Genomic DNA, 57671 nt, shown 5'->3' with positions numbered 1-57671 from the left:
CCGGATGGATTGTGGATGCAGGTTGATAATTTGCTTATTTTCGACCAGGTGAAGCGGAAAATTTGGGCCGTCGCCTATGCGGATTTGCGCGAGGTTGGCGTTGATTTGGCCGATGCTTATCAGCAAGCGTGCGATCGAGTTGGCAAGTTAGTTCAGAAGCTGCAATCGCCGCTTTCCCGGCAATCTACTCTTATAGAATGGACTCCTCCCAATAACGGGCAAGATTCCCGTTCCACAACCGGAAATACAGAATTGGCTTACACTAGCAATATTACCCGTGAAAAGTATTGTGCCAATGTCTTAAAAGCGAAGGATTATATCAAAGCCGGAGATATTTTTCAAGTAGTTATTTCGCAGCGACTAGAGGCTGAATACAGTGGCGATTCTTTTGCACTTTACCGCTCTTTGCGTCTCATAAATCCTTCTCCTTACATGGCTTATTTTCATTTCGGAGATTGGCAGATTATCGGTTCGAGTCCCGAAATTATGGTGAAGGCGGAAAATACTGCTGATGGCAAAAAGATTGCAACTTTGCGACCGATTGCCGGCACTCGCCGCCGGGGTAAAACTCCTCAAGAAGATGATGCTTTGGCTGCTGAATTGCTGCAAGATCCCAAGGAAATTGCGGAACACGTCATGTTAGTTGATTTGGGCAGGAACGATTTAGGAAGAGTTTGCCGAAACGGTACTGTAAAAGTTGACGAATTAATGGAAATTGAGCGTTATTCTCACGTCATGCACATTGTGAGCAATGTGGTGGGAGAATTGGCTGAGGATAAGACAGCTTGGGATTTGTTGAAAGCTGGTTTTCCTGCGGGTACGGTTAGCGGTGCTCCGAAGATTCGGGCGATGGAGATTGTGCACGAGTTGGAAGGTTGTCGCCGGGGGCCGTATTCTGGGGTTTATGGGTATTATGATTTTGAGGGGCAATTGAATAGTGCGATCGCCATTCGGACTATGGTTGTTCGCTCTCAAGGAGGCGATAAACATTCGGTTTCTGTGCAAGCAGGTGCTGGTTTGGTGGCAGATTCTAACCCGGATATGGAGTACGAAGAAACGCTGAATAAAGCCAGGGGAATGTTAGAGGCAATTCGCTGTTTGAAATAGTGAGGCGGAGCCTCTGGATCTGTGTTACCAGGCAGAGCCTGGTAACAAGAAAACAGCAGTAATTATTGCATTATTGTCCAATTTACCTAAGCCCCTAATATTCGAGCGACCAAAACTGCAACATCAGGAAATGCCAGCGGATTAATATTACCCTGAGTCAGAGTTTGTCTCGATTGATATCCTTCATTGGTAGGCTCTCGAAATACTATTAATTCCCTAGTTCGCAAATTGACAACCCAATACTCAGAAATGTCGGCTTCCGCATAAATCTTGCTCTTGATTCCCAAGTCTTTGCTCAGAGTATGATCCGAGTATTCTATCAGCCAAAAGATGTTTTCTGGATAGGGATGATGTTCTCGGTAATCTTGTCCCAAACGTTGAATTACAGCGATATCGGGTTGTGGCTCGGAGTTGCTTGGTGGCAAGATAATCGGTTTACCTTGGCGGATTTTAGCCCGATCACCCAGCAAATAAATTAGGTACTCTCCAGCCTCATCGCTAGAGTAAGCATGAGATTCTCCTTCGGGAGCCATTTCAATTATTTCTCCACCTATTAATTCAACGTTTCGCCCTTCCAGAATGCCGGCTGCAATGATGCGGTGGTAGTCTGCAACCGTCCATTTTACAGTCGTGACGCTCACGGCGATTACTCCTATGTTTTTATTGTTATTTTAACGGCTGTCTTGCGATCGATGTAAAATATCAGTTATTGACTTTTACTAAAGGCATAATTATGAATTTTTATATAGTTGACGTGTTTGCGGAGTCAAAATATGCTGGCAACCAGCTAGCTGTATTTTGCGGTGCTGAAGTTGCCGAACTATCTGAGGCCCAAATGCTGCTGATAGCGAGGGAAATCAATTATTCAGAAACTACGTTTATTCGATCGCCCGATCCGCGAGATGGCGGCTATGACGTGCGGATATTCACGCCCAAGAAGGAATTACCCTTTGCGGGTCATCCGACTTTGGGCACTGCGTTTGTGTTGCAGCAAGAGATTATTCGCGAAAAGGTCGATCGAGTAATTCTCAATCTAGCCGTCGGTCAAATTCCAGTTACTTTTAATTATCACAATGAATCGGCAGATATTTTGTGGATGCGACAAAACCCGCCTAGTTTTGGTCAAGTTTTATCAGCAGAAACTCTGGCAAATGTCCTAAATTTAGCACCAGATGAAATTGATTCCAACTTCCCAATTCAAGAAGTTTCTACGGGAGTGCCGTTTATAATTGTCCCATTAAAAACTCTCGCCTCGCTCAAAAAAGCTCAAGTCAACTTAGATAAATATTTTGAGCTAGTTGATACAATGGAAGCGAAAGAAATTTTGATATTTTGCCCAGAAACCTACAGCGATCTTAATGATTTAAACGTGCGAGTTTTTGCCCATTCATTAGGAATTCCAGAAGATCCGGCTACTGGCAGTGCTAACGGCTGTTTGGCTGGATATTTGGTAGAACATGATTATTATGAGGAAGCAAAGATTGATGTCAGAGTTGAGCAGGGTTATGAAATAGATCGACCTTCTTTGCTGTTGTTACAAGCCGCCACAAATGAAGGGGAAATAGAAGTTTTGGTTGGTGGTAAGGTGGTGATGGTTGCTAAGGGAGAATTTGTGTAGAATATTTAATGGCAAATTATTAGTCGCAGATGCAGACACCTAGATTTAGATGCTTATTTGGCGATCGAGATGTTACAATTTTGCTAATATGAGGTAGCTCATATTCATTGATTCCCGTGATTGTTAGGCTAAAAGAGTCATCCATACCAGAGACTTTCCAATGCTGCAAACATTTTCGCGGACTTTAAATGTATCCCCTGACGCTTCAGAAGCCCTGCTTTCACTGCCCTTAACCAGCTTGCTCGATTCACCGGAATTCAATCAATTATTAGGAAGTCTCGATACTGCTTTACTCAAAGAAACTTTGCCAACTGCTGGAACTGTTTTAGCTCAAAAGTTGCCGCCTTTTTACGACTGGTTGCAAACAGAACTAGGAATTAAAAACGTCCCTGAAAGTCCAGATCATACTACGAAATGGGTAGTCGGTTTTTTGAAGAATCAAGAAAGTTTAACTCGTTTAGTTGATCTGCACAAATCAATTCCTAGACAGGCATTAGAACGAGCGATCCCTCGTTTAGTTAGCGCCTTTGATGAGGTTCAACCCACCGCTGTAAAGCAAGAATGGGAAAAAGCGATCGCAGCACTTTGTTTGGTTCTAGCCGTCGCAGCGCGGGAAAACCAGCCCTCTGCGACTTGAAGCAATTCTGTCTTAGTTTAAACAAAGCGCTTTTTTCGGAAAATTTGCAATTGAGTACGATCGATCTGAACGACTACTGGCCGCCGTTTGTTCAGGACGATCGCATTGTGTCTGTTTAGCAAAAGCAACTGAGCCAATATTGCCACAATTGCGCGTCTTTTGAGAAACTTGCCTTCAAAACGCGCCATTCGGACGATCGCCTCTTCGATTTTATAACAACAGCTTTTCCCCTTCTGGGAAATCACAAAAATCGTTCCCGGTATGTAATCCCCTTCATTTGCCCAGAAAGCATACCTTTCGCCTAAAGTAAAATAGTGAAAAACATTCTTAGCCGTGGAAGTTTTAGCTAACTTTTCCGAAACGCCCAAAGAATTAAAAATTACAGTGGATCTAATATAATCCGGGTATTTTGCTGCTATTTGCTGAGCAACTTTGCCGCCCAAACTTTCTCCGATGACATCCGGCGGATTCCCGCTGTGAAATTGCTGCTTTATCCAATCAATAGCACCCGCAGTTTGCGCCGATTTTAACTGGCGTTCTAGTTTGGCCATAAATACATCGGGCGTATCTTCCAAAACGCGCTCGAAAGGATACCAAGAACCGTATCCGCGAATCACGAAAACAGGCGGATTATTGCCAGAAATGGGGATGCGACTTTCAGCATAAAAACCAGTGCGAGAGTCTTCAAACACTTTTTTTATGATATAATTTCCATCAATAACTTGCCCTTCTTCGTGCCGAATGTAAATTGAAGGATTATGGGGTTTAAAAGTATCGTGCAGTTGGGGTTTGGCAAATTTTTCATACAGGTAATCTAGCAAGTGCCTTCCCGTTTGGCGATCGACAAAATCGAATTCTGTTCCTTTCATTATCTGGTAGCCGCCGATTTTACCAACAATATTTAATGACTACAAACAATCTACATAAACTCGCCCCCGCACAACAGATAACCCACATCAAATTTTACTTATATCAAAGGCTAAAAATGTACATCGGGATTTATCGTTGGGCGAGGGCGGGTTTTAGATATTGTCAATTATTAGCAAATATTGTATGTGAAACCCGCCCCTAGCAAATCATTTTTACAAAACTCGCAACGTGCTAGCAACACTATCGACTCCTTCCATCGCGCGAATGTCATCGAGTGCTTGTTGAAAATTACCTTCCCTAACATCGTGAGTCACGACGACAATTTCTGCTAAATCGCCGTGAATTCCCGTCTGCACAACTGATTCCAAACTAACTTTGTGGTTGCCGAAACAAGTGCCGAGTTTGCCAATTACGCCCGGAGTATCGCGCGTCAGAAAACGGGCATAAAAGCGAGTAACAAGTTCCTGCATCGGAGCAATTTTGCAGTAGTGTTGGTGACTGCAACTCAGCAAAGGATGGGGAATTGGAACAGTTTCGGTTTTCAGGATGGCCGCCACATTCATGATGTCGGATACTACGGCGCTAGCTGTTGGGCCTGCACCCGCGCCGCGCCCGTACAGCATCAATTGCCCGATCGGCTCTCCTTCGACTAAAATTGCATTGTAAACCCCGTTAACACTGGCCAGCGGATGAGTTTTCGGCACAAAAGTAGGATGCACTCGAATTGACAGCAGTTCGCTTTCTGCCTCCGCTTGCTTGCCATTGTAGGGGGAGGTTTCTTGAGCAATAGCCAACAATTTAATCACAAATCCCAGCTTGTCGGCGTAGTCAATATCCGCCGCACTAACTTTTCTGATACCTTCGCAATGAACATCTGCTAATTTGATGCGTCCGCCAAAAGCTAGCGAGGCTAAAATAGCAATTTTATCGGCAGCATCTAATCCATCTACATCTGCTGTGGGGTCAGCTTCAGCATAACCTAATTGCTGAGCGTCGGCGAGCACTTCGGCAAAGTCTGCACCTTCTGTTTGCATCCGCGTCAGGATGTAATTAGTTGTGCCGTTGACGATGCCGGTGACAGTTTGAATGCGGTTTGCACCTAAAGATTGTTTGAGGCTTTGAATGACCGGAATGCCGCCGCCGACAGCAGCTTCTAGCATTACGTAAACGCCTTTATTGTTGGCGGCCTCGAAGATTTCATTACCGTAGCGGGCGATAACTGCTTTGTTGGCAGTGACGACGTGCTTGCCGCTGGCAATAGCTTGCAGAATGAGCGATCGCGCCGGTTCCAATCCGCCAATCAGTTCTACTACAATATCAATTTCCGGGTCAGTTGCGATCGCTTCTAGGTCAGTTGTCAGCACATTTTCTGGCAATTGTAAAGACCGAGTTCGAGAAATATCGCGCACTCCCACCCGATAGATTTCCAATTCCTGCAACAGCGGATGGCGGCCATCTGGGGAGAGCAAAATCTCTGCTGTTCCCGCACCAACTGTACCCAAACCTAGCAAACCAATTTTGAAAGCCACGACTTTGACCCGTTGAAACTCACTTCATCTAGAATCATTGTATGATAACCGCGGCTTCACTGAATACCCAGAGACCCGACTTCTTAAAAAAGTCCGGGATCTACATGACTAATTAATCCAGATTTTACATGGCAATTTAAAGTTCTGTATCCATCTCTATCCCCATTTCTCGCAGCCGCTGCGCCAATCTTTCGGCCCGCTGCCTTTCTGCATTAACTTGCTGTTCTAGTTGCTGATTTTGCTGTTCTAGTTGCTGTAGCTGTGCTTGTTCTTCTCGAATTAAATCTTCAACTAGGGGCGGACATAGCACTTGATTAACCGATAAAATAAATTCAGCGAACTGTACAGACTGAACTTGCTGTCCCGGCAAAAATTCCTGATGAGAATAACTGCCTTCATTTTCCGGGCGACTGCATACTCGTATTTTCGGTTGATTTGGGTCTACAATCCAATATTCAGGGATATCAATTAAGTCATATTCTGCCCGTTTGCGAATGTAGTCGTCCCGCCAATTTTGACTGGTAACTTCGATAACTAACAGCGGTTTTTCTTCAAAGTCCAAGACTGCGGAACCAGGTTGGGCACAGACTTGTTCCCAAAGACTCTGAGTGCAAATCACAACATCAGGAACGCGCGCAGAGTTTTCTTCGGTTCGGACTGCGGTAGTCACAATTGCAACTATGGGTAGGTTGTGTGCTGCAAAAAAGCGCCGGAACTGATAAACTAAAAATTCACAAATTTTGATATGTATTGCTGTAGGTGTTGGCATTTCGATCAGATTGCCCCGATATAATTCATAACAAACACCCGATTCTCCCTGATAGTTCAGATATTCTTCAAAGGTGAGTTTTTGGGTAGAAGTTATAACCATGTCAGTTATCTCCCTTTTTCGGTGAGCTTACTGTATATTTTACACTTTTTGTGGGTCGTTCAAGCTTTTCCAAACTAAAAACTTTTTAAAACAATTGTAGGGCGAGCAAAGCCCGCCCTACAAATCAGATTAAATCAGGTAACACATTAATAAGTTTCAACGTGCCAACGGTGCTCTTTCTTCAACTGTTTCTGATAGGCAGCCCACTCAACGCCATACTTGCCAGCCGCGGCCGACATTCCCTCATCAATTCCGCCTTCCATGCCCTTCAAACCGCAGATATAAGTGTGAGTATTCGGCTTTTGAACCAATTCCCACAATTGGTCTGCGTTCTCTTGAATCCGGTTTTGAATGTACATCTTGCCGCCGTCAACATTTTTTTGCTCGCGGCTGATGGCATAAGTCAAGCGGAAATTATCGGGGAACTCGCGCTGCAATTGCTCCAACTCTTCCTTATAGAGAATGTTGGGAGTGTAAGCAACTCCAAAGAACAACCAAGCTAAACCTCTGAATTTGTAACCGGGATTGTTTTCTTTAAACATCCGCCACAAATAAGCCCGGAAAGGAGCAATACCCGTACCGGTACCCATCATAATCACGGTGGCTTCCTCGTCGTCGGGCAACAACATTTCCTTGCCTACGGGGCCGGTGATTTTGACATCATCTCCAGGTTGTAAACCGGTGAGAAAAGTCGAACAAACACCAAAGACTTTTTCACCTGTTTCTGGGCTTTTGTACTCTAGGCGGCGGACGCATAGAGAAACTGTTTTGTCGTCTACATCGTCTCCGTGACGGGTGGAGGCGATCGAATACAGCCGAATTTTGTGAGGTTTGCCGTTTTTATCCGTCCCATCGGGAATAATCCCGATACTTTGACCTTCGAGATAGTGTAACTTGCCTCCAGAAATGTCAAATTTGACGTGACGGACTGTACCCTCGCCGCCTTCTCTGACCAATTCTTCTGTAGAAATGCACTTACCAATATAGGGATTGGCCGGCTTGTAGAGGTTAACAGGAACCTGAACTTTTTCCTTGGCTTGAGTCATGGGCTTAGTTTTTTCTCCAGATTTCTGACTCTGTAGCCCTGCTTCTGGTGCGACTTTGCCATTTGTTTCGGGAGCGCTGTTTGAGGGGCGAATGCTGACAATTTTGCCACCCATCCGAGCAATCCGGCGCATTTCCTGATTCATGCGCTCGTAGGGCACGGAGATAAATACGCTGCCACTACGGCGAATCGGGCTACTTGTTTGGTCAGTTGCTTGGCTCTGACGCATACCCTCCACTTCGTAAACAAAGATGCGGCTGCCTGATTCTGAGTTTGCCGCAACACCAGATATGCTTGGGCTGTACATTTGTTGCTTGTCCTTCACGATACAGAGTTATAAAGAAAGAGAATGTGACGTTAGACTCAATTTACTTTTTTCTTAAGGCCATCGGGACTAATTGGCCGCGCCAATTTTTGGGCCTCGCCACGCCGGCGGGAGTGTTGAAGTTGCGATCGCTCGCGTATCAAATCCCTACTAGCCGAACGCCGCGCTCACCGAGCCCTGTTGCGTTCGGCTGTTGACCTATAGCTATTGTTGTCTGCGTACTGCAAATATTTTACCCGATCGGGGGATCTGCCCCGATAAGTCCTTCTGATTTGGGGAGCGCCCCACCAGAGAAAGGAAAATTTGAGCAGTTTAATGAGGCTGAGCTTGTAGGGGGCGAACGCATTCTGGTAAGATTAACCACTAAAGTTAGTATTAATTACTTGCCTTGAAGATTGCTTGGGTCTGCCCGGGCAGGCAGTCAACTCACTGCTGTATGCTGGTGAGAACTCGATCCTCTCGGGGTAGCACAGCAGCACAAAGCCTGCTTGCCGCTACCTGCGGGCTGAAATTTTGTGGAATCTAGACTTGAGTTAGTTAGTAAACAGTGATTTTGTTAGAGGGAAACTATGACCAGTAAGCCGGATCGCGTGGTTTTAATTGGCGTTGCCGGAGATTCCGGATGCGGAAAATCTACTTTTTTACGCCGATTGACAGATTTGTTCGGGGAAGATTTCGTTACTGTAATCTGCCTTGATGACTATCATTGTCTCGATCGCAAGCAGCGCAAGGAAACAGGGATTACAGCCCTTGACCCCAGAGCGAACAATTTTGACCTGATGGCTGAGCAAATGAAGGCTCTCAAAGAAGGTCGGGCGATCGACAAGCCGATTTACAACCACGAAACCGGTCTGCTCGATCCTCCTGAGCGGGTAGAGCCGAATCACGTGATTGTGATTGAAGGGCTGCATCCCCTTTACGACGAGCGAGTTCGATCGCTCCTCGACTTCAGCGTCTACCTCGACATCAGCGACGAAGTAAAAATTGCTTGGAAAATCCAGCGCGACATGGCGGAACGGGGCCACCGTTACGAAGACGTGCTGTTTGCGATAAATGCTCGCAAACCTGATTTTACCGCCTACATCGACCCGCAAAAGCAATATGCTGATGTGGTAATTCAAGTGTTGCCGACCAACTTGATCAAAGATGACAAGGAGCGGAAAGTTCTGCGTGTGCAGATGATCCAGCGCGAAGGCATCGCCAATTTTGAGCCTGCGTATTTGTTTGACGAAGGTTCAACAATTAACTGGGTTCCTTGCGGCCGCAAGCTGACTTGTTCCTATCCCGGAATTAAGATGTACTACGGGCCTGATGCTTTCTACGGTCACGAAGTCTCGATTTTAGAAGTAGATGGTCAATTCGAGAATCTCGAAGAAGTTATTTACATCGAAAGCCATTTGAGCAAGACTTCTGCCAAGTATGAAGGCGAGTTAACTCACCTGTTACTTCAGCACCGCGAATATCCTGGTTCCAACAATGGAACTGGTTTGTTCCAAGTGTTAGTCGGATTGAAGATGCGGGCGACTTACGAGAAGTTGACTGCAAAAGAAGCGAAAGTGGCTGTTAGTGTTTAGAACGCAGACATGAAAGATTTGGGAGGCGCAATTGCGCCTCTTTTTTTGTGGAGAAATGAACCGCAGAGGGCGCAGAGGGCGCAGAGAAGAGTTAGGGGAGGGTGTTTGGAAGTAGAGAGGTTAAGAAGGTTTTTCCGGCTTCATTCAAGTCGCTATCTAGGGGGAAAGTTAGACTGCGAACTCGAATATCGTCATTTTTTATATCTAGTGGCTGTTGGAGGTTTTGCGGGTAGACGAGAATTGCATTTTGGCACTTTAAGGCATTAGCGTAAGCAACTATTTGATGAATGTCATTATTGGCTACTTTATCGGGAGCTTTGTATTTTGTATCGAGGACGTATTGGACTTTTTTTGTTTCACTATCGCCTAGGAGTAAGTCAATCCGATCGAAATAGTTTTGGTCATGTGTGACTCGGTGCTGTTGTTTGAGAAAAAAGCCTTTTGGTGTATTTGCTTTGAGCCATTCAGCGACAAATTGTTCATATAAAGTAGCCATGTCTATGAGAAAAGGGAGCATTTCGCGATCGCCTGTTTCGTGACTAGGCCCTGTGTTATCTAAAAAGAATCGACATAAGGCGTGTAAAAGTTGATAATCTTGATTCAAACGGTGATAATTTCTATCAATACAAGCTTCTGATTTAAAAAGTTTTAATGTAACAAATCCTTGGAGTGCGTGAAAGGCTTTTCGCACAGTGGATGAAACAGATTCACCGCACAAACCGCTGCGGCCAATGATGAAGAGTGTCCAAGCCAGAATTTGATTATCTTCGATGTCACCTGTTTGTTCGTTATAGTGGCATTTTAGTTTAACATCCCAAGGTTTTTGCAGGGCTGACCGCAAATCGACCCGGCCGCGAATGTAGGCGAGTCTTTCTGTTTTGGATAAGTAATCGCGATATAATCCTTTGCGACAGCGTTCTAGAATTTTTTGGGCAAGAATGTTAGCTAATCTCTCGTAACTTTCTTGTAAAGATTGGCACTGAATCGATCCTTGGGGAAATTTTATATTAAGGTTGTAGGCATAGTCAAGCATTCCGAAGAGGTTGTGTATGGGAACCTTTGGGCCGATGGCGATGTGAAATTCTGGAGTGATGGGAATGTTGCCAACTCTGCCTTTAGATTTTAAGTGCCATTGATATTTTGTTTTAAAGTTGGGAAATTCTATCTCGATTTCCTTTGCATAATTATGGTATATTTTTTGTCCTACTGATTCGGGAATTGAGTCTTGTTCAAAAGTTGCTAATTGATATTCTGTAAGTTCGATAATTCGGCGGGATTCGGGTTTCATAATTGTGGTGGATGCAGTAACGCCACTCCATCAGCGTTAATGACGGCGTTAGATTGTCAATAGCCCAATTTTGTCTTGATTTTATCCCAGAGAAATTCATCCATTTTTTCCTGATTATCAAAGAAGTATTCTTCGAGGTATGGCTCAATTTCCATTTCCCAAATATCTTGGATATCTTCAGCTAAGGTTTTTGTCAAAAAGAAGGATATCCCTAGTTGATAGTGTTTGTTGTTAATTGCGCGATTGACATCTTCTAGAATGCTAGTTAATTTATCAACTGGAAAACCTGTTTCCTCTCTGTGGTGATACTGTCGCAGCACTTCATAATTGGGATAAACGGGAATGAATGCGAACCGGCGGCGGAGTGCGTTATCGACTAAGGCTATAGAACGGTCTGCGGTGTTCATTGTGCCGATAATGCGGACATTTGTAGGGATTCTAAATTCTTGACCACTGGCTAATTTAACGGTGCGATAGCGGTCATCAAGCAAATACATTAACTCTCCAAATACCTGAGATAAATTTGCACGGTTAATTTCATCAATAATGATAACGCAAGTGCCTCGACGAGACTCAGCTTTTGTGCAACATTCGAGGAATCTACCGGGAACTATGGGATAGGTTAATTGGTCATTTTGACTCTGCGGCCGGATACCTTGAATGAAGTCTTCATAGGTATAGGCTGGATGAAATTGTATCAGTTCCCAGAAGCCATCGCCGCCACCGATTAAATGTTTGGCTAGTTTTTCCGCTATGAAGGTTTTTCCGGTTCCGGGCGGGCCTTGCAGGATAGCTTGTTTCTTGCGGTGGATGGCGCGTATGCAGCGCTTTAGTTCTGTTTCGTCAAAGCCAGTTTCTTCGGCACATTGGTTCAAAAGATATTCCGGTTGCAACTGTACTTCTTCTACAGCGTATTCAAACACAATTGCCTCATCTAATAATGGCACTTCGTTACTAGGAAAGTCATATTTTTTTATTTCTACCAGCCAGTGGCAGAACATATCAAATACATCGTCCTCTCGGATAGATGGAACGCCAGTCTGCTGCATTTCTTTAGTTAATTCTTTGATCAGCTTGTGTCCGGTTAAGTTAGCATAGGAGTAGTCTATTAGCTGTTTGCTGTACGAAGTATTGGCGAAATAGTTAATCACCTGTATTGACTTGTCATTAATCGCGAGAAAGTCATCGGGACGGAGAGCATTGAGGATAGGCGTTAGCATTCCTATCTCGCCGAACAAGGAGACCCGCATTTCTTCGGAAAACTCTCTAGAGACCAAATATAGCTGACTCGGATCATCGTTACAACAGCAGACTAAATAAAAAATTAATTCGGCCATTCTTACTGGCGCTATTAATGACAATTTTTTATAGGATTTTGAATTCCATAATAACCCTTTTATTATGCACGGATTAATATGAATCCAGGCTCCCCTTTGTCGATTAGTAGGAGAGTCTTCGTAAGGTAGAAGTTTTAACATTATAGATTCAGTCACATCTTCTCCTGACTCAGCAGCAGCAGCGATCGCTTCAAAATTTCGACGCCCCTGCTGACGCTGCTCCTGGTAAGCCGCTGTGTGACGCAACCCATCGGGAGTGTATGGATATGAATTGACAAATTCTTGAAATAATTTGACAAATTCAGTCTTTTTTTCCGCTTCCATGCTATTCTCAAATACTGTCGATTATTTAATAATTTTTAGCAACACTTCCTTCCTGTCTAACGTTCTCCTAATGAATTGACAATTTTAAACTGGCTAGCTGTCAGATACCGAAAACTCTGCGGCGGTTTAAGGTTAGGTAACTTGTTTCTTAAACGATGTAACTCTACTGGCTGACTAAACCTATGAATATCTTTTAAAAAAATGCCTACACCTATTTTTACACCTTTGTAATAATCATAAAATTCTTCATTGCTAATTCCTGCTATATTTTCAACTTCCTCCCAAAGATCGGCGATCGGTTTTTCAACAATATTATCCACATTGAAGGAACCAACTACAGCTTTTTCTGGAGATGAAACATAGATTACCACTAGATCTCCTTCATTCAAAAGTCGAGGTCTAACTCGGCGCAGTTCAACTGTTTTTGTATGGTTGAATATTTTAGTTGCGTACTCGGGACGAATAGATAATAATAAGATATTTGACATTTGTAATTGTCCTCATTCTAGGTCTCGGTTCCTTCTTTGTAGATTATTCCAAAATTAGTTTTTGAAATCCTAAATACGCTTTGAACCGTTGTCGGCTTACCCAGTATTCCCTGAATTCTATTTAATGTCAATGGGTTAGTAAAAAGCTGAGTGTGGCTGAATCTGAGCGCCATGATATCTGCGTTTGCTTCGTCTTTGGCTATTTTCATTAAATCTTTTAATTCGTACACTCCTAAGCTGCGAAATTGTCGATAGAGTTTGTCCGGCTTGTCTATGATAACTTCCTCTAGTCTAGAGCAAGCTTTAACCTCTTTTGTCCCCAGAGTAAATGATGAATTGGAGCTGACGTACCATAAAATTCTACCAATAACACCCGGTCTGAGACCACCATTAGCCCACTTGCTTCTATAATATACAAGTTCCCGTTTTAGCGCTAGCTCCATTTGAGAGCCAAAAATGTACTGCTTAGCTAACTCTTCATCGAATAAGTCTTTTGCCCATCTGGGTTGAATGGGAATCATGAAAGTAGGGAGGTCAGCATCAATAATCTTAGCAGGCCAAAGGCGACGTTCAAGCTCTGCCATCGTTCCTATATCTTGAATTAATTCGGGAGTGTTAAGGGTGTCTGCAATTTTCATGCAGAAATTATATTCTTCCCCTATTTTTGCTAGGGTTGCCAGTTTGATAGACAGATTTGCTGCTGTTTCTGCTACAGGCGGATTTGCCTTTAAATACCCATTTTCAACTCGAACAAAAGCATTTTCTTGAATAGCTTGTATAACAATTTCATCGAGATGCTGGTCAATAAGTCTCGTAAATTGCCTGTTTTCTTTTACTGAAACTGATATGGAGTGGAAAAGTAAGTACCGTGCAAGTGCCGCTGCTAGAATACCGCGTTTAACTCGGAGCATTGTAACTTCTAATTCGTGATTTTTATGTTGACAATAGGCAATTAAAGCAAGGGGTTGATTTTCACCATCTAAAACGACATGACACTTAAATTTATCTGGATTGGCAATTATCTGGCGCAGATTTTTCTGAAAATCGGCTATTTTTTCTGCTCTATCAACCGCATAAAAACAGTTTGTTAACAGTATTTTATCAAATTTGCTATCAATTAGTTGAATGGTGAGATTCTGTATGCCGACAAACCGTACCGGTTGATATTGAGTATCTCTGCGAACATCATCCAGTTTAACAATTAAATCTGTAGGAGTCATAATTGCTAAACTAAAGTTTTCATAGACGGCATCTGCTAAAGCTAATATTTTGGGATCGCGAGTTAAAAAAATTAAGTAATCAGCAGCAATAGCTTGTGCTAATTGACGAACTAATGCTTCGTTTATTTCATCAAGATTGATACTGGAAATTAGACGATTGAGAGACTTAAATTTTGTTTCAAAAGCCTGCCGCTCGCAGTGGATTTTAGTAAAAGTCTCCCCTAACAGGCGTTTACGCTTTCGGAGATGGACATCAGAGATCGCGTTTATTGCCTTAAAAATCTCATCGGTAATACACAATTCCAAATAATCTTGTAACCAGTCAGCAAGTAGAGAGTCTGATTCCGCGCTTTCAATATCTTCATTGCCGTGCAATTCTAAGAAAATACTTGTATCAATAACAGCACAAATTTTAGACTCAAGTTGTTGTGCAGCAGCTTGAGAAAATATAGTTGGATGACCGTGATCCAACCACCAAACAGTAAGCAGTTTACCCTCCTTACTTCTTCCAGGCCGATCGTTGAGAGGAATAAAACCCAGTGTTTCCCACATTCTGTCTATTCCATAATCGCGACGGCATTTGAGTTGAATTCCATAAAAGTTCTGAGTTTTTTGGCTGAGGGAATTGACTAGCTGTTTAGTAACACCGCTGCCGCGATATGCAGGATCGACGCAGAGATGAACGATAACAATAATGTTGCTGCGACGCACTGGTCGGTAAAGCAGATAGCCAATGCAATTTTTTTGAGAATTGAGTGCTATAAGTATCACCCGATCTCTTGCACTTTTGCGGAAAGCACCTTCTGTAAAAAAACCCAGAGTTTTTTTATTGGCATCACCTAGGGCTATAACAGTTTCTAAATGGGGGGATGTTTCGTCAATCTCTTCAATCGTCACCTGTCTTTCTTCTGTCACTTTTTTGTACCTCCTTAAGTTACCGCCATACCTCAGTTTGATCTAAATTTACTACTGAGTCAATGATTTGGGTGGCTATCTCGCCCTTACTTCCCTCTCAGTATCACATTACAAGCGGCTGGGAAAGTCGGGAGTCATAAAGTACGATCGCACCCCCCATCCTTACCCACATCAAATGCCCTGCCAAACCAGTAACACTGGCAAAACCGCTAACAACAGTTCCCGGAAAATTTAAACTTGTGTCGAAATTATCTAAACGTGCTATATTCAACTCCGTAAACCCTGAACTGCCCTTTCAGGTATTGCAAATTTATCCACGAGTCAACTGAATGCTCTCTACTTTCAAGAAACTAGCTTCAATTGCAATCTTCTTTGTCGCCGTAAAACTTTTAGTTAACTATCCCCCTTTCAGAGAAATAGAAAATTATATCGCAAATAGAAACCCAGCAAGTGCCACCTTAGACGCTGGAACTCAGCAGCAAAAATCCAGCAGCCCGCCTCCGGTAGTTCCCAAAAAATCACCCGAACAAAAGTTTGATGTAGTAGTATATGGTGATGAAGTACCGGGAATATGTGCGGCGATATGGGCTAAAAAAACTTTAGGCCCAAAGGGCAAAGTTGCGATCGTGCGATCGAACTACGGAAGAGATCCTTTGGGCGGCTTACTCACCCGCGGCGGTTTAGCTTACATAGATTTAGATAAAATCCCCGGTTGGTACCGCCAACCCTACGCCCAATGTTTTAAGGAATTCTTAGATAAAGCGAATGCGCGCGAATCTTGCTTAGACCCAAAAAGGGCAGATCAAGCTCTCAGACAAATGCTTTCAGCAGCAAAAGTCAGAGTTATTTCCAACTCAACTCTTACTCCCCACGTCGTAGATAAAAAAATCGAATATGCCTCAGTAAAAGGCAGCACATTAAGAATTAAAGCCCACTCTTTTATTGACGTAACTCAAGACGCGGAATTAGCCAGAAAAGCCGGATTATCTTATTATACAGGATATGAATCTCAAAATATAAAATCTAAAAATGAAACTTTAGCAGTCTCTGTAGTTCCGACAATTACAGGTATAACGATGTCCGAATTCCGCAGAATAGAAGATGAAATTCTCTACAACAAATCTTTGGTAAAAAAAATCAAAGAAAGCATTACAAAATCTAAAGATCCGGCCAGTACGAAATTCTGGATGAGGAATTTCTGGAGTACGATTTATCAGCCATATACAGACGGCTACGACATCAGAAGTGTAGCCATAGGAGCAGCATATCACATAGACAGAAATCTGCCCTTTAATCAAAATAAAGGATTCTTTTTTGATAAAGGCAATGTCTGCGTTTATAACAAAAATGTGCTGTCCTGGAACGGTTTTCTGTTTAAATACCAAGTTGACCAAATCATGAAGATGGAAGCTAACGGCAGAAAACCGACTCCTGAAATGATTAAAGAAATGTCACATCTCCAACACTGGCTACAAAAGAAGTCTGGTAAAGATGTGAGAGTATTTATTCCCGACGAGATTTATATCAGGCAAACTTTGAACGTTCGCGATGTGGTAGATCCGCTGACGGGGAAGGAGATTATCAAAGGGGGAACAGTACCCGAAAAGTCGATCGGCAGTTTTTCCTACGATTTCGATATGCGGGGCGGAGTCAAGAATTTATCTGCGAGAATTCCGCCGCTGCCAGTGTATAATTTCGGCATAGAAAGCGCTTTGGCTAGCAAAGTGAATAATTTAGCTATTGTCGGGCGATCGTCCGGTTATGTCGGTATGGCTGTATCCGTCGGGCGAATTGCGACGGTGAATATTTATCAAGGACAAGGTGTGGGCGTGGCCGCTGGTTTGGCTACCAAGTTCGGCGTGCCGCTGAATTCGATTACTTCGGCTGAAACGAAAAAAGCTCTGGAGACTTTAACGGGGAAAACGACGTATTTGTCGGGGAGAGATACGAGTTATGGAGTGGATTATAAGGAAGTGAAATAATCGAGGTATAGCAGTCGCCCGTGTTGCTATACGATAAACTTTTGTTTGAGTTTGAGAACAAAAAACGCAATTCCTGGAGTTTGATAGCTGTTATTCATTGCAATCCTTAATTATTGCAAGTTGTTTTACCAGTAGGACTAAGGCAAAAAGAAAACCGATTTCTCTGCAAAATCGTGGCTTTCTCCGATAGAATGCGGGTTTTGGATTAGGGATTTCTGTCAAATAAAATATTAAAAGGATTTTACCACTGAAGATGTCGAAACCTCTTCAATTCCTTCCCACATTTGAGCAACCGAAATGGTTTGCCCAGTCATGGCTTCGTGCCAAGCTTGCCGAAAATCTTGTAGAAGCGCTGCTTTAGATTGGCCCTCTCCGTCAATTTCTGAGGGTTCTGGAATACTAAAAGAATTAGCAGGAGGCATCTCTTGGGTTTCTGCTGAGAAAACCTCTGGCAGATTATTTTGCGAAATGATTACCCCCTGACGTTGCTTTTGGCTTAGAAACTCTATAAAACTCGCAACTAATGCCAGATGTTCTGGAGAGAGTCGATCGAGCCATCGATCGATTTGATGTCGAAGTGCTGCTACATTCATAATGCCATCAAACCTTTTAATTTTACCTTCATTTTAACGTAAACCCGCCCCGCCTTGAAGATCGCTCTTCCCTCTGTCTCTGACGCAGATGCGCTTCAAAACTCTTCTCCTCCCTTCTATGGCACAATCTAAATAAGATCAAAATCTCAAGCCACCATGACCGCAAACCTACCCCCCCAATACGACCCCCAAGCCACCGAAGCCAAATGGCAAAAATACTGGGAAGACAACCAAACTTTCAAAGCTGACCCAGAAGCCGGCGGCGAACCTTACTGCGTAGTCATCCCGCCGCCCAACGTGACCGGCAGCCTCCACATGGGACACGCTTTTGAAGAGACGCTGATTGATGTCCTCGTCCGCTATCACCGGATGACAGGACGCAATACCCTGTGGTTGCCGGGAACGGATCATGCTAGCATCGCAGTTCAAACTATTCTCGAAAAGCAACTCAAAGCAGAAGGCAAAACTCGCCACGATTTAGGCCGAGAAAAATTCTTGGAACGGGCCTGGGAGTGGAAAGCGGAATCGGGCAATACTATTACTAATCAACTCCGCAGTTTGGGCGTGTCTGTCGATTGGTCGCGTGAACGCTTTACGATGGATGAAGGCTTATCCGCTGCGGTTCTAGAAGCGTTTGTCCGGCTGTACGATGAAGGGCTGATTTATCGCGGTAATTACCTGGTGAATTGGTGTCCGGCGAGTCAGTCTGCTGTGTCGGATTTGGAGGTAGACCAACAGGAAGTTGAGGGCCATTTGTGGCATTTCCGCTATCCTTTGACGGACGGTTCTGGTTATTTGGAGGTGGCGACGACTCGGCCGGAAACGATGTTGGGGGATACTGGGGTGGCTGTGAATCCACAGGACGATCGCTACAAACATCTTATCGGTAAAACTGTGACTTTGCCGATCGCCAATCGCGAAATTCCCATCATTGCTGATGAGTTTGTAGATCCGACTTTCGGAACAGGTTGTGTGAAGGTGACACCCGCCCACGATCCGAATGACTTCGAGATGGGTAAGCGTCACAATTTGCCGTTTATTAACATTATGAATAAGGACGGCACTTTAAATGAAAATGCCGGAGAGTTCCAGGGACAAGACCGATTTGTTGCCCGGAAAAATGTGGTGCAGCGGTTAGAAACTGACGGGGTTTTGGTTAAAATAGAAGATTATAAGCATACTGTTCCGTACAGCGAACGCGGCAAAGTTCCGGTCGAACCTTTGATATCTACACAATGGTTTGTGAAGATAGATCCTCTTTCTCAACGCGCTTTAGAAGCATTAGATCAAAGTAACTCACCAGTCTTTGTTCCTGACAGATGGACAAAGGTTTATCGCGATTGGTTAGTGAAGCTGAAGGATTGGTGTATCTCCCGGCAATTGTGGTGGGGACACCAAATCCCGGCTTGGTATGCTGTTAGCGAAACCCAGGGCGAAATTACTGATACGACACCTTTTATAGTTGCAAAAACTGAAGCTGAAGCTAAGGAAAAAGCTACGGCTAAATTTGGTAATGACGTGGAATTAGCAAGAGATCCAGACGTATTGGATACTTGGTTTTCATCTGGGTTGTGGCCTTTCTCAACTTTGGGATGGCCGGACGAAACTAAAGATTTGGAGTTTTACTATCCCACAACTACTTTGGTAACAGGTTTTGATATCATCTTTTTCTGGGTGGCTAGAATGACGATGATGGCAGGACATTTTACTGAAAAGATGCCTTTTGATACTGTTTACATTCACGGTTTGGTGTTGGATGAAAACGGTCAAAAAATGTCTAAGAGTAAAAACAACGGTATCGATCCGCTGCTATTGATTGGTAAGTACGGTACTGATGCTTTGCGCTATACTTTGGTTAAGGAAGTGGTTGGGGCCGGTCAAAATATTCGCATGGAGTACGAGCGCAAAACTGATGAATCGAAATCGGTGGAAGCTTCCCGGAACTTCACGAATAAGTTGTGGAATGCGGCCAGGTTTGTGATGATGAATTTGGAGGGACAAACGCCGCAGCAATTGGGAAGCCCTTCTGTGGAAGGTGGTTTGGAATTGTGCGATCGCTGGATTCTTTCTCGCTACAATCAAGTGGTGCAGCAAAGTCGCAATTGTTTGGAAAATTACGGTTTGGGGGAAGCGGCGAAGGGACTTTATGAGTTTATTTGGGGCGATTTCTGTGACTGGTATATTGAGTTAGTCAAGTCTCGCTTGCAACAGGATGCTGAACCAAATTCTAAAAAAGTGGCACAGCAAACTTTTGCTTTTGTGTTGGAAGGGATTCTGAAACTGCTGCATCCTTTTATGCCGCACATTACTGAGGAGATTTGGCACACTCTGACTCAAACAGGTGACGAGAGATGTTTGGCTTTGCAAGCTTATCCTGAAGCGGATTCCTCGCTAATTGATGCTGATTTGGAACAGCAGTTTGAGTTGTTGTTCGGTACAATTCGCACAGTTCGTAATTTGCGGGCAGATGCTGATATCAAACCCAGTGTGAAGGTGACGGCGATTTTGCAAAGCGAAAGCGAGAAAGAACGCCAAATAATCTCAGATGGAGGCGTTTACATTCAGGATTTGGCAAAAGTCGAAAATCTGACCGTAACTGCTAGTTTGGATGCAGATTTGGGACAGACAATTGCTGGGGTTGTCGGTACTGTGCAAGTATTGATTCCTCTGGCAGGGGTGGTCGATTTGGCGGCTTTGCGTGCTAAATTAGAGAAGAAGTTGAGCAAGGTGGAAGCTGAAATTAAGCATACTGCGGCGCGTTTGACTAATCAGAAGTTTGTGGATAAGGCTACTCCTGATGTGGTTCAGGGGGCGAGGGATGCTTTGGCGGAAGCGGAAAAACAAGCGGAGATTTTGCGCGATCGGCTAAAGTTGTTTTAAGAGTTGACTGTTGACTGTTGACTGTTGACTGTTGACAGCTAAGTTGAGGCGCATCTAAATTCTACAGTCAAGGTAGTATCAGTCTTCTATCTAAGTCACAATCCTCTCGATCCCCCCTAACCCCCCTTAAAAAGGGGGGCAGAAGAGCGCTCAAAGTCCCCCTTCTTAAGGGGGATTTAGGGGGATCGAGTCTCGGCTACAAGCGAGATATACAAATAACAAATAACAAATAACTAATAACTAATAACTAATTACCCTTATGTTATATTTAGCCCAAGTACAAAATCAGGAAATTTTAGGCGAGATAAGTCTGCAATTGCTGGCTTGCCAAAATTCTGATGATACTTGGGCTATTCTTAGTGAACAAAGTTTCTTGACATTACAGAAAGATTTTGCTCAAAATCCAATTAACTCTGCAACGAATGTTTTAAATGAAGGGATTTTAGTATTAGCAACTGTTGACGAAAATAGCCAGGTTTTGCATATTCAAGCAGCTACAAATTGGGTACTACAATTAGTAGAGAAATATTTAACAACAGGCTTTACTCCCGATTTTTTGCAGCAAGAAGCCCAGAAAGCAGAAGATTGGCGGCAATCTCTCACTTTGCAAAGTCAAGAATTGTCTCGCCGCTTGATTGAAGTTGAAGCCCGCCGAGAACAAATTCAAAATTTAGAAGCAAAACTCCAGCAGGAAAAGCAATTGTTGGAAAGTTCGATCGCCCAATTGCCTATTCCGCCCGCTACTCCACTAATTTGACTTATAATTTGACTTAAATTAACACACCAAACTTAGGGACACGGCACTAGCGCGTCCCTACAAACCTAATATGCAATTTGCTGGACATCATATAATTTGTAACTTGACAAATACCCCTTACCCGTTGCCGAATCGCCAGCAAAATTGCCTGCGGTTAAAGCACTTTTGACTTCAGCCAAGCAGCGGGGAGACACAGCAGTTTCTGAGAATTGGTAACGTAAGCCCGCTTCTGGAAAACATCGTACTGATTGCGTTCGATCGCATTTAAGATTCTGCTGTACAGCATTGTAGCCGCCCAAACAGTCCAGCGAATATCGGGACTGAGCACTTTTATTCCGGGCTCGGCGCTGGCGTATAATTTGCGAGCTCGCTGAATTTGAAACCGCATCAATTCCCGCCAGCGGTTGTCAATTACACCGTTGAATAAATCTTCTTCGGTGTAGTTAAACAAGGCTAAGTCTTCTAAGGGAATGTAAATGCGGCCGCGGCGGGCGTCTTCTCCAACATCGCGCAGAATATTAGTCAACTGCTTGGCAATACCGAGGGAGATGGCTTCTTCTTTGGGAATTCTATTCCCCCAGTGCCAATTCCAGTTAGCAGCGGAGCTCGATTCGCCTACACCCATGACAGACATCGACATCAGCCCTACAGTACCCGCTACTCGATAACAGTAAAGATTGAGCTCTTCAAAAGTTTCGTAGCGGCTGCGGTACAAGTCCATTTGCTGGCCCGCAATCATCTCTCGAAACGGCCCAATGTCGATCGGGAAACGAGACAGCGTATCCACCAACGCTACGTCGTAGTCGTCGTGAGGATGGCCGGCAAACACAGATTCTAGGCGTTTTTCCCACAGATTGAGGGTTTCAGGGGTCGTTGCATCAGAACCCGGCCCGTCTACGAGTTCGTCGGTGCGGCGGCACCAGACGTAAATCGCCCAAATCGCCCGACGCTTCGCTTCGGGCATGAGTTGAGTGCCTAAATAAAAATTTTTGGCATAACTCGCCGTGACTTGGCGGCACAGTTCGTAAGAGTCATCCACAGAAGCCAGAGTTCTCATGCACTGGAGTTTTGACAGTTGCAGCATCCGAGAATAAGAAATTTAAAGATTAGAACTGACATTCCCCCGTTTAGAAAACGGGAGATTTTTTACGTCTTTATGAAAAATTCTTAATTTTTCATTGGTTATTGGCCGTTGAAATAGCCTGCGCTGTCAGCTTACCAGAAAGCACGGCACCTTCCATACTCGCAAGATAACGCTGCATTGTATAATCCCCCGTTAGATAGAAATTGCTAATGGGAGTTGTTTGTGTGGGACGGCACTGCTGGCGTCCGGGAGTGGCTTTGTAGACGGAACGAGGGGTTTTGACTACGTGATATTTGAGCAGTTTGGCTGGTTCTGGGATTTGATCGGGAAAGAGTTTTTCTAACTCGACCATTGTGGCTGCGACGATATCTTCGTCAGATTTGCCTATCCAGTCTTTGGCCGGTGCTAAAACCAGTTCCAGCATTGATTTGTCTGGGTTGGCATATTCGCGGCAGGTGTTGCTCATGTCGGCGTAGACGCTCAGCAAGGGCGATCGCGAGAACAGCAAATGGTCGATGTCAGTTAATTTGCGATCGAACCACAAGTGTACATTAATGACGGGTACTCCCTCCAAACCTTCGAGCTGTTTGAAATAATCCATTTCGCCCCAAGGTTTCGGCATCATTAACTTGAGCGGGTCAACCGGCATCGCAGAAACGTAAATATCGGCCGTCAGAATTTCTGACTCTGCCCCTTTTACTCCCCGAATCTGGAAGCCACGCACCGTGTTGTCATCGTTGAGCAAAAACTCCCCGATAGGTGCATTCAGCCGTACTTCACCGCCGCGCTCAGTTATGTAGTCTACCATCGGCTGACACAACCTTTCTGTGGGGGAACCGTCTAAAAAAGCCATTTTCGAGCCATTTTTCTCTTGCAGGAAGCGGTTGAGGGCTGTCAGGAGTATGGTTGCAGATATTTCGTGGGGGTCAATGAAATTGAGCGCCTTGGACATGGCGATGAATACTTCTTTTTCGACTCTGGGGGGGACGTTTTGCTTTTTCAGCCAGTCGGAAAACGAGTATTTGTCCATTGCTTCGACGTATTTTTGACCCTGAAGCATCGCCGGAATCAAACCTATACCAAAGCGGATTTTTTCGGGCCAGGTGAGCATATCGTTATTGCTCAGGATGGCTGCGACGCCGTTGAAGGGAGCCGGAAGGTCGGGAAAGTCAAAGCGGGAATAGGTTCCGGGGGTTTCCGGCTGATTGAAAATCATCGAGTGCTCTTTCCATTGCAGCCGGTCTTCGATGTCAAGTTCTTTGAAGAGTTGGAGCATATTCGGGTATGCACCGAAGAAGATGTGGAGGCCGGTTTCGTACCAGTCGCCGTCTGCATCTTTCCAGGCGGCGACTTTGCCGCCGAGTACGTCCCGACTTTCTAGGAGGATGGGGGTGTGGCCCGCGTCGGTAAGATATTTAGCGCAGGAAAGTCCTGCTAAGCCTGCTCCGGCGATCGCAACTCGCATTTGATACTACTTGGCCTCTGTGTTCGCTTCGGTTTAATTATACTTTACAACTCGTTACATTTTTTTGGGAAATCTGTAGGGACACGGCTGTGCTTGGAGGTATCGGCTTAGCACGAAAGTCCGCCAGGGACTGAAAGTCCCTGTCTCATAGCGCAAGTCCTCTGAAAGAAGACTAATGAGTTCTTCATTCCTCTTTTATAGGACTTTAGCTTTGAGGCAGGGGTTTCAACCCTTGCCGGACTTGCCGGACTGCGGGTCTGACCTTAATTGCGTTTCTTAGGGCATACGGCACTAGGAAACGCAATTAACAGAAATTTAGCAAGTTTTGCTATCATTAATTATGAGGCGAATTTCAATAAATTAGTTGCATTTATGGTACAAACAATTCAAGCTAGAAATGTCGCACTAAACGATTTGGAAACCCAATTCAAAATTGAGTGGGTTGAAGATGACCAATTCTTTCGCGAGTGGCAAGATGATTTACCAGAAATCTCGGAAGCTGAGAAACAGCGGCTGGACAGAGTGAAGGCAAGTTACAGGAATTTGCTCAAACATCCGCCACTTGTAGAAAATACAGTCAAAATGGTTGTGCTGTCTCCGTTTTGGGATTTAGCTGATTTCTATCTTGCTCCTTTTCATGTTACTTCAGAAAAGTCTGTAGAAATTATTGACGAAGATGAAGGAATGATTGTCAGAGGACAGTTGGATGTTTTGGCTTTGTTTCAGGAGTTTTGGGTAGTGGTGATCGAGTCCAAGAAGGCTGCGTTTTCTTTGGAGGTCGGGATTCCGCAGTTACTGGCTTATATGTTAGCGAATCTGAGTGCCGATCGATCTACTTACGGATTGTTAATGAATGGGGCAGATTTTCTATTTGTCAAGTTAGTTAAGCGGGAAACACCGCAGTACGCTTTTTCTCGCTGGTTTTCTATGTTCAATCCGGGGAATGATTTGTACAGCGTGCTGAGTATTTTGAAGCGCCTCGGTCAGTTGAATGTTGGCAATACAGTTTAGAAAGCGATCGCACTCTTCTGTGAGGGCGATCGCTCAGAGATGCGGTTGTACTTCGTTTCAATAAAAAAGGAAGAATGAACTAATTAGAAGAGGGAATAGGTGCTGGCGGTAATTTTTTGTTCGGTACAGGCGCGGTAGAGGGAATAGGAACTGGCGGTAAACTTTGGCTAGGTACAGGTAGGGAAGTTGGTTGGGGTTGCGGTTGAGGCACACCGGGAACACGGATATATTTCCAATTACCAGTAAACAATAGGTACATAACACCCGCAAGCACGACGCCGCTAACAACAGCAGCAGTAATTTTCCAAACACTGTAGGGACGTTCGCCTTGAACTTCAGCGGTGCGTGCATTAACCATTACTTGATATCGCTGGTTTTGATAGCGATAGGCGCACAGCCACACAGGTAGCAAAATATGCTTAAAAGTGATAGCATTGTAATCCGTGGAAATGCTGTGAACCCGCTGCTCGTCGCCACCAATATTCCTGCAAACATCGAAATGAATAGTACCGGCCATGACATTTTTAGCAGATTCAAACCCTTGAGTGAGAGAAACTTGCGATCGCTGCGCTTCAAACCCAGCTAAATAAGATGAATTGTAAGCGCGCAGTGACTCCTTGAGATGCCAAGGTTCTAAGGCATCCAGACGCGGGCGATCGATCGAACTTGTAGCGGGAATCAGAATATCGTCAAAAAAGCGATCGACTTTCCCAGAAGCAGGCCACCACCTGGTATGTTGGACTTCGCGAGTTTTAGTTTCTGTTTCGCCCTGCGAGTTTGTTTCCGTATAAGTTTCAGTTACGTAGTAGTGTTCTCCGCGAGAACCTTGATAGTAACTAACCGTATAAGTGTCGTAAGTCCAAAACGGCAAATAAACCCCTTGAATTTTCTCCTGTTGCGCTAGGGATTTCAAAGCAGAAGGAGCAAACCAGCGATTGCTGAGCCACTTCTGAATGCTTTCTCTGGCCTGTTTATCACTAACTTCAAAAGGAACAATTCCCTCTGGTTGCACACTAGGGCTAGCTTTTGCAGGTTGCGTCACAATTGGAGAAGCACAAAATGGGCATCTACCCGCTACTTTCGGCGGTTCAAAAGTAACACTTGCTCCGCAATCATTGCATTTTACCTCAAGGGCTGTTGTTGATAAAGTTGTCAGCGTTGTTTCGTCGAATTGTAGATATTGTTCGTAAGAATTTTCTTTTACCTCTTCAGCAGTTTGGGGAATTGCATCTTCCCAGCCGCAGTAAGCACACTTGAGCTTTCCTGCTTGGGGGTTGAACTCTAAATAAGCCCCGCAGCTAGGACAGGGAAAACGTTTAACAGCAGGTTCCGAAGTATTCATCAGAAAATTGGGTAGAAACCTCGTCCTTTTAGGACGGCTTTATATTACAATATAATTGGTCAGCGACCCACCCGAGACGATGGATCAAACAGCCTATACGAGCGAAGTTCAGCCTTGTGCTGGCGGCGAAGCAAAATCGGTAGACCGGGAAAAGAGGATAGGGCAATGGTAAACATCCCTAGAATCAAAACTACGAAGAATTCCGTTTGGTATTCGATACGTAAAAACCGCAGGGCTTGCGGGGTTAGTCTGTGGAGCGAACATAAGACCAAATCTCTTTTAGGGTGGAGGCAGTTGCGAAGAAGCAGAAATTCAAATCGTGAGGTTTGGGAATCCCCGTCCGCGACGGTCGGGGTGGATGTCAAAATGGTTAATTGGTGATGTAATTGGTAACTGGTAATTTGGAAAGCAGATCAATTGCCAATTACCAATTAACTAAATATGCAAAATTTTATGCCGCGGCTGGCGGGGGAGGCGGCGGTACAGTCGCCAACAAAGATGCTAATTCCGGCACTTGCGATGCCAACTTCCAGCCGTCAAAACCCGCACGCCACACCATTACCTGATGTGTCAAACCATTTTGCAAAAGTTGCTCCAATCCAAAAGGGCCTAATTGTTGACCATTTTGGGCAATATACCACTGAGTTTGTGTTGGCGGGGGAGGTGGTGGCGGAGTTTGCGATGCTGGTGACTGCATCATATTTGTCATTTGCTGACCTAGTGCCATTCCCATGCCAAATTCTAATGCTTGATTGCCGCCGCTAGGGTTATTTGCTGAGGCTTCTATAGCGTTAGCAGCTTGATATTGGGTATATTGCTGCATATTTCCCAGAAGTCCGATTGAGGCTCGTTTGTCGAGTGCTTCTTCAACTTCAGGCGGCATCGAAATATTTTCAATTAATAGCTGAGTTAACTCTAACCCAAACTGCTGGATACTTGGCTCTATGGCAACTCGTACCTGTTCGCCCATCTGCGTGTAGTTGGCTGCAAAGTCTAGCAGGGGAACGCGGGAATTGCCAACCCAATTAGCAAAGGCACTGACTATTGTATTGCGGAGTTGATCGCTGATTTCATTTACTTGAAATAGTCCGTCAGTGCTGATTAGTTGTTTTAAGAGTTGTTCTGGATGGGAAACTTTAATGTTGTATGTGCCAAAAGCCCGCATTCGCACTGGGCCGAGTTCTGGATCGCGGATAATTACAGGGTTAGAGGTTCCCCATCTCAGGTTTGTAAATATTTTGGTGTTAAAAAAGTAGACTTCTGCTTTGAAGGGAGAGTTGAAACCGTAGGGCCAACCTTTTAAAGTGCTGAGAATGGGTAAGTTGCGGGTGTACAGTTCGTGCATTCCCGGAGCGAAGACATCGGCAACTTGGCCTTCGCTGACAAAGACTGCTCTTTGTCCTGGTCGTACAGTTAGTTTAGCACCTTGTTTAATTTCCTTTTGGTGACGCTCGAATCGATAGGCAATGGTGTCGCTGGTATTGTCTAACCATTCGATGATATCGACAAATTCGCCGCGAATCTTGTCAAAGAGTCCCATAGATTTATTTTGGGTTGTTGTTTGATTTTAGCTTCAAGAGGAGCGATCGATGTTCCCGATCGCCATTGTAAAGTTTTACTGTTTGTTGCAATTCAAGTTTGTACTGAAAAATTCTCATAATCGACTCCCCAATTCACCCATTTAATCGCTTCTCTGGCTGAGTTGATATCGGGCGGGACTCGCAAAGCGTGAATAAATCCGGTGCTGGGACAAGTCATCTTTAACAGATAAATCGGCTCCACGTCAACCTTTGTATCAATTTTTAATAACGTGTATTCTTGCCAAGTATCTAATTCAACGGCTGCTAATTCGCGGGCTATGCGATCGTAACCAATTCCTTGAATTAGCACTCGCCTGATTTCGGCGTTTTCTTCCTCTAAAACCCATTGAGATTGCCATTCATGGGGGTGCAGTTTTCCGTATTTTTCGGGTAAGGTGACGCCGTGATAGGAATAAATGCTGTATCCGTCAGAAAATTGAATTGCGGGCCCTCCTTCGGCGTGGAGGCGGTGTTGGGAGTCGAAAGAGAGGATGCGGGGGCGATCGCACACAATGCCAACTTTTTCATAGGTAAAAATCCAGCCGCATTGAGTTGTCAAAGATTGAAGCGCTTGCCACTTTATGGGGTTGTATTTGCACTTTAAGACGGAGAAGCAGAAGTCACAACGTGCAGCAAGTTCTGCCCATATTATATAATCTAGAAACTCATAATCCTCATTATAGTGAAATGGTTCATTACAAAAAATAGATTCTAATAGTTTCTTAAAAATATCCGAAAAACTCATCCATGATTCCCGGTAAAGCTGGTAAGACAACTTACTTGAAGCCTGTGCCATTATAGAATCCAAAGTCTTACTGTACAGTTTCTCTGTAAATCTATCGACCAGATTAACTCCAAATTCTTCGTCTAGCTGAGTAATAGATTTGCAGCGAAGAACAAGATTTACAGCTTCATAGGGGCTGTGGCAAAAAATAATTTCCGGTTCTTTTTCGCCAATTACAAGGTAAGCTTGTTTAACTGCCTCTGCTGCTTTTTGGCGATCTATCGGCTCAGTGGAGTACATGATTTCCCACCACTTTTTATCATTAACTAGCATTAAATCTTCTTGTTCGGGAGTAAGTTTTTCACTCATCGCTATCCTCTAAAATAGATTATGCCAAAGAAACCGGGTTTTTTACCGAATCTGTGGGTGAGTGCGAAAGATTTTCGTAAAAAAAACCGGTTTCTGACCACCAGTGCGTAACTCCTAATTGTAATAACATCAATCTTCATCCCACTTATCTTTAACAGCTTCCCAATCCAGCCAACCGGCACGATCGCGATTTCCACCAGCAGCTTTTAACTCATTTAATGCTTGTTTGGAAATTTGCAAATCTTCTAAAGTCTCTAACCATTCGATGAGTGCTTGCCAATTTTCGACATCTAAAACAGCAACTTGTTTGCCTTTTAGATTGAGAAACTCAACTGACTGCAATACTTCTAATCCGGTCATTCAGGCTACCTCTATGTTAATGATAGGTATAACTTTTGCTCTCCATTCTAATCAATTTGCTTCTCGGTTGCTGCGCCAAACCGTATGGAAAAAAGGTCGATCGTACCCAGCCAACCCCAGCCACTTGACCAAAGTGAGGCAATCCCCCCGCAGCCCCCGCTTCTCGACGCGGTACAATAAGTGCAATCATACTTAACGCTTATATTGAAAAAGTTACACACAACGCCACAGGAGACAACAGACGCATGGGTAAAGTAGTTGGCATTGACCTCGGAACAACAAACTCAGTAGTAGCCGTCATGGAAGGCGGCAAACCGGTTGTGATTGCCAATGCAGAAGGGATGCGGACAACTCCCTCGGTAGTCGCTTTCACAAAGGAAGGAGAACGCCTGGTGGGACAGATGGCCCGACGCCAGACTGTTCTCAACCCGCAAAACACCTTTTACGCCGTCAAGCGGTACATCGGACGCAAATATACCGAACTGACTCCAGAATCAAAGCGCGTCCCTTACACAACTCGCCGCGACGAAAACGGGAACATCAAAATCAAGTGTCCCCGCCTGAAAAAAGATTTTGCCCCAGAGGAAATTTCGGCGATGGTTTTGCGGAAACTCGCAGATGAAGCCAGCCGCTATCTGGGACAAGAGGTGACGGGGGCTGTAATTACTGTTCCGGCTTATTTCAACGACTCGCAGCGACAGGCGACGCGGGATGCTGGACGAATTGCCGGACTTGATGTCAAACGGATTTTAAATGAGCCGACGGCGGCTTCTTTGGCTTACGGTTTGGAGAGGCGAGAAAGTCAAACTATTTTAGTGTTTGATTTGGGCGGCGGTACTTTTGATGTGTCGATTTTAGACGTGGGAGACGGAGTATTTGAAGTTAAAGCAACTAGCGGCGACACTCAATTAGGTGGCAATGATTTTGACTCTAAAATTGTTGACTGGTTGGCAGAACAATTCTTAGAAAAAGAAGGAATTGATTTGCGACGCAACCGGCAAGCTTTGCAGCGCTTGATCGAAGCGGCAGAAAAAGCCAAGATTGAGCTGTCGGGAGTCGGTGTTACGGAGATTAATTTGCCGTTTATCGATGCGAATGAAGATGGGCCTTTGCATTTGGAAACGCGACTAACTCGCGGTCAATTTGAGGGACTGTGCACAGATTTGGTGCAGCGGTTGCGGCGGCCAGTCAAACAAGCTTTGGCTGATGCAAGTTTGAGTCCTTCTCGCATTGATGAAGTTGTGCTAGTCGGCGGTTCGACTCGCATTCCTTTGGTGCAGGAAGTTGTTCGCAACTTGATTGATAAAGAGCCGAATCAAAATGTGAATCCCGATGAAGTTGTGGCCGTGGGAGCAGCAATTCAGGCGGGTATTTTGGGAGGCGAGGTCCGGGATGTGCTGTTGTTGGATGTGACGCCACTGTCGCTGGGTTTGGAAACTATCGGCGGGGTGATGAAAAAACTGATTCCTCGGAATACTACTATTCCCGTCAGGCGATCGGACATTTTTTCTACTGCTGAAAACAACCAAACTGTGGTAGAAATTCACGTGATCCAAGGGGAACGCGAATTAGGCAGAGATAATAAGTCTTTGGGACGGTTTAAACTAACTGGAATTCCGCCGGCACCGCGAGGGATTCCGCAGGTGCAAGTAGCTTTTGATATTGATGCTAACGGGATGCTGTTGGTGACTGCTTTGGATAAAACTACCGGCAGGGAACAAAGCATTACTGTGCAAGGTGCTTCGACGCTGACTCAGCAGGAAGTGAATCAAATGATTCGCGATGCGGAACAGTTTGCTCAAGCTGATAAGTTGCAGCGGGAAAGGGTAGAAAAACGCAATCGCGCTGAAGCTTTAGCTTATCAAGCGGAGCGGCAGTTGCGAGAGGTGGCGCTCGATCGCGGAATGCAGTTTGCTCAAAGAAGTCGCCAGCGAATTGAAACTTTAATTCGGGAATTGCGAGACAGTTTGGAACGCAATGATGAGCGCGGAGTTGACCAAGTTGGTTCGGATTTGCAAGATGCTCTTTACGATTTGAGCCGGGAAGTTTCAGCTTTTGCTGATGATGACGATGATGATGATTTCTTTGAGTCTGTGAAGCGGACTTTTACGGGCGACGGTACCAAGCGGCGCAGCGATGATAGCAGCTATTATACCAATGCTAAACCGTACAGGCGATCGACTGTCGATCCAATTCCCGATCGCCCCTATGATCGCACCGGCGATCGAATGGGCGATCGTATGAACGATCGAATGGGCGATCGAATGGGCGATCGTATGGGCGATCGTATGGGCGATCGTATGGGCGATCGTAGAAGCAGTGCTAATCGACCGAGTCGCCCTTATCAAAATCAAAGCGACGATTGGGATGATGACGACGATTGGCTGTAATTGAAGGAAGAAGGAAGAAGGAAGAGGGAAGAAGGAAGAAGGAAAATAGCGGATTTTCAGCAGAGAATGTGTGACTGCTCTTTTCCTAATTCTTCTGGATTCCTTTCTTTCTTCTCTCCTAGACTAGACTTCTTTGAATTAGATAAAGATTACTATGATAAGTAAGGAGAAAATTATGTGGTATGACCCATAGAGAACAATACATCGGGCAGCGGGGTATTTATCTTTGTCAACTTTGCTACGAATTAACTAAATGTTTTCATTCGTCTGAAATTTATGGTATTACCAGTCAAATTCGCCGTGCATCTGTATCAGTACCAGCTAACATTGCAGAGGGATATGGGCGTGTTACTAGACAAGAGTATATTCGATATTTGCGAATAGCTCTCGGTTCGCTCAGAGAACTGGATACTCATCTAGTGATTTCTGAAAGAGTAGGGTTAGCAGCACCAGAAAAAATCTCACCAGTTATAAAAGAAGCAGATGAACTCACGCGATTAATTGTCAGTACAATCAACAAACTACAAGGATAAAACCTCATCCTTAATCCCTCATCCTTCTTCCTTAATCCCTCATCCTTCTTCCTTCTTCCTTAATCCCTCATCCTTAATCCCTCATCCTTCTTCCTTCTTCCTTCTTCCCTCATCCTTCTTCCTTCATCCCTCATCCTTAATCCCTCATCCTTCTTCCTTCTTCCTTCTTCCCTCATCCTTCTTCCTTCATCCTTCATCCTTCTTCCTTCTCTAACTATGCAGAATTTTCGCAATTACTATCTAATTTTGGGAGTGCCCAAAGAGGCCACGGCTGATGAGATTAAGAAAGCCTATCGACGGCTAGCCAGACAGTTGCACCCTGACGTAAATCCGGGGGATAAATCTGCTGAAGATAGGTTTAAGGATATTAATGAAGCTTACGATATTCTTTCCGATATTGACAAGCGAGCTCAATACGATCAGTTTAGTAAATTCTGGAAACAAAAGGGATTTCAAGGCAAGCAAGGGGTGCGACTTCCCAATTTCAAAACTTGGGGAAACGGTAAAGCTACCCGCAAAAAACCGGGCGAAGAGGTCGATTTTAGCGATTACTCCGATTTTAATAAATTTCTCGATCAAGTGCTCGGAAGGCGCCGGGAAGTGAGGATGGCGACCGCCAATGATGCACCGCGAGCAGCCTCCTATGAACCGTGGAATACGGCTTCTAAAAGAACGAGTTATGTAGCTAATTCTAGGGAAGATAGAAGGGATGTGGACGATCGCGAAATTCGACGGGAAACAGTCGATCGCGAAATGCGACGGGAGATAGTCGATCGCGAAATCAGAAGGGATATAGTCGATCGCGAAGCCAGAAGGGATGCGGAAGATCGCGAAATTCGACGGGAAGCAGTCGATCGCGAAATGCGACGGGAAACTAGGGAAACAGTCGATCGCGAACCCAGAAGAGACATTGAGGCCAGACTAACTCTGCCTTTGGAAAGGGCTTATTCGGGCGGTACCGAGCGAATTCGTCTGGAAGATGGGCGAGCGATCGAGGTGACTCTGCCTCCTGCTATGGTATCAGGCCAGCGGATTCGCTTGCGAAATCAAGGTATGGGCGGCGGGGATTTATATTTGAAAATCACGGTTTCTCCCCATCCATTTTTTCGATTGGAAATGTCGGATATTTGCTGCGAATTGCCACTGACTCCCAGCGAAGCGGTGTTAGGCGGAGATATTGAAGTACCGACGCTGGATGGCCTGGTAAAGATGAAATTGCCACCCGGAGTAACGTCTGGAAAGCGTTTGCGGCTGGCTAACAAGGGCTATCCGACAGGAAATGGCGATCGGGGCGATCAATTGGTAGAAATTCAGGTGTTAATTCCCAAGGAAATTAGCGAGGAGGAACGGGAATTATACGAAAAGTTGCGGCAGATTGAGACTTTTAAACCCCGTCAAGATTTATCGGTTTAATGTAGAGTACGCAATGCGCCAGTTGAATTTTGTAGGAGCGCAATAATGCGCGCCTTACTACTAATTGTGTACGAAAAATTAGGAGATGCTTGGCTAAATTTTACTGACATATCAGATTTAGCCACTTGCCTGTAAAGAGATGATATCAAATCCGTGGGTATCGTAATTATTCATCTCTCGTTTCTCTTCCTGTGCGCCCTCTGCATTAAGAGTGGTTTAACCCTTCCGAAACAACCATAAACGATAGGATTTGTCGCCAGAATAGCCGTTAGCGCAGCCCTCGAAGAGGATCGCACTTTCAGCAATCCTGGATCGCATAAGTAAAATTACTGTTGTTATTATTCCTGAACTAGCAGAGAATTAACAATAAGGTAATTTTCCCACAATCAGGAGCAGTCTGCCGCGATGACTCAAATGCCCCCTCAATGCACAAATCTGCAAGAGCAAGTTGATTCTTTAGTGCAACTGCTGCGTCAGGAATCGTCTTTGCGACAACAAGATATCACGGCGGTACAAGCTTCTCTGAAAAAAGCAATTTCTCCTGAGTTTGAAATTGTGTTTGCTGGCGCTTTCAGTGCGGGAAAATCTATGTTAATTAATGCTTTGTTGGAGCGGGAATTGCTCTACAGTGCAGAAGGACACGCGACTGGTACTGAATGTTATATCGCCTTTGCTGAGCCGGAAAAAGAGCGCGTTGTTCTCACTTTTTTGAGCGAGTTTGAGATTAGCCAGCAAGCTTCTGTGCTTTGCCATCAGTTAGGTTTAGCTACTGAACTTAATATTAATCAAACAGATGTAGTGTCGCTGTTGTCTCAGGGATGTAACATAATTATTGAAACGGAAGGCGGCGAAAATAAATCCGAGTTAGCCAAAAAAGCTAAGGCTTTGATGCTGCTTTTAGAAGGGTTTGAGGCAAATCGCGATCGCATCCAAACTCTCGAAAACGCTACCTACTCGATGGAACAGTTTAACTTTTCCAATCTTAAGGAAGCTGCTAGTTATGCCCGTCGCGGTAGTAACAGTGCTGTACTCAAGCGAGTTGAATATTACTGTTATCATCCGCTGCTGCAAGATGGCAATATTATTATCGATACGCCGGGAATTGATGCACCGGTGCAGCGGGATGCGGAATTGACTTATGATAAGATTGAAAGCCCGGATACTTCGGCGGTTGTGTGCGTTTTGAAAGCGGCTTCGTCTGGGGAAATGACGACGGAAGAAACCGAGTTGATGGAAAAAACACGGGGAAATCCGGGAATTCGCGATCGACTGTTTTACATTTTTAACCGCATTGACGAAACTTGGTACAACACGCAACTGCGACAGCGCTTAGAAAATCTGATTAATTCCGACTTTCGCGATACTGCGAGAGTTTACAAAACTAGCGGATTGTTGGGATTTTACGGAAGTTTGATTCGAGGGACAACAGGGCGCGATCGCTTTGGTTTAAATACAATCTTTGCCACCAGTCAAGGGCGAGCTTCTGGAGATGATAAATTAGATTCAGAATTGCTCGGTAATAGTGAAGAAACTCCGCAATTTGTTAGTGAATTTAATCGTTACTGTGCGAATTCGGGAAAGCTATCTCCGAGCAAATTTCGGATTTCAGTGAACAGCTACGAAACACCAAATGAAAACTACGTGCGAATTCTTGCAGAGCAAGGACAACCATTAATTTCTCAATTAATTCAAGATAGCGGCATCGAAGATTTTCGCACAGCCATCACCCGTTACCTCACAGAAGAAAAACGCCCGCAACTGTTCAAAAATCTCGCTGACGACTTAGAAGACTTGTGCATTCAACTGCGGAAACATTACCAAACAATTCAGCGGAATTTGGACAGCCAGCCCCGCGAAATTGAAGCGATGAAAGCACAGGAACTTCTGCGACTAAATCAAGAATTGCAGCAAGTCGGACAGGATTTTCGGGAACATATCGCCGAAGAAGTCAATGAAATGATTATGAACAGATGCGATATTTTCGATATAGACTTTCGGCAACTGCAATCTCGGATGATCCGGCGCTTGGATGAATTGTTAGACGGATTTTCTGTTGAGGCGGCTTACGGACGTACTTTACGCAATCATCCCCGCAATGCTACAGCACCTTTAATTGCTGTTTTAGTTGAAGCGCTTTATTATTTAGCAAATCAGTTGGAAGATATTTTAGTAGAGGCTACTAAATCACTGGTTGATAATTATTTCCAGTATTTGAAAGATAGCGTTCGTAAGTCGGAATACTACCGATTACTCTATCGGTTGTTGGGGAATGATGGGGGCATTGAACAGCAGTTAGAGGAGTTATCAAAGCGGGTTTCTGATGCTTTGGTAAATGCGGCGGGCGTTGAGTGCGATCGCTACGTGCGAGAAAGTCCCCGTTTTTACGACGAAGGCACATTTTCGATTTATCAATTCCGGGAAACTTTGCAGCAAACTTCTCAAGGTTTCGATTGCGAAAATATGGTGGACGCCCAACCAGCAATTCGGCAATTATTGCGGCTAGATTTCGAGCCGAAAGTATCTAGAACTATTCGGCAAACTTTCCGCCAAACTGTCAACCAAACCCTGAAAGAGCATTTGTTGCCGCTGGCCCAAAAGCAAGCTGATGATATTTTGCAGAAATACAGTCAAGCCCGCGATTATTTGGAGCAAACTTTGGCACAGGAAGCGGAGGAAAAGATTGCTGGAAACCTGCGGCGGCAAGCTGAGAATGAGCAAAAGATTCAAGAGTATGATCGGGCTGTTTCGGGGATTAATAGTTGTTTGCAGGCGATGAAGTTGCACGAGCATTTGTTGCCTGTAATTGCACAAAATGATAGCGTTTCGGTGGATGGTGAATGATTAAAAGGCGGGCGAATAGAATTCGCCCGGTCTATTTATTCTGTTTATTGTGCTATAATAGCCAACAAAGAGCGACTTTAATCCTATGAACATTCGCCCAAAACTTCTAACAATAATCGAACAACTTCCCGATGATAAGTTAGAAACACTTCTGAACCTAGCCCTATTCTTTAAAAGTGGAAAAGCATCTGTTCAACCGATGCTTGTATCCCAAGCTTATCAAGATTGGCTGAGCGCGGAAAATGACATTTATGACGAACTATTTGCAGACTGAACCCTCCAAAATCCGCGTTCATTCGTGTTCATCTGCGGTTAAAAATCATGGCTAAAAAACCTATTAGGTTAGATATCAATATGGAAGATAAATTTGATTTTCACAACTGCGGTAATGATGATGCTTTATCTTTCGGTAACGCAATGCTTAAAGTAGAAAAACTCAAGGAAACAGTAAATGGAGTTTTGCCTGAATATGGGTTAGGAGAGAAACTCACTCACTTGTTGAGTCAACAAAAACTCTACATTTATGTAGGTTCAAATACTGACGAACAACCTAATGCTTATGAGAACTGGTTTGGTGAAGGTATAGATTGTGAAATTCTCAGAGTGGGTGCTCAGGGCTGGAAGAAAGGAAAGATGAAGCTCAAACTCAATGTCACCATAGAGTTTTGCCCCGACGAACCAGACGTTGAAGAAACACCAGAAAACAACGAGTCAGAAACTAGCAAACCCGACTCCCCCCTCGATGATTTGCGCCGCCAACTTCTCAATCAAGAAAACTCACCCAGCTAATCAATCAAACATCCGCGTTAATTCGCGTTCATCTGCGGTTAAATATCATCATGTCTAAAACCCCAAGAATTCCCATTCCCCCAGAAGTCAGAAAATATGTATTTACTCGCAATAAATACCAATGCCAAAGCTGCGGCCAAACCAAGCTAGAAACCCAACTGACGATCGATCATATCATCCCCCTAGCGCGCGGCGGCAGCAACGACATCAGCAACTTGCAAACCCTCTGCAGCGCCTGCAACCAAAAGAAAACAGACAAACTCGACCCCCGCTTCCGCCGTCACTTTGACCTTTGATATTTAACAGTATAATAAAATCAGCAATTTAAAATTGAAATTGCTAACCTCTGTTCGATCGCACTTTTAATCCCTAGCTTGGATAACTGCAATGGTGACAAAAACAGTAGACGTGCAAGAAGCACAGACAAATTTGAAAGAGTTATTATCTCTAGCACTTAAAGGCATAGAGGTTGTTCTCACAGAAGGTGGAATTCCCCTTGTCCGTTTAGCGCCGATCGCATCCCTAACTAAGCAGCGTACAGCAGGATTACACGCAGGAGCAATCTGGACAAGTAATGATTTTGATGAACCGTTACCAGACGAATTTTGGACAGGGAATCTATGAAATTACTGCTGGATACTCATACATTCATATTGTACTTTTACCTTTAATATCACGCCTCAAATCATTCATAACATCGGCGTTAATCCGCGTTAATCTGCGGTTCAAAAATCCTACCATCGATAATACCGATAAGGATCATCCCCATTCTCAAAATCCGTCTTATAATCCCAGTGATAAAACTCCCGACTCGAACCGTTAAACACAGATTCATCCGCCTTAAAACTCGCCCCTAAATTAGCCAAAATCTGAGCATTTGCCCTGGTTTGCCGCCAGCGAGTAAAACGCAAATAAGTCTTAGTATCAGCATCCAAACTGTCCGGTTCAATCTGAGAAAAAATCGCCACACCCTTGCCAACTTTTACCCGACTTAACAAACCGTCAGCACCGATTTCTCCCCCAGACTTAATCAACCAAGTATCATAAAAAGAGCGCGATCGCAAATCTGAAGCACTAACCCCCTTTACCTCATCCCAACTCGGAACCGCCAGCGAACCCCCGAAATCCTGCGCTTGCTGCAAATCCACACCCAAACCCGCAGCCGGCACTTCACGCGGCAAGAAAAACGCCTTCCCACCAGCATTCAAATAACCGCGCAAATCTGCATCTTTCAGATTCGCTTCTCTCCCCACAATGACCAAACCAGCATCATTAGAAAGCGAACTAGCGCGCTGATAAATTACCCCCAAACTGTCCAGCTTTTGGGCATCTTCATCTCCCCCTATTAAAACCACTTTATCCGGCTTTCCAAGCAGCGGAGAATTCATCCCGTAACTCACAATTTTTTGCACTAACTGCGCCGCCCCAGCATCTACAGAATAATGGTCTTCCAAATCCAACTCGTTTAAAATCAGCCGCCCTTTTCCGTAATCCAATTCCATCAGCGGCGAATAAGCTAAATCAAACTCAGATTCCAAAATTGGGCGCCAACCGCTGCGGTGTGGCTTCTCAATTGAAGCGCTACTGACACCGCCGCGATTTCCCCAACGCCAGCCGTACCAAGGTTTATTTGCCGGACTCAAATTAGGGCCAGTTTGGATTGTATCTGGATAAGCTTCAACCAGCGTGCTTTCCCCCACCCAATCCCGCAAATCTTCACTGTCTAAACCGCTAATTGCCGGATGGTTGCTGTCAACTGGATAAGCGCGGCGGCTGACGTGGGCAGCAACTCGGAAACCCGTATTTTTTAGCCATTGCCTCCGCTGAGGAAACACAATTGCTTTGCCGCCGTTTCGCACAAAACTTTCTAAACTTCCCGGCAAATTTTCCCCGCTAGAAAACGCTTCCCTACCGATAATTAATAGCGATGAAACTTGCGAACCATTCCACGGTACAAGCTGATGACCTAATTGTTTTAACATGGCCGATGTTTTGCCCGCTGGGTCGAAGATTGTCAGCGTCTCCTTGCTTTTGGATTGTTTGGGAAAAACGCGGAAAGCAAATGTATCAGAATGCGATCGATCGCCCATTCGCGCAGTCAAGCGAATTTCGCCGTCAGCCTTGCTAGAAATGGTATTTGGCAATTTTACATCTATTGGAAAAAACAGCGTTACTGCCGACTCAATCGTCCCTTTTTGCTCGCCTTTTTTTACTTCTTTCCCCCCCACAACAACCCGCCAATTAAACGAAAATTCTTGTGGCGCCCGCGTATCGTTAATTAACACTACTTGCTTTGCCAGTTTTCCGCCCACAAACAAATTGTGATCTTTCGCAGTAAAAACCGGGCTAGCACCAGCAATCCAAGCCAAAGTCGAGCTATTATTCTTCATAATTGCTTCCCCCCCAGGATGAACAGTGTAAGCTTCGGGCTGCAAATAATTCAAAAGATTATTCGAGACTTGCTTCAAATAAACTCCCCGGCTACCAGGTTGAAATGCCCCAATATCCACCTTTTTTCTGCCAGCTTCTGAAACTTCCCAACCGTGCCCGTCATTCCAAGGAATCATCCCCCCAGACATTCCAAAAGTTCGCCAACTCCGCCAAGTATTTGTACTGAATAACTCCTGCAACTTTTGAAAAGCTGGGGCAAAATCTAACTCTTTTTTTAAATGCCAGCTTTGATACTCCTGGCCCTTGACAAATTGCTCGCGAATTTTAGATTTATAAGCCGTCGTTTCCAACTCGTAAGCCTGCTTGCCAAAATAAATTGCCGCAAACTCAGTCATCAAAGGTTCGCTGAGAATTGCCTGACCAAAACCTTTGCGGGCCCGCATCATCGTTGCGTGCAGAGGAGTCCCAAACTCGACTGCCATGTAGGGCCTTTCCCCGGTTTTGCTCCACTCAGAAATCCACTCTTCCCGTTCTTGCAACGGAATCATATTTAAATAAGTATTCAGGGCATAAACATCGCCGAAGTTTGCGCCTTGGTGTACCATCACAGGTCTGGTTGGGTCAGCCGATTTAATCGCAGCTATAGCGTCATTTCCGAGGGGAGTGTTGACCCGCAAACGCTGGTTTTCCGGGGGACTGAGAGTTCCTTCTACTTTGCTTTTGCCGATACGGCGCGGATTTTGGTCGTCAGCGTTGCCGAAAAAATTAGGACTTGTCGCCCACATTAATACTGATGGATGATTGCGGTAGCGGCGCATTTCAGTCACCATTCGGTCTTTCCAGCGGTTTTTCCACAGGGGGTTCTTCCACTTGCCGTTCCAAGCAATAGGACTAATGTCTAAAGCGGGAGCCATAATGGGAAAACCTTTGAGGTCTGCTCTTTCGGAGAATAACTCTCGGAAGTGCCATCTACCCCGTTCGTCGTGATTCCAAGGCCACATTTCTGTTATGTTAAAACCGGCTTTTACGTAGCTGTCAATGAGCCCGTCAGAAACTTCTACGGTCCCGCCTTGCCAAGTATCGGAGTGCAAGATTGGTCGCAGCCGAAATTCGGTTCCGTTTAAGAAAAATTTGCGCCCTTCTATCCAAAATTCGCGGAAGCCAAAAGGTTGGTCGTATTGCGTGTCAATGCCACTGCCTTTTACTTCTAATTGCAGGGTGTAAAGGTTTGGTTGCCCGACATCCCAAAGACGGGGGTTTGGCCAATTCCACTGAACTTGTACGGTTTGAATGGGTTTAGCTTGAACCTTGGCAGTGCCTGTAAATTTTTGTTCTACTTTGCCTTTTTCGTCGAGCATTTGCGCGATTATTTCTACTTGACCGCTTTGGGCAACGTCTTTGAGTTCTACATCTAATTTAACTTGCTTTTTTCGGGTGGAAGTTTGGACGAATACGTCCCTAATTAACGGGCCTGGGGGAAGGCTCAAAAGCCTTGCCTCGCCGATGATTCCCCGCGATTGCAACTTGGATTTTTCTGTGTAGATTTCTGTGGGGCCCATGATGACGGCTTTTTCCTTTTCATCGGATACTGCTATCACTAAAATAGATAGGGTGTTTTGACCTGGTTTTGCTGCTTTGGTAATTTCAATAGTGCCGTAGGGCCAGGGGATTTGACCGCAGTTAATGCCGTTGACAAAGATGACTGCATCGGTGCTGACTCTGGCTAAGTCGAGAAAAATTCGGCGGTTTGTCCAGTCGCCGGGAATGTCTATATTTTTCTGATACCAAGCTTTTGATAGTTGTTTACTGTTGAAGTTTTCCCAATCTTTGCCGCTGCCGCGAGTGATGATTCCGGGTACGGATTCGTTGTTTTCTTTTTGCCAGTCTCCAGGCACCGAGATGGAACCCCAATTTGGGGAGACGGGGGGGTTTTGGGGGTTGCCAACTGCGGGAACAAATTGCCAAGTTCCGTTGAGATAGATTTGGGATCGTTTGTTGTCGATCGCCCCGACGGCCGCGATGGTAAGATTTGGGAAGCCGATCGATATCGCTGAGCTGCTGCCGAAGTTGGGATTTTGAAGCGCGTAACCGACGAATCCAAAGAGGGTGGCGGCTGCGAAAAATAATCCGATAATTTTGGCCAGCTTGTGATTCACTCGCTTATTGCTCCCAGAAATTAGATAATCTAATTTGTCTCTTGATCTATGATAGCAGTTGCTTCAGGAGTAATCCCGCAACCAATCTGTCTCTGGGAAGATGGCACACCACCTACAAATGTGGTTTTGTATAGAAAAAATCAATACTTAGTTTTAACTAAGTTTTAACAAAGTTGTTTCATCGACGTAAGCAATAGTGCGATCGCGCCATCGCTACAGGTCAACAAAAATGAGCCAGTTTGAGGTCTTGCCCTTACCCATTAAATCTTACAGTATTGCTACATTTAGTGCCGGCACGGCTTTACTGCTGACAACTCTGTTACTGTTTTCCTTCCAGGCAGCTCCTGCAATCTTACTTTTGCTCGCTGCCGTTATCGCTTGGTATGCAGGCTTAAAGTCCGCAAAACAAGAACTAGAAATAGAACGTAATATTATTTCAAAAGTAATTGACACGACAGCTTGCTTGATTGTAGTTCTCGACAGCCAAGGACGGATTGTCCGCTTTAACCAAGCTTGCGAAAAAACTACAGGCTACTCGACAGCAGAAGTTGTTAATAAATATGTTTGGGATTTGTTTTTAATCTCCGAAGAAATAGAACCTGTTAAAACAGTTTTTACCCAGCTCAAAGTCGAACATTTTAACAACGAATATCAAAACTATTGGCGCACTAAAAACGGATCTAAGCGCTTAATTTCTTGGTCGAATACTGTGACCCTAGATGGCGAGGGATTGGTGGAATATGTGATAGCAACTGGCATAGACATTACCGATCGCCAAGAAGCAGAAATAGCCCTAGCTTTATCCTACACCAAACTAGAAAGCCGCGTCAAAGAGCGCACAGCAGAACTGACAGTAGCTAAAGAAGCACTGCAAGCTCAAGAAGAACGATTTCGCTGTTTAAGTTCCTGTTCGCCGGTTGGCATTTTTATGGCAGATTCCCAGGGGTGCTACACCTATGCAAACCCACGCTGTCAAGCTATTTGCGGCTTGAGTTTGGCAGAACTTTTAGGAGACGGGTGGGAGAAGTGCATTCACCCGGAAGACTGCGATCGCGTATTGACCCGATGGCTGGATTATACTCGGCAAGGTGGGGAATATGCGATCGAGTATCGCCTGCAAACACCAGAGGGGATTGTGCGCTGGATTAACGTTTGTTCCTCGCCGATGTTCTCCGACTCCGGCGAACTCATCGGATACGTCGGTACGGTGAGAGATGTCACGGAAAGACAACAAGCGCAAGCAGCTTTGGCAAACAGCGAACAGCAACTGAGAACGCTGCTAGAAAATACGCCAGATATCATTATCCGCACTGATAAAGAACTGCGTTATATGTATGTCAATCAAGCAGTTGAAAGAAGCCAAGGAAAACCGCTTTCATTCTTTTTGGGTAAAACCAGTCAAGAAATAGGAATCCCGCCGGAACTGTGCCAAATCTGGGATGAAACCCTGCACAAAGTGTTAGAAACAGGTTGCGAAGAAATCATCGAATTTCAGGCTTGGTCAATCAACGGCCTCCGAAGTTATCAATCCCGCGTAGTTCCAGAATTTGACAAAAATGGCGTACCAGAATCAGCCTTAATTGTCGCCCGCGATATTACAGAAATCAAACTTGCGGAAACTCAAAGATTGCAGTTAACAATCGAGCAAACAGCGAGGGAAAAAGCGGAAATAGAACAGCAACGCTCGGCATTTTTAGCAGAAGTCAGCAAAATGCTGGCTGATGCGTTTGACGGGGAAACGGTGCTGCAAAAGGTAGCAGAATTAGCCATAAATTCGATCGCCGAGGGGTGCTGCATTCATTTGCTCGAAACCGACTCAAAAGTGCGCCGAGTGGCTGTGGCTCACGCAGACCCCTCCACGGTTGATACTATTAATAACTTGAGAATTCGCAGTTCGATCGCCGAGAATGCTGTTAACGGCTATCCCGTGGTAATCCGCAGCGGAAAATCCGAACTAATTGCCGACGTGGATGAGGAAATTTTAGCAGCAGGAGCCGACAATGCAGCAGAAATGGAAAAATTGAGATCGCTCAATATCGGCTCTCACGCTTGTGTACCGCTGAAGGCTCGCGGGCGGGTAATGGGTTCCATCACTTGCTTTACGCAGAAGTTGGGCCGCCGTTACAGTGCAGAAGACATGGCAATGCTAGAAAATTTAGCATATCGCGTGGCGATCGCCCTCGACAACGCCAGACTTTACACTGAAGCGCAACAAGCACTATCTCAAACATCGCAATCCTTTGCCGTAATTGACGCGCTGTTAGAAGCATCTCCCCTAGCAATTTGCTTTATGGATCGCGAAATGCGCTTCATCCGTATCAATCAAGTATTAGCAGAACTCAACGGTTTGCCGATAGAACAGCATCTCGGCCAAGACTTCCGCCAATTGTTGCCCGAACATGCAGCCAAATTTGCGCCGATAATTCAGCAAGTTTTAGAAACCGGCCAGCCTGTTTTAAACTTAGAAATGAGCGGCGAACCTCATGGGAAACCGGGATATTTTGGTTACTGGCTAGCCAACTACTACCCAGTGAAAAATGAAAGAGAAGAAATAATCGGAGCCGGCCTAATTATCACAGATATTACCGCAGCTAAACAAACGGAATTAGCTTTGCGGGAAAGCGAAATGCGCTTCCGCAGCGTGGTAGAATCTAACATGATCGGCATCGGTTTCTGGGAGGCCAACGGCGAAGTTACGGACGCTAACGACGCCTTGCTGGAAATGATTGGATATACGAGGGAAGACTTAGTTTCGGGACAGATTCGCTGGAGCGAATTTACGGCGCCGGAATACGGAGAACTCGATCGCGTCGCCGTCGCGCAAGTCGCAGCAGAAGGAAGTTGCCCGCCTTATGAAAAAGAATTGATCCGCAAAGACGGCACGCGCTTCCCAGTTTTAGCCGGCGGCGGAAACTTCCAAGGATGCACAGACAAAGGATCATTTTTCGTACTAGATATCACCGATCGCAAACAAGCCCAAAACCAACTTCGAGAAAACGAAATACGCATTCGCCGCCAACTAGCAGAACTCGACTTAGTTTACAAAACCACACCAGTCGGGCTGTGCTTTGTCGATACCAATTTGCGCTACATCCGCCTGAACGAATGCCTCGCTGCGATCAACGACCGATCGATCGCAGAGCACATCGGCCGCACCGTTAGAGAAGTAATTCCCGAAATGGCCGATATGGTAGAGCGGATTTACCGCCAAGTGCTGGCGACGCAAACCCCCGTGCTCGACTTAGAAGTTAAGGCCGCAACCAAGCAACACCCGGGAGTTTTGCGGGATTGGCAAATCAGCTTTTACCCCGTGATCGATGAATCAGGAACACTGCTGGGAGTCAGCACTGTGTTAGCCGAAATCACCGATCGCAACCAAGCAAAACGGGTAATACAGCAAAGCGAAAGCATATTCCGGCGGCTGTTCGAGTCAAATATTTTCGGAGTCGCGATCGGCGATTTTAGCGGCCGCATCGCCTACGCCAACCAATCCCTGCTCAACATGGTCGGCTACAACCGCTCAGACTGGCTCTCCGGTCAGATGCGGTGGGACAGAATGACCCCCCCCGAATACCTGCACCTGGACGCCTTAGCGGCCCAAGAACTGCGGGCTAAGGGAGTCGCAACTCCTTTCAAGAAAGAGTACATCCGCAAAGATGGCAGCCGCGTGCCGATTCTGATGGGCGGAACCACTCTGTGCCCGGACGATCGCGAACCAGAGACGATCGTCGCATTCTACATCGACTTGACCGAGATATCGCGGGTAGAAGCAGAACTCAAACACAATCAAGAACGGCTGCAAATCGCTCAGAAAGCGGGCAAAATCGGAACTTTTGAATGGAACGTCCAAACTGGCGAGGTCGCCTGTACGCCGGAGTTCGAGGCTTTGTACGGGCTGCAGGCCGGCGGTATCGACAGCTATCAAAGTTGGGCCCAAATGGTGCATCCAGACGATCGCGCTGTTACCGAACTGCAGGTGCAGGCTGCGGCGGCGTCCGGGGAGGAATTAAACATTGAGTTCCGCATCTGCCGCCCGGACAAAAGCGTGGGCTGGATTACTTGCAGGGCTAAGGTATTTCCCGACGATGGGGGTTTGCCTTGGCGGATGATCGGGGTGAACGTCGATATCAGCGATCGCAAACAAGCAGAAGCAGCGCGATCGCACATCCATCAAACTTTAGAAGCCTTGATTCAGGCTTGTCCCCTAGCAATTACCCTTTTGGACTGCGACGACGGCACTGTGAAAATGTGGAACCCAGCAGCCGAGAGGATTTTTGGCTGGCATGAATCAGAAGCGGTAGGTCAATTTGTGCCCTGCGTTCCCGCAGACAAGCGGGAGGAATTCACGGCTAATTTGAAAGGAATTCGCCAAGGAAAGGCGATCGCCGGCATGGAAACCCAGCGCCAAAGGAAAGACGGCAGGTTGATCGACATCAGTTTGTGGGCAACTCCAGTCCGCGACAGCAACGGCAATATCAACTGTATGTCGATCACCGCCGACATCAGCGATCGCAAGCAAGTCGAGGCCGGGCGCGCTCAGTTGCTCGATCGCGAACAGGCCGCGCGGGCGGAAGCAGAAGCTATCAGCCGCCGGAAAGACGAGTTTCTAGACTCTCTTTCCCACGAATTGCGAACACCTTTAAATGTGATTCATGGGTGGGCACAGATCCTGCGCGCCCACCCCTACAACCAAGATAAATTAGCTTCGGGTTTGGAAGCCATTGAGCGTCAATCGAAGGTGCAGATGCAGCTAGTGGAAGATTTGCTCGATGTTTCCCGGATTATTCAAGGCAAGCTGGCCCTGAAACCCGGCTGGTTCTACATGGTAAGGACGATCGAGGCGGCTCATAATTCAGTTCGTTTGGCAGCCGAGGCCAAGTCTGTCACCGTTTCGTTAGAACTTGACCCCGCAGTCAGCTTGATGTGGGGCGACGCCCAGAGGTTGCAGCAGGTAGTGTGGAATTTGCTGACTAACGCCGTCAAGTTTACGCCTTCTGGGGGAACTGTGCAACTGCGCTTGTCTGCGGTGGCTGTTAGCGATTCCTCATCACCCAATTACGTGCAGATTACTGTCAGCGATACCGGAAAGGGCATTCCTGCTGAGTTTCTGCCCTACGTGTTCGATCGCTTCCGACAAGCAGACGCCTCGAAAACTAAGGCTGACAGCGGTTTGGGACTGGGATTGGCGATCGTCGAGCACTTGGTGCAACTCCACGGGGGCACTGTGACTGCAGAAAGTCCCGGTAAAGACCAGGGTGCGACATTTACGGTGACACTGCCACTCAAACAGCCTCGGCGTAAGCAGCCGCAGTTGAGAGGAGAAAGGAAATCCAATTCAAGGCCTCCGGGTATTTTGGCTGGTTTAAAGGTGTTGGTAGTTGACGACGAACCCGACAACCGCGAGTTTTTGATGGTTGCCCTCGAACAGTGCGGGGCGACTGCGACTGCGGTGGCAACGGCTGCGGAGGCGATCAACATTTTACAGCAGTCGCCGCCGGATATTTTAGTCAGCGATATCGGTATGCCCGTTGAGGACGGCTACTCGCTGATCCGCAAAGTGCGATCGTCCGAATCCGACAAAATCAAGCGCTTGCCGGCCGTGGCGCTGACAGCTTATGCTAGCGAAGAAGACCGCGATCGGGCGATCGCCACTGGTTACAACGAACACTTAACAAAGCCGATCGAACCTGTTCTCTTCGCCACCGTTTTAGCCAAGTTAACAAATCGGCATTAGGGCGATCGGGCTCGATGAACGCACAAATAATATCATTTCCGTTTGATTCGGATTTGTATGATATTAAATCTTGTAATACCAATTTTTTATGAGGCTCCGTAGAATCTGATCCCCCCTAACCCCCCTTAATAAGGGGGGGACAAGATTCTTCTCAAAGTCCCCCTTCTTAAGGGGGATTTAGGGGGATCGAGATATGTGCAACTTCACATTAAATTGGTATAAGGGCGGGTGCACCAATAATAATTGCCCATAATCTACAATCTCATAAACCCGCCCCCCCTGGCTTTTCATTAACGGCATGATTGCCGATACACACAAAGAAATTAGAAAAGTTATCACAGTTTATGTAAGTAAAAATGAGTCAAATGCCAAACAGCTAGAAACAGAACTGACAGAAGCAAATTTTGACAGCAGGGCCCAATCTTCGCTGGTAGTTGGCTATATTGAACCCGGAGGAACATTTCAGAGCCTGTAGGCCGCGCCAATTGCCGGGGGTAAAGGCAGACTATAGCAGTTAAAATTCTATTATCAGCGCAATTCCCTCACACCCATGCCCCTTTATCCTCTCAACCGCCCAGCCGCCCTAATTTTCAGAAAGCTTCCCCTGCGAACGGTTCTGATTGTTCCGTTTGTTTTGCAAACCGTAAGTTTAGTCGGGCTAGTGGGCTATCTTTCTTTCAAAAGTGGTCAGGAATCAGTCGAAGATGTAGGGCATCAGCTAATCGAACAAGTAGGAGAACGGATTAGTGATCGCCTCACAGATAATGATGGACTATCGGCAATCAATACCTTCCTGGCTAGGCTGCAATTCTCGGCTTCAGGACAAACTTTTATTATGGATCGATCGGGCAATCTGATTGCCACATCCACACTAGAAACACCCTTGGTGACGCCAACAAAAAAGCAACCGACGCCATTGCTAGCCATCAACAGTAAGAATGCCCAAACGCGAGATATTGCTAGACAACTCGCCAACCGATTTGGCAACCTCCGCACTTTGCAAACAACCCAGCGATTTACCTTGGCTAGCAAGGGCGATAGGCAGTTTGTCCGCGTCACTCCCTATCGAGATTTCCGTGGTTTGGATTGGTTGATTGTGGTGGTGGTGCCAGAGTCTGATTTCATGGCTCCAATTCAAGCAAATACGCGCCATACATTGTGGTTATTGATCGGTACACTGCCGCTGGCGATCGCGATCGGATTGTTGACTTCCCGTTGGGTGACAAAGCCAATTATGCGCTTGAATACCGCCGCCAAAAATGTTGCCAAAGGAAAATGGGATCAACCTTTAGAAAATAAACGCTTGGATGAAGTCGGAGAACTCGCCAATTCCTTCAATCTTATGGCAGCGCAACTGCAACAGGCTTTTGCAGACCAAAAATCTTTAAATGAAGCTTTAGCGCAAAGAGAGAGCCAACTCAAGCAATTTCTCGAAGCCATACCTGCGGGAGTATCTATCCACGATGCCTCGGGTAAAGTCATGTACTTCAACGAAACTGCCAAGCATTGGCTCGGCGTAGCAATTATTCCCGATTCGACTTTAGAAGAAGCAGTAGAAGTTTATCAAATCTACCGCCAAAACCAGCTTTATCCCACTGAAGAACTGCCCGCATTCCGAGCACTGCGCGGCGAAACGGTATTCCTTGAAGATGTAGAACTTTATCGAGATGGGGAATTTATTCCTTTTGAAGTGCGCGCCACACCAATTTTCGACGAAGGCGGAAACATTATTTATGCCATCAATGCTTTTTATAACATCGCACAGCGCAAACAATCTGAAAAAATATTAACTGACTACAATCGCACTTTAGAAGCCGAAGTTGCCGAACGTAGCTACGCCTTAGCTGGTGCTAACGAACTATTACAATATGAAATTGCCGATCGCCAATTGCTCGAACAAAAACTTTACACTTCTACCGAGCAATTTCGGCAAATATTTGAGTCGATTACAGATATTGTATTGATTTTTGATGTCCAAGAAGAAACCATCCAAATTATACCCACTAAGGGAATTTTTCAATACAACTATCAGACGAATCAGATCGACTGCATCATCGAACAATTTATTCAGAAGGAAAGCGAGGAGATTTATTTCGCTCAAGTTCGACAGGCATTGGAAACTAAACAAACTATTAGTTTTGATTACAGTCTACAGATTAATAACCAAGAAGTTTGGTTTGCTGCTAAAATTTCGCCGCTGTCGGATAGCTCTGCGGTTTGGGTAGCGCGCGACATTAGCGATCGCCAGTTTGCCGAATCCCGACTGCTCGAAGCCCAAAAAATTGCCCGTATTGGCAGTTGGGAACATGATATCGCCACAAAAACAACCACTTGGAGTGAAGAACTCTATCGCATTTACGAGCTCGATCCGACTCAAAAACCGCTGCCAACCGAACAATTAATCGAGCGTTTTCATCCAGAAGATCGATCGCGCTATCTGACAATGGTGCGCGAGCAAGCGATGAAGGGACAAAGCTTTGAAATTGATCTCCGGCTGATCCGAAGAGATGGCTCGCTCAGTTACATTGAAGTTCGAGGGAAACCTGTTTATGATGAAAAAGGGCAGTTGATCCGTTTGTTCGGCACTGTCTTGGATATTAGCGATCGCAAACAAGCCGAGTCAGCTTTGCGAGAAAGCGCCCAGGGGGAACAAGCCATCGCCCGATCGATCGATCGCATCCGTCAATCCTTAGATATTGACACAATATTCAAAACCACAACCTCTGAACTGCGACAAACCCTAAAATGCGATCGTGTCGGTATCTATCGCTTTAATCCTGATTGGAGCGGGGAATTTGTTGCCGAATCAATGGCTCCTGGCTGGATATCTTTGATGCAACAACCCGACGATGGTAATGTGCCAAACACTCTCGTCGAACACTCTCGCTGTACCGTGAAAACTATGCAAGCCGGCGGTACACCAGTGCTGGATACCTATCTACAAAAAAATCAAGGCGGTATGTACGCTAGAGGCGTTCCTTACCGCATAATTGAAGACATATACAACGCTGGATTGAGTCATTGTTACATAGAACTGTTAAAACAATTTCAAGCTAGAGCCTACGTTATTTTCCCTATATTTTGTGGCAGTCAACTTTGGGGTTTGCTCGCCAGCTATCAAAATTCTGCACCCCGCACTTGGCGCGAAGCAGAAATCAATATTGGGCTGCAAATTAGCACTCAACTGGGAGTCGCCTTACAACAAGCTCAATTGCTCGAAGCCACTCAAAAGCAAGCAGTACAGCTCCAACAAGCCGCCTGGGAAGCAGAAGCAGCCAACCTTGCCAAAAGCACTTTCCTGGCAAATATGAGCCACGAACTCCGCACCCCGCTAAATGCAATTCTGGGATTCTCCCAATTGATGCAGCGCTCTACCAACCTCACTCGCGAACAACAGGAAAATATCCGCATTATCAACCGCAGCGGAGAACACTTGCTCGCTCTAATCAATCAAATATTAGATTTAGCCAAAATAGAGGCGGGACGGATTACAATCAATCCAACAGACTTTCAATTAAGCAGCCTGTTGAACGAGGTGGAAGAGATGTTTCAACTTCAGGCAATGGAGCAACAATTGCAGTTAATATTTGACTGCTCTAGCGAAACTCCCGAATACCTACGAACAGATCAACTGAAGTTGCGCCAAGTTTTAATTAATCTGCTTTCTAATGCCATTAAATTCACGAAAGAAGGAGGTATTGCGGTAAGAGTAAGTGCGGTGAGAGAGGGTGAAAATCTGCAATTACCCATCAGTAATTACCAATTACATTTTGAAATAGAAGACACGGGTGCCGGCATAGCTGCTGATGAGTTAGATAAGCTTTTTCAAGCCTTTGTGCAAACCAAAACAGGAACCAAATCTCAGCAAGGAACAGGCTTGGGGCTGGCTATCAGCCAACAGTTTGTCAAACTGATGGGCGGCCTGATTACTGTACGCAGTGAAGTAGGACGCGGCACCACTTTCGCGTTTGATATCCCCGTCAGCGCCGTTGATGCCCCCGCGACTCAACCCGTACAGCAACCGCGTCGGGTGATAGCGCTGGAACGCAACCAGCCACGCTATCGTATTTTGATTGTGGACGATCGATCGGACAACCGCCAACTGCTGATCAAACTCCTCGCTGGCTTTAACTTTGAACTCGAAGAAGCCACCAATGGCATGGAAGCTATTGAAATGTGGTCGAGTTTTGAGCCACACTTAATTTTTATGGATATGTGGATGCCCGTGATGGATGGACATGAAGCGACCAAGCGCATTAAAGCCACCGTTAAAGGTCAAGCTACGGCAATTATTGCCGTGAGTGCCGGTAACGCCGAGGAAGCGCAAACCGTTACTGTATCAGATGATTGCGATGACTTTATCCACAAACCCTTTCGAGATACAGAAATTTTTGCCACCCTGCACAAGCATCTGGGAGTGCGTTACATTTACGGTGAACCGGAGAGTGTTCCCGAGTCAACTCAAATCGAAGCTCCGACTTCAGAGACTCTGGCAGCTTTACCCGCAGATTGGCTGGCAGCTTTAGAGAAAGCCACAATTGAGTGCGATTTAGAGTTAATTCTGATCCAAATTGAGCAAATTCGCGATCGCAATGACGCTTTAGCGAGCGCTTTAGCCGCATTGGCTAACGAGTTTCAGTTCAATCAAATACTAGCTCTCATCCATCCCGATCCGAAAGAGAAATGATATTATACGCGGTTCGTAGTGAGTACGATCGTCCTCATAAAACCCGCTAGGGCGATCGTACTCACTACAAACCTATAAAGGTTATCTTACCGAACTAGATATGAATTACGAACCAACTCCCGTCTTAAAAGGGAATATTTTAATTGTTGATGATATTCCGGCTAATTTGCAACTTTTAGCTCAAATACTCTCGCAGCAAGGGTACAAAACACGCACCGCACCCGACGGCAAACTAGCGCTGCGGTCGATCGAGTTAACTCCTCCTGACTTGATTTTGCTCGACATCATGATGCCCGGTATGGACGGCTACAAAGTCTGCCAAGTATTGAAAGCTTCTCCCACAACCAAGGACATTCCGGTTATTTTTATCAGTGCTTTAAATGAAGTGTTTGATAAAATCAAAGCCTTTGAAGTTGGTGCTATAGATTATATCACAAAACCGTTTCACGAACAAGAAGTTCTCGCCCGCGTCTCCAATCAACTCGTGCAGCGCCAGTTGTTCCAGCAAACACAATGCTACGCCAAGCAACTCGAACAAACCGTAACTGAACTCAAGAAAACTCAAGCTCAGTTAATACAGAAGGAAAAAATGGCTTCTTTAGGTCAGCTAGCGGCAGGAATTGCTCACGAAATCAACAATCCCGTCAGCTTTATCTACGGCAATATTGCTCTAGCGGCGGAGTATGCGCGAGATTTGCTTCGCCTTGTCGAATTGTACCGACATTACTACCCCCACCCCGTTGCAGAAATTACCGGCAAATTGAACGAGATTCAACCCGAATTCATCGCAGAGGACTATCCAAAACTGCTGAATTCGATGACAGAGGGTGCTTCTCGGATTAGCGAAATTGTGATGTCTTTGCGGAAATTCACCCGCCTTGGCGAACAAAAGTACAAGCCAGTGGATATTCATGAAGGCATTGACAATACTTTAGTTATTTTGCAGCACCGGCTGAAGGGAACAAACAAAGCTGGTGAGATAGAGGTCATTAAACACTACAGCCAACTGCCAAGAGTCACCTGTTACGCCAGTGAGTTAAATCAGGTGTTCATGAACTTGTTAACTAATGCTATTGATGCCCTGGAAACTCAACCTTCTCCCCGAAAAATTACCATCAGCACTTCAGTAAGTTGTGAGTCAGAATCTGCCCTGCACAATCAAGATTCCAAATTAGCCACTCACAACTATAAATCCGTTGTTATCCACATTGCCGATAACGGTTGTGGGATGAGTGAGGAAGTGCGCCACCAGATATTTGACCCATTTTTTACTACAAAGCCTGTAGGCCGCGGTATTGGATTAGGGTTGGCAATCAGTCACGATATTGTAGTGGAAAAACATCGAGGTCACATCAGTTGTATTTCTGCTCCGGGTCGAGGAACCAAGTTAATTGTGCAGATTCCGATATCTGTTAAATTTTAATAAATTTCAACATTTTAAAATTTAAGTGACCCAGAGGATATCTCAGATAGATTGTACGCGAGCATCTGTTTAAGGTAAAACCGATAGTCTGTCAGTCCGTCAGGGGTTGAAACCCCTGCCTCAAAGCGAAAGTCCTCGCTTCCGAGGACTGAATAATTTATTAGTCCTCTTTTAGAGGACTTTTGCTATAAGCCCCGTGGAATTCATTCCCTGGCGGAGTACCGGGTGAGCGGGAGGACTGTTTCATTCTCTTGCTACAGGATTTGATAGAAGTCCTCATTACAAACACGGGCTGATTGTGGGGAATTGACCATAGAACGTATTTACTTTAAATCCAGCAATCCGCTAGTTTTCAGCTTGGGATTAAACCGGATTTCTTCAGTTACGCCGCGAGCTTTTAGCAGCGCGAAAATTTCGTTTTCCACGCGCCGCGCGACATTTTTCAACAATTTATCTTTGGCAATTTCATCGGCGAAGATACCTTCATAATTTGCCGTTTCTTGGGCAGTCATTACAGTTTTGGTGTCGATGGGATCGTTCCACTTGGCAGCATCGGCACCGTTACCCTGGGGTTGGGAACCGTTTTCGGCAATCCAACTTTCTCTAATGCTTTCTAGAATAGTGCGACTGGGCTTGTCAATAGTTTGGACTTTCAGCCAGTAGCAATACTGGGTTTGGCGTACCAAATGCTGTTTAAGGCTGAGGTAAATGTCGCGAGAATAGCCGACAAATTGCAGGACTTTTTCGTTGTCAAAAATCGCGTAAACGCCGATTTTCCCCTGGACAAAATCGGGCAATTTCCCCTCGGAGTCTATGTAGGGAATGAATTCTAAGCTGGCGAGAGATTGAATGTCTTCTGTCATCCGATTTTAGATTTTAGATTTTAGATTTTAGATTAAACCACACATTAACCCGCCTTTACTTAACTCTTGAAAACTCTATAAATTGCACAGAGGCGGCTGGGTTTAAATATTTTGGCTTGGAACATGAAATTAGGCGGGACGTTGACGATCGCAAAATCGCTCGATTGATGATACTTTTCAAATTCCGCAGGCATTCCCTTCGGCGTCTCGCTGCTGTAAGGGATTGGCTGAAACAGTAACTCGGCAAACTCAATGCACGAGCATTGCAATTGTAGCGCTACTTGTTTGACAAAGCTTTCACCGGTTAACAAACCGAACAGAGCAGTTTTAGCGTCGGGTTCGAGGACAAAACTGCTATCGTAGCTTTCAATAATCTTAAGACCCATTTTCTGTATACTCCTGACAGACGGCGGTGAATGGTTATCGCTTAAATGTTTTGAGCGATCGACTTAATCCTGAATTTTACCTGAGATTGACCGTTTTGAAGGCAGAACGTATTCGGCACGAGGTCAATAAAAATACCACAATCAGGAAATTTTGACCAATAGCCCTGATTTATTTGCCGATCGCTTTTATCATGTCGGTATCGCCATCTATCCGACTACGACTAAAAGGCTATGCAGAAGATTGAAAAAGCATCATTCCCAGCTTTGAGAAGTGCCCCGAACCAGCCGGACTGGCTAGAATTGGTAGAATACGCCTCTGTTGCTGGTTCAGCTATTGGCACGATTGCTGCAGGATTGTCGGGCCAAATTGTCTACGCTGCCGCCCCTTTAACCGCAGCACTCTCGATAAATCTCGCCAATCGCCAGCGTTTCGAGCAACAAATGCAACAAAAGGCAAATTCTGCGATTACGGACGTACAGGCCGCAGTAGAACGTCGATCGCAACAAGTTCAGATACTACCTGGAGAACCTGCGGAACTCTACACCGCTGTCTCCGACTTGCAGCAAAAACTCCTGGGCTTGGAATCCGGGGCCATCGCCGAGGTACAAGCTGCCGTAGCCTCCCTCGAACGCCAAGCCCAGGCGCTTCCGGCCGACTCTCAGGAACTCTACACCACCCTATCCGATTTGCAGCAAAAACTCCGCATTTTGGAAAATAGCGCCCTCAGAGAGCATGATTGGGAAAATGTCAACGTCCGATTTTTATTGATGGGCGAAAAGTTAACTGAAGTTAAAACTATTACGGCTCAGTTACAGGAGCGATCGAACGAAGTAGACTTTGATACAATCCAAGGTTCTCTCCAGCAATTGCAGGACTTGCTCGATCGACCCACAATAGACACAGGGATGCTGCAAACCGAGATTCAGCATTTGCAGCAGCAAGTGTCCGAGTTGCAGAGGCAAAATCAAGAAATTGTCAAGCCTTATTTGCAGCGTCTGACTCGCGCCGTGAAAAAACTTAGTCAGTAGTCAGTAGTCATTAGTCAGTAGTCAGTAGTCATTAGTTAGTAGTCAACTGTCAACTGTCAACTGTCAACTTCAACTGTCATTGTAGCCTTAACCTTGTTCCCAGGCTCTGCCTGGGAATACATACCCGGAGGATCTGCCTCAATTACCAATTCTCAATTATCTTTACCAATTCTCAATTACCCATCACCCATTACCCGTTACCCGTTACTAAATTTTTGCCAAGCTTGCCAGAAAACATAAATCGATAACACTGCCAAGAGCGATCGAAAAGCTAAACTAACAATACGATCGGGCAATCTCGGCAAAAATCGCGTGCTCACCTGCGCCCCCAACAAACCGCCGCCGCCAAGAATTAACCCCACATCCCACAAAACATTCCCGCGCGCCGCGTGTCCCGCCGTCGCCGAAATTGCCGTGATAACGATGACGCCCAAGCTGGTTTGAATTGCAGTTTTAATGCTTTCTCCTAACAGCAAAATTTGCAGGGGAACCATAATTACGCCGCCGCCTACGCCGAACAAACCCGCTAATAAACCCGCCGCACTGCCGGTAGCAATTTTAGCAAAAGTTGGATGGAATATAATATTTGAATTATTGGGTAATTCGTGATTGGTAATTGGTAATTGAGCATTTTCTTCTTGTCCCGCTTGTCCTCCCAGTTCCCCTTGTTCTAGTTCCGCTTTCTTCTTAGCTGTCAGACGCTTGCGAACTTCAATCAAATAAATATTCAGCCACAGCAACAACCCAAAAGTAAGTAACAGCAAGTAAGGCGGAAATATCCCCGCCAAATAAGCACCGATTTGTGCTGTGATGACGGCTGGAAATCCGATGCCTGCGACTTGGCTCAAGCTGAGGTAGCCCATGCGCCAATTCTGGATGCTGCCAGAAATAGCTGTAATGACGATCGACAAACTGCTAGTAGCAACCGCTTGCACCGGAGCGTAATTGAGAGCCACCAACAAAGGCACGAGCACCGTACCGCCGCCGATACCCAAAAATCCAGCTAGAATTCCGGCAAAAATTCCCGCCGCACCCAACATCAATAATTCAGTGATAGTCATTAGTCATTAGTCAGTAGTCAGTAGTCAGTAGTCATTAGTCATTAGTCAGTAGTCAGTAGTCATTAGTCAGTAGTCATTAGTCAGTAGTCATTAGTCATTAGTCAACAATCAAATTTTAAGAATCATTAGTCGTGCCATCGGGCATAATTGCCCGCCTCAAATCTGCATCGCGGAAGTTAGTTCGATTGAGATTAGCATCAATCAAAACCGCTTCCACCAAAACAGCCCCGCTAAAATTAGACCAGCACAGCTTGGCACGGTACAAATTAGCACCGCTCAAATTAGCTCTTGCCAACGTTGACCAACTAACATTAGCAACTCTCAAATTAGCATTGCTCAGATTAGCGTCGGTGAGATTAGCTCCAACCATAGTTACTTGGCGCAAATCTGCACCAGTCAGGTTGGCCCCGCTCACCATCGCCCCGCTGAGAATTGCCTGAGTCAGATTAGCTCTTTCTAAAAGCGACTCGCTGAGGATGGCATTTGTCAGGTTTACCGCTTTGAGAGTTGACCAACTCAAATTTGCCTTCATCAAATTAATGCGAATCATGCTAGCGTCGGTTAAGTTGGCCGCAAACAAATTCGCTTCGGTAAAGTTGGCTTCGGTCAAATTAGCTTCGGTCAAATTAGCCTTGGTCATGTTGACTTCTCTCGCCATTGATCCGCGCAGGTTGGCTCCC

45 protein-coding genes (2 of these 45 cut by a window edge) are annotated in these 57671 nt (G+C 45.5%); 21 read left to right on the top strand and 24 right to left on the bottom strand.

The window, feature by feature from the left end; all coding sequences use genetic code 11:
- Window positions 1-1107: the 3' portion of an anthranilate synthase component I gene (trpE, locus tag QUB37_RS06055; RefSeq protein ID WP_333160087.1), read on the top strand. It extends 441 nt beyond the left edge of the window; only the last 1107 of its 1548 coding nucleotides appear in the window; its start codon lies beyond the left edge, outside the window; the stop codon is at window positions 1105-1107.
- An 86-nt stretch (window positions 1108-1193) separates the two neighbouring features.
- On the opposite strand, the gene QUB37_RS06050 is transcribed toward trpE, so the two are convergent.
- Window positions 1194-1748 carry a Uma2 family endonuclease gene (locus QUB37_RS06050; RefSeq protein WP_333160085.1) on the bottom strand — a complete coding sequence of 185 codons (555 nt, stop codon included), beginning with the start codon at window positions 1746-1748 and terminating at the stop codon, window positions 1194-1196.
- A 92-nt stretch (window positions 1749-1840) separates the two neighbouring features.
- Here QUB37_RS06050 and QUB37_RS06045 point away from each other — a divergent pair, with 92 nt between their 5' ends.
- Together QUB37_RS06045 and QUB37_RS06040 are read left to right on the top strand one after the other, a co-directional pair.
- On the top strand, window positions 1841-2725 hold the full coding sequence (locus QUB37_RS06045) for a PhzF family phenazine biosynthesis protein (RefSeq protein ID WP_333160083.1): 885 nt from the start codon (window positions 1841-1843) through the stop codon (window positions 2723-2725).
- A 160-nt stretch (window positions 2726-2885) separates the two neighbouring features.
- Entirely contained in the window at window positions 2886-3362 is a 477-nt protein-coding gene (locus tag QUB37_RS06040) for a hypothetical protein (protein ID WP_333160081.1), read from the top strand.
- Window positions 3363-3379: 17 nt separating this feature from the next.
- Here the strand turns inward: QUB37_RS06040 and QUB37_RS06035 are convergent, their stop codons facing one another.
- The 4 genes from QUB37_RS06035 to petH form a co-directional block, all read right to left on the bottom strand.
- The gene (locus tag QUB37_RS06035) at window positions 3380-4231 is read right to left on the bottom strand and encodes a hypothetical protein (protein WP_333160079.1); all 852 of its coding nucleotides are present in this window, start codon (window positions 4229-4231) and stop codon (window positions 3380-3382) included.
- 213 nt (window positions 4232-4444) lie between these two features.
- Window positions 4445-5761, bottom strand: coding sequence for a homoserine dehydrogenase (locus QUB37_RS06030; protein ID WP_333160077.1), 1317 nt, complete (start codon window positions 5759-5761; stop codon window positions 4445-4447).
- Between the two features lie 136 nt (window positions 5762-5897).
- Window positions 5898-6632, bottom strand: coding sequence for a Uma2 family endonuclease (locus tag QUB37_RS06025; protein ID WP_333160075.1), 735 nt, complete (start codon window positions 6630-6632; stop codon window positions 5898-5900).
- Window positions 6633-6778: 146 nt separating this feature from the next.
- On the bottom strand, window positions 6779-7984 hold the full coding sequence (gene petH / locus QUB37_RS06020) for a ferredoxin--NADP reductase (protein ID WP_333160073.1): 1206 nt from the start codon (window positions 7982-7984) through the stop codon (window positions 6779-6781).
- A 587-nt stretch (window positions 7985-8571) separates the two neighbouring features.
- On the opposite strand from petH, the gene QUB37_RS06015 reads away from it, so the two are divergent.
- Entirely contained in the window at window positions 8572-9576 is a 1005-nt protein-coding gene (locus QUB37_RS06015) for a phosphoribulokinase (RefSeq protein ID WP_333160071.1), read from the top strand.
- A 91-nt stretch (window positions 9577-9667) separates the two neighbouring features.
- Here the strand turns inward: QUB37_RS06015 and QUB37_RS06010 are convergent, their stop codons facing one another.
- The 5 genes from QUB37_RS06010 to QUB37_RS05990 form a co-directional block, all read right to left on the bottom strand.
- Window positions 9668-10864: a 5-methylcytosine restriction system specificity protein McrC gene (locus tag QUB37_RS06010; protein WP_333160069.1), complete on the bottom strand. Its 1197-nt coding sequence runs from the start codon at window positions 10862-10864 to the stop codon at window positions 9668-9670.
- Window positions 10865-10920: 56 nt separating this feature from the next.
- On the bottom strand, window positions 10921-12525 hold the full coding sequence (locus tag QUB37_RS06005) for an AAA family ATPase (protein ID WP_333160067.1): 1605 nt from the start codon (window positions 12523-12525) through the stop codon (window positions 10921-10923).
- A gap of 56 nt (window positions 12526-12581) precedes the next feature.
- Window positions 12582-13013, bottom strand: a complete 432-nt coding sequence (locus tag QUB37_RS06000) for an ASCH domain-containing protein (protein ID WP_333160065.1) — start codon at window positions 13011-13013, stop codon at window positions 12582-12584.
- A gap of 17 nt (window positions 13014-13030) precedes the next feature.
- Window positions 13031-15148 carry a GNAT family N-acetyltransferase gene (locus QUB37_RS05995; protein WP_333160063.1) on the bottom strand — a complete coding sequence of 706 codons (2118 nt, stop codon included), beginning with the start codon at window positions 15146-15148 and terminating at the stop codon, window positions 13031-13033.
- A 103-nt stretch (window positions 15149-15251) separates the two neighbouring features.
- The gene (locus QUB37_RS05990; RefSeq protein ID WP_333160061.1) at window positions 15252-15419 is read right to left on the bottom strand and encodes a hypothetical protein; all 168 of its coding nucleotides are present in this window, start codon (window positions 15417-15419) and stop codon (window positions 15252-15254) included.
- 58 nt (window positions 15420-15477) lie between these two features.
- Here QUB37_RS05990 and QUB37_RS05985 point away from each other — a divergent pair, with 58 nt between their 5' ends.
- Window positions 15478-17130, top strand: coding sequence for an FAD-dependent oxidoreductase (locus tag QUB37_RS05985; protein ID WP_333160059.1), 1653 nt, complete (start codon window positions 15478-15480; stop codon window positions 17128-17130).
- A 230-nt stretch (window positions 17131-17360) separates the two neighbouring features.
- Here QUB37_RS05985 and QUB37_RS05980 read toward each other — a convergent pair whose 3' ends face one another.
- Complete coding sequence (locus QUB37_RS05980; protein WP_333160057.1) at window positions 17361-17723, bottom strand: hypothetical protein; 363 nt, start codon at window positions 17721-17723, stop codon at window positions 17361-17363.
- A 156-nt stretch (window positions 17724-17879) separates the two neighbouring features.
- Here QUB37_RS05980 and QUB37_RS05975 point away from each other — a divergent pair, with 156 nt between their 5' ends.
- Both QUB37_RS05975 and QUB37_RS05970 read left to right on the top strand, forming a co-directional pair.
- Entirely contained in the window at window positions 17880-20603 is a 2724-nt protein-coding gene (locus QUB37_RS05975; RefSeq protein ID WP_333160055.1) for a valine--tRNA ligase, read from the top strand.
- 259 nt (window positions 20604-20862) lie between these two features.
- Window positions 20863-21360: a hypothetical protein gene (locus QUB37_RS05970; protein WP_333160053.1), complete on the top strand. Its 498-nt coding sequence runs from the start codon at window positions 20863-20865 to the stop codon at window positions 21358-21360.
- 154 nt (window positions 21361-21514) lie between these two features.
- Here QUB37_RS05970 and crtB read toward each other — a convergent pair whose 3' ends face one another.
- Together crtB and pds are read right to left on the bottom strand one after the other, a co-directional pair.
- Window positions 21515-22444, bottom strand: a complete 930-nt coding sequence (gene crtB / locus QUB37_RS05965) for a 15-cis-phytoene synthase CrtB (protein ID WP_333160051.1) — start codon at window positions 22442-22444, stop codon at window positions 21515-21517.
- 91 nt (window positions 22445-22535) lie between these two features.
- On the bottom strand, window positions 22536-23909 hold the full coding sequence (gene pds, locus QUB37_RS05960) for a 15-cis-phytoene desaturase (RefSeq protein ID WP_333160049.1): 1374 nt from the start codon (window positions 23907-23909) through the stop codon (window positions 22536-22538).
- 372 nt (window positions 23910-24281) lie between these two features.
- On the opposite strand from pds, the gene QUB37_RS05955 reads away from it, so the two are divergent.
- Window positions 24282-24920, top strand: coding sequence for a restriction endonuclease subunit R (locus tag QUB37_RS05955; RefSeq protein WP_333160047.1), 639 nt, complete (start codon window positions 24282-24284; stop codon window positions 24918-24920).
- 79 nt (window positions 24921-24999) lie between these two features.
- On the opposite strand, the gene QUB37_RS05950 is transcribed toward QUB37_RS05955, so the two are convergent.
- The 5 genes from QUB37_RS05950 to QUB37_RS05930 form a co-directional block, all read right to left on the bottom strand.
- Complete coding sequence (locus tag QUB37_RS05950; RefSeq protein WP_333160045.1) at window positions 25000-26262, bottom strand: hypothetical protein; 1263 nt, start codon at window positions 26260-26262, stop codon at window positions 25000-25002.
- A 451-nt stretch (window positions 26263-26713) separates the two neighbouring features.
- On the bottom strand, window positions 26714-27802 hold the full coding sequence (locus QUB37_RS05945; protein ID WP_333160044.1) for an SPFH domain-containing protein: 1089 nt from the start codon (window positions 27800-27802) through the stop codon (window positions 26714-26716).
- Between the two features lie 92 nt (window positions 27803-27894).
- Entirely contained in the window at window positions 27895-28935 is a 1041-nt protein-coding gene (locus QUB37_RS05940; protein WP_333160042.1) for a DUF6745 domain-containing protein, read from the bottom strand.
- A gap of 129 nt (window positions 28936-29064) precedes the next feature.
- Complete coding sequence (locus QUB37_RS05935; RefSeq protein WP_333160040.1) at window positions 29065-29295, bottom strand: hypothetical protein; 231 nt, start codon at window positions 29293-29295, stop codon at window positions 29065-29067.
- Window positions 29296-29311: 16 nt separating this feature from the next.
- Window positions 29312-29485 carry a hypothetical protein gene (locus tag QUB37_RS05930; protein ID WP_333160038.1) on the bottom strand — a complete coding sequence of 58 codons (174 nt, stop codon included), beginning with the start codon at window positions 29483-29485 and terminating at the stop codon, window positions 29312-29314.
- Between the two features lie 55 nt (window positions 29486-29540).
- On the opposite strand from QUB37_RS05930, the gene dnaK reads away from it, so the two are divergent.
- Together dnaK and QUB37_RS05920 are read left to right on the top strand one after the other, a co-directional pair.
- A complete protein-coding gene (dnaK, locus tag QUB37_RS05925) occupies window positions 29541-31685 on the top strand; it encodes a molecular chaperone DnaK (protein ID WP_333160036.1) in 2145 nt (714 codons plus the stop codon).
- Window positions 31686-31867: 182 nt separating this feature from the next.
- Window positions 31868-32218 carry a four helix bundle protein gene (locus tag QUB37_RS05920; RefSeq protein ID WP_333160034.1) on the top strand — a complete coding sequence of 117 codons (351 nt, stop codon included), beginning with the start codon at window positions 31868-31870 and terminating at the stop codon, window positions 32216-32218.
- Between the two features lie 59 nt (window positions 32219-32277).
- On the opposite strand, the gene QUB37_RS05915 is transcribed toward QUB37_RS05920, so the two are convergent.
- Entirely contained in the window at window positions 32278-32415 is a 138-nt protein-coding gene (locus tag QUB37_RS05915; RefSeq protein ID WP_333160032.1) for a hypothetical protein, read from the bottom strand.
- Window positions 32416-32434: 19 nt separating this feature from the next.
- Here QUB37_RS05915 and QUB37_RS05910 point away from each other — a divergent pair, with 19 nt between their 5' ends.
- From QUB37_RS05910 to QUB37_RS05885, 6 genes are all read left to right on the top strand, one after another.
- On the top strand, window positions 32435-33631 hold the full coding sequence (locus tag QUB37_RS05910; protein ID WP_333160030.1) for a J domain-containing protein: 1197 nt from the start codon (window positions 32435-32437) through the stop codon (window positions 33629-33631).
- Between the two features lie 405 nt (window positions 33632-34036).
- Window positions 34037-36472 (top strand): dynamin-like GTPase family protein, encoded by a 2436-nt coding sequence (locus QUB37_RS05905; protein WP_333160028.1) that lies wholly within the window; start codon window positions 34037-34039, stop codon window positions 36470-36472.
- Window positions 36473-36557: 85 nt separating this feature from the next.
- A complete protein-coding gene (locus tag QUB37_RS05900; protein WP_333160026.1) occupies window positions 36558-36746 on the top strand; it encodes a hypothetical protein in 189 nt (62 codons plus the stop codon).
- 47 nt (window positions 36747-36793) lie between these two features.
- Window positions 36794-37261 carry a KGK domain-containing protein gene (locus tag QUB37_RS05895; RefSeq protein ID WP_333160024.1) on the top strand — a complete coding sequence of 156 codons (468 nt, stop codon included), beginning with the start codon at window positions 36794-36796 and terminating at the stop codon, window positions 37259-37261.
- Window positions 37262-37311: 50 nt separating this feature from the next.
- On the top strand, window positions 37312-37557 hold the full coding sequence (locus QUB37_RS05890; RefSeq protein ID WP_333103949.1) for an HNH endonuclease: 246 nt from the start codon (window positions 37312-37314) through the stop codon (window positions 37555-37557).
- Window positions 37558-37648: 91 nt separating this feature from the next.
- Entirely contained in the window at window positions 37649-37885 is a 237-nt protein-coding gene (locus QUB37_RS05885; RefSeq protein ID WP_333160022.1) for a toxin-antitoxin (TA) system antitoxin, read from the top strand.
- 110 nt (window positions 37886-37995) lie between these two features.
- On the opposite strand, the gene QUB37_RS05880 is transcribed toward QUB37_RS05885, so the two are convergent.
- Window positions 37996-41808 (bottom strand): glycoside hydrolase family 2 TIM barrel-domain containing protein, encoded by a 3813-nt coding sequence (locus tag QUB37_RS05880; protein ID WP_333160020.1) that lies wholly within the window; start codon window positions 41806-41808, stop codon window positions 37996-37998.
- A gap of 229 nt (window positions 41809-42037) precedes the next feature.
- On the opposite strand from QUB37_RS05880, the gene QUB37_RS05875 reads away from it, so the two are divergent.
- From QUB37_RS05875 to QUB37_RS05860, 4 genes are all read left to right on the top strand, one after another.
- Complete coding sequence (locus tag QUB37_RS05875) at window positions 42038-47542, top strand: PAS domain S-box protein (protein ID WP_333160018.1); 5505 nt, start codon at window positions 42038-42040, stop codon at window positions 47540-47542.
- A 298-nt stretch (window positions 47543-47840) separates the two neighbouring features.
- On the top strand, window positions 47841-48017 hold the full coding sequence (locus tag QUB37_RS05870) for a hypothetical protein (RefSeq protein WP_333160016.1): 177 nt from the start codon (window positions 47841-47843) through the stop codon (window positions 48015-48017).
- Between the two features lie 75 nt (window positions 48018-48092).
- A complete protein-coding gene (locus QUB37_RS05865; protein WP_333160014.1) occupies window positions 48093-52229 on the top strand; it encodes an ATP-binding protein in 4137 nt (1378 codons plus the stop codon).
- Window positions 52230-52329: 100 nt separating this feature from the next.
- Window positions 52330-53652, top strand: coding sequence for a response regulator (locus QUB37_RS05860; protein WP_333160012.1), 1323 nt, complete (start codon window positions 52330-52332; stop codon window positions 53650-53652).
- Window positions 53653-53975: 323 nt separating this feature from the next.
- On the opposite strand, the gene QUB37_RS05855 is transcribed toward QUB37_RS05860, so the two are convergent.
- Complete coding sequence (locus QUB37_RS05855) at window positions 53976-54515, bottom strand: GIY-YIG nuclease family protein (RefSeq protein WP_333035802.1); 540 nt, start codon at window positions 54513-54515, stop codon at window positions 53976-53978.
- Between the two features lie 59 nt (window positions 54516-54574).
- The gene (locus QUB37_RS05850; RefSeq protein WP_333160009.1) at window positions 54575-54901 is read right to left on the bottom strand and encodes a hypothetical protein; all 327 of its coding nucleotides are present in this window, start codon (window positions 54899-54901) and stop codon (window positions 54575-54577) included.
- A 231-nt stretch (window positions 54902-55132) separates the two neighbouring features.
- Here QUB37_RS05850 and QUB37_RS05845 point away from each other — a divergent pair, with 231 nt between their 5' ends.
- Entirely contained in the window at window positions 55133-55930 is a 798-nt protein-coding gene (locus QUB37_RS05845) for a hypothetical protein (RefSeq protein ID WP_333160007.1), read from the top strand.
- Between the two features lie 197 nt (window positions 55931-56127).
- Here the strand turns inward: QUB37_RS05845 and QUB37_RS05840 are convergent, their stop codons facing one another.
- Together QUB37_RS05840 and QUB37_RS05835 are read right to left on the bottom strand one after the other, a co-directional pair.
- Window positions 56128-56991 (bottom strand): sulfite exporter TauE/SafE family protein, encoded by an 864-nt coding sequence (locus QUB37_RS05840; RefSeq protein ID WP_333160005.1) that lies wholly within the window; start codon window positions 56989-56991, stop codon window positions 56128-56130.
- A 115-nt stretch (window positions 56992-57106) separates the two neighbouring features.
- On the bottom strand, window positions 57107-57671 hold the 3' portion of the coding sequence (locus tag QUB37_RS05835) for a pentapeptide repeat-containing protein (RefSeq protein ID WP_333092378.1). 278 nt of this gene lie beyond the right edge of the window; 565 of the gene's 843 nt are visible here — the last part of the coding sequence; the start codon falls outside the window, past its right edge; it ends in the stop codon at window positions 57107-57109.

It is taken from the genome of Microcoleus sp. AT3-A2 (assembly GCF_036705685.1).
In the GTDB taxonomy this organism is placed as follows: domain Bacteria; phylum Cyanobacteriota; class Cyanobacteriia; order Cyanobacteriales; family Microcoleaceae; genus Microcoleus.
Note: the sequence above shows the minus strand (reverse complement) of the source record. Positions and strands in the feature narration are given on the sequence as shown.

What these genes read in the sequence shown, in the direction of transcription:
- QUB37_RS05905 (WP_333160028.1), top strand. Translation starts at nt 34,037, where the DNA reads ATGACTCAAATGCCCCCTCAATGCACAAATCTGCAAGAGCAAGTTGAT.
- QUB37_RS05930 (WP_333160038.1), bottom strand. Translation starts at nt 29,485, where the DNA reads ATGATTGCACTTATTGTACCGCGTCGAGAAGCGGGGGCTGCGGGGGGA.
- dnaK (WP_333160036.1), top strand. Translation starts at nt 29,541, where the DNA reads ATGGGTAAAGTAGTTGGCATTGACCTCGGAACAACAAACTCAGTAGTA.
- QUB37_RS06010 (WP_333160069.1), bottom strand. Translation starts at nt 10,864, where the DNA reads ATGAAACCCGAATCCCGCCGAATTATCGAACTTACAGAATATCAATTA.
- QUB37_RS05975 (WP_333160055.1), top strand. Translation starts at nt 17,880, where the DNA reads ATGACCGCAAACCTACCCCCCCAATACGACCCCCAAGCCACCGAAGCC.
- QUB37_RS05940 (WP_333160042.1), bottom strand. Translation starts at nt 28,935, where the DNA reads ATGAGTGAAAAACTTACTCCCGAACAAGAAGATTTAATGCTAGTTAAT.
- QUB37_RS05950 (WP_333160045.1), bottom strand. Translation starts at nt 26,262, where the DNA reads ATGAATACTTCGGAACCTGCTGTTAAACGTTTTCCCTGTCCTAGCTGC.
- QUB37_RS05850 (WP_333160009.1), bottom strand. Translation starts at nt 54,901, where the DNA reads ATGGGTCTTAAGATTATTGAAAGCTACGATAGCAGTTTTGTCCTCGAA.
- QUB37_RS06040 (WP_333160081.1), top strand. Translation starts at nt 2,886, where the DNA reads ATGCTGCAAACATTTTCGCGGACTTTAAATGTATCCCCTGACGCTTCA.
- QUB37_RS06000 (WP_333160065.1), bottom strand. Translation starts at nt 13,013, where the DNA reads ATGTCAAATATCTTATTATTATCTATTCGTCCCGAGTACGCAACTAAA.
- QUB37_RS05900 (WP_333160026.1), top strand. Translation starts at nt 36,558, where the DNA reads ATGAACATTCGCCCAAAACTTCTAACAATAATCGAACAACTTCCCGAT.
- QUB37_RS06015 (WP_333160071.1), top strand. Translation starts at nt 8,572, where the DNA reads ATGACCAGTAAGCCGGATCGCGTGGTTTTAATTGGCGTTGCCGGAGAT.
- QUB37_RS05920 (WP_333160034.1), top strand. Translation starts at nt 31,868, where the DNA reads ATGACCCATAGAGAACAATACATCGGGCAGCGGGGTATTTATCTTTGT.
- QUB37_RS06035 (WP_333160079.1), bottom strand. Translation starts at nt 4,231, where the DNA reads ATGAAAGGAACAGAATTCGATTTTGTCGATCGCCAAACGGGAAGGCAC.
- QUB37_RS05945 (WP_333160044.1), bottom strand. Translation starts at nt 27,802, where the DNA reads ATGGGACTCTTTGACAAGATTCGCGGCGAATTTGTCGATATCATCGAA.
- QUB37_RS05935 (WP_333160040.1), bottom strand. Translation starts at nt 29,295, where the DNA reads ATGACCGGATTAGAAGTATTGCAGTCAGTTGAGTTTCTCAATCTAAAA.
- QUB37_RS05840 (WP_333160005.1), bottom strand. Translation starts at nt 56,991, where the DNA reads ATGACTATCACTGAATTATTGATGTTGGGTGCGGCGGGAATTTTTGCC.
- QUB37_RS05915 (WP_333160032.1), bottom strand. Translation starts at nt 32,415, where the DNA reads ATGAAGGATGAAGGAAGAAGGATGAGGGAAGAAGGAAGAAGGAAGAAG.
- petH (WP_333160073.1), bottom strand. Translation starts at nt 7,984, where the DNA reads ATGTACAGCCCAAGCATATCTGGTGTTGCGGCAAACTCAGAATCAGGC.
- QUB37_RS06005 (WP_333160067.1), bottom strand. Translation starts at nt 12,525, where the DNA reads ATGGAAGCGGAAAAAAAGACTGAATTTGTCAAATTATTTCAAGAATTT.
- QUB37_RS05970 (WP_333160053.1), top strand. Translation starts at nt 20,863, where the DNA reads ATGTTATATTTAGCCCAAGTACAAAATCAGGAAATTTTAGGCGAGATA.
- crtB (WP_333160051.1), bottom strand. Translation starts at nt 22,444, where the DNA reads ATGCTGCAACTGTCAAAACTCCAGTGCATGAGAACTCTGGCTTCTGTG.
- QUB37_RS05980 (WP_333160057.1), bottom strand. Translation starts at nt 17,723, where the DNA reads ATGAATGTAGCAGCACTTCGACATCAAATCGATCGATGGCTCGATCGA.
- QUB37_RS06025 (WP_333160075.1), bottom strand. Translation starts at nt 6,632, where the DNA reads ATGGTTATAACTTCTACCCAAAAACTCACCTTTGAAGAATATCTGAAC.
- QUB37_RS05955 (WP_333160047.1), top strand. Translation starts at nt 24,282, where the DNA reads ATGGTACAAACAATTCAAGCTAGAAATGTCGCACTAAACGATTTGGAA.
- QUB37_RS05870 (WP_333160016.1), top strand. Translation starts at nt 47,841, where the DNA reads ATGATTGCCGATACACACAAAGAAATTAGAAAAGTTATCACAGTTTAT.
- QUB37_RS05910 (WP_333160030.1), top strand. Translation starts at nt 32,435, where the DNA reads ATGCAGAATTTTCGCAATTACTATCTAATTTTGGGAGTGCCCAAAGAG.
- QUB37_RS06045 (WP_333160083.1), top strand. Translation starts at nt 1,841, where the DNA reads ATGAATTTTTATATAGTTGACGTGTTTGCGGAGTCAAAATATGCTGGC.
- QUB37_RS05895 (WP_333160024.1), top strand. Translation starts at nt 36,794, where the DNA reads ATGGCTAAAAAACCTATTAGGTTAGATATCAATATGGAAGATAAATTT.
- QUB37_RS05985 (WP_333160059.1), top strand. Translation starts at nt 15,478, where the DNA reads ATGCTCTCTACTTTCAAGAAACTAGCTTCAATTGCAATCTTCTTTGTC.
- QUB37_RS05885 (WP_333160022.1), top strand. Translation starts at nt 37,649, where the DNA reads ATGGTGACAAAAACAGTAGACGTGCAAGAAGCACAGACAAATTTGAAA.
- pds (WP_333160049.1), bottom strand. Translation starts at nt 23,909, where the DNA reads ATGCGAGTTGCGATCGCCGGAGCAGGCTTAGCAGGACTTTCCTGCGCT.
- QUB37_RS05845 (WP_333160007.1), top strand. Translation starts at nt 55,133, where the DNA reads ATGCAGAAGATTGAAAAAGCATCATTCCCAGCTTTGAGAAGTGCCCCG.
- QUB37_RS05860 (WP_333160012.1), top strand. Translation starts at nt 52,330, where the DNA reads ATGAATTACGAACCAACTCCCGTCTTAAAAGGGAATATTTTAATTGTT.
- QUB37_RS05865 (WP_333160014.1), top strand. Translation starts at nt 48,093, where the DNA reads ATGCCCCTTTATCCTCTCAACCGCCCAGCCGCCCTAATTTTCAGAAAG.
- QUB37_RS05890 (WP_333103949.1), top strand. Translation starts at nt 37,312, where the DNA reads ATGTCTAAAACCCCAAGAATTCCCATTCCCCCAGAAGTCAGAAAATAT.
- QUB37_RS05855 (WP_333035802.1), bottom strand. Translation starts at nt 54,515, where the DNA reads ATGACAGAAGACATTCAATCTCTCGCCAGCTTAGAATTCATTCCCTAC.
- QUB37_RS05875 (WP_333160018.1), top strand. Translation starts at nt 42,038, where the DNA reads ATGAGCCAGTTTGAGGTCTTGCCCTTACCCATTAAATCTTACAGTATT.